The following is a 56739-nucleotide window of genomic DNA, read 5'->3' as shown; positions in this document are numbered from 1 at the left end:
CGACAGGTTTTAAAAACCGGAGGATGATTTCGTCCGCCGGCAATCCGCTCTAAAAAGCGCGTCTGAATTTTGCGATGCACACTGGCCTTTTTAAATCGATTAGATTAAAAGGGGCCTCAACCAAGACCGATTGAGAGATAGCTCATGAGCAGCCAGATCATTCCCGTTGAACCATTTGATTATGTCGTTTTCGGCGGCAGCGGCGACCTTGCCGAACGCAAGCTCCTGCCCGCTCTTTACCATCGTCAGGTCGAAGGCCAGTTTTCCGAGCCGACGCGCATCATCGGCGCTTCGCGCAGCGCGCTTTCCAACGAAGAATACCGCAAATTTGCCGACGCCGCCCTCAAGGAACACCTGAAGAAGGGCGAATATGACGACGCCGAGGTCAAGAAGTTCCTGGCTCGCCTGTTCTACGTGCCCGTCGACGCCCGCAGCGATGCCGGCTGGGATCAGCTCAAGAAGATCCTGGACGAAGGCAAGGAGCGCGTGCGCGCCTTCTATCTCGCTGTCGCTCCGGGCATCTTCGGCGACATCTCGCAGAAGATCCACGATCACAAGCTGATCACCAAGCAGACCCGCATCGTCGTCGAAAAGCCGATCGGCCGCGATCTTGCCTCGGCTCTGCAGCTCAACGACACCATCGGCAAGGTCTTCAAGGAAGAGCAGATCTTCCGTATCGACCATTATCTCGGCAAGGAAACCGTGCAGAACCTGATGGCGCTGCGCTTTGCCAACGCTCTCTACGAGCCGCTGTGGAACGCCAACCACATCGACCACGTGCAGATCACCGTTGCTGAATCGGTCGGCCTCGAAGGCCGCGCCGGCTATTACGACACGGCTGGCGCCCTGCGCGACATGGTACAGAACCACATCCTGCAGCTGCTTTGCCTGACCGCAATGGAAATCCCCTCCTCCATGGATTCGGAAGCCGTTCGTGACGAGAAGCTCAAGGTTCTGCGCGCACTGAAGCCGATCGATGCTTCCAACGTCGAGCAGGCGACGGTTCGCGGCCAGTATCGCGCCGGCGCTTCGGCGGGCGGCCCGGTCAAGGGCTATCTCGACGAGCTGGAAGGCGGCGTTTCCAACACCGAAACCTTCGTCGCCATCAAGGCCGAGATCGGCAACTGGCGCTGGGCAGGCGTTCCCTTCTACATCCGCACCGGCAAGCGCCTGGCCGGCCGCATGTCGGAGATCGTCATCACCTTCAAGCACATTCCGCACACCATCTTCGATCAGGCCGCCGGCCGCATCGTTGCCAACCAACTGATCATCCGCCTGCAGCCGGACGAAGGCGTCAAGCAGTCGCTGATGATCAAGGACCCGGGTCCGGGCGGGATGCGCCTGCGCAACGTCTCTCTCGATATGAGCTTCGCTTCGGCCTTCAACGTCCGCAATCCGGATGCCTACGAGCGCCTGCTGATGGACGTCATCCGCTCCAACCAGACGCTGTTCATGCGCCGCGACGAGGTGGAAGCCGCATGGAAGTGGGTCGATCCGATCCTCAAGGGCTGGGAACACGCCGGCCAGCAGGTGCAGGGCTATACGGCCGGCACCTGGGGTCCGAGCCAGGCCATTGCGCTCATCGAGCGTGACGGCCGCACCTGGCACGACGATATCTAAACCGGGACGACAACGATGACAGCCAACATGCATGCTTTTGCCAATGGTGCCGAACTCGCCGGCAAGCTCGCGGACAAGGTGGCCGAAACGCTTTCGGCTGCGATTACCGTCCGCGGCTCCGCAAGCATCGCGGTCTCCGGCGGTTCGACGCCGAAGGCCTTTTTCCAAGCGCTGTCATCGCACTCGATCGACTGGGGCAAGGTGACGGTCACCCTCGTCGATGAGCGGTTCGTGCCGGCGGACAATCCGCGTTCGAACCACCTGCTCGTCCAGGAAAACCTGCTGAAGGACAAGGCGGCCGCCGCCAAATTCCTTCCGCTCTATCAGGCTGCGGCTTCCGTCGAGGAGGCCGCCGTCATCGCCACCGAAAAGACCAAGGCTATCGGCCATCCCTTCGATGTCGCCATCCTCGGCATGGGCAATGACGGCCACACGGCTTCCTTCTTTCCGGGCGGCAGCAATCTCAAGACCGCACTCGATCCGAACACCCCGCGTGGTATCATCACGATGGAAGCGGAAGGTGCCGGCGAGCCGCGGCTGACGTTCACTTTCTCCAGCCTTCAGGATGCCCGATTGCTGGTGCTCCATATCGAGGGAGAAGGAAAGAAGGATGTTTTGGCCAAGGCCGAAGCGCCGGGCGAAGAAACCGAGATGCCGATCCGCGCCATGCTGCGCCGGGCGGCTTCCCCGGTCGAGATTTATTGGGCTCCGTGACACGGCCGGAAGGCCTAGTCATCGAACCCTGACAGACACAGCAACCTGTGCTGCGCCATGTGCCCCTCGGGCGCAGCGGCAAAGCATTGACTTTTAGACCCCGCGCCGTGCCCTCTGGCAAATAGGTATCAAGGGCACCGCGCAGAACAGACGGAGGCAGATCGACCATGGCCGCTGACGCCCGCATATCAGCGATTACCGCACGTATCGTCGAGCGCTCGAAGCCGACGCGCGAGCGCTATCTGGACCGCCTGCGCAGTGCTGCAACCAAGGGAGCGCAACGCTCCGTGCTAGGCTGTGCCAACCTTGCGCATGGCTTCGCCATCTGTTCCCCCACCGAGAAGGACGCACTGGCGGGAGACCAGGTGCCCAATCTCGGGATCATCACCTCCTATAACGACATGCTCTCGGCGCATCAGCCCTTCGAGACCTATCCTGCGATCATCCGCGAAGCGGCGGCCGAAGCGGGCGGCATTGCCCAGGTTGCCGGCGGCGTGCCGGCCATGTGCGACGGCGTCACGCAGGGACAGCCGGGCATGGAGCTCTCGCTCTTTTCGCGTGACCTGATCGCCATGTCGGCAGCCGTCGGCCTGTCGCACAATATGTTCGATGCGGCCGTCTTCCTCGGCGTCTGCGACAAGATCGTCCCCGGCCTCGTCATTGCCGCTCTCTCCTTCGGCCATCTGCCCGCCGTCTTCATTCCGGCCGGGCCGATGACTTCGGGCCTGCCGAACGACGAGAAATCGCGCGTGCGCCAGCTCTATGCCGAGGGCAAGGTCGGCCGCGCCGAATTGCTGGAAGCGGAATCGAAGTCCTATCACGGTCCCGGCACGTGCACCTTCTACGGTACGGCGAATTCGAACCAGATGCTGATGGAGATCATGGGCTTCCACATGCCGGGCGCCTCCTTCATCAATCCCGGCACGCCGCTGCGCGAAGCCTTGACGCGCGAGGCGACCAAGCGCGCGCTCGCCATCACCGCCATGGGCAATGAGTTCACACCGGCCGGCGAGATGATCGACGAACGCTCGATCGTCAACGGCGTCGTCGGCCTGCACGCCACGGGCGGCTCAACGAACCACACGATGCACATCGTCGCCATGGCGCGCGCGGCCGGCATCGTGCTCACCTGGCAGGATATTTCCGAGCTTTCCGACATCATCCCGCTGCTCGCCCGCGTCTACCCGAACGGGCTTGCCGACGTGAACCATTTCCACGCCGCCGGCGGCATGGGCTTCCTCATCAAGGAGCTCCTGAAGAAGGGGCTACTGCACGACGACGTCCGAACCGTCTACGGCCAGGGCCTCGGCAGCTACTCCATCGACGTCAAGCTCGGCACCGACGGCAATGTCGTGCGCGAACCCGCCCCAGACAAAAGCCACGACCCGAAGGTGCTGGCAAGCATCGACACACCCTTCCAAAGCAATGGCGGCCTGAAGATGCTTCGTGGCAATATCGGCAAGGCGGTCATCAAGATCTCCGCCGTCAAGCCGGAGCGTCACATCATCGAAGCGCCGGCCGTGATCTTCCACGATCAGCTGGAAATGCAGCAGGCCTTCAAGGACGGCAAGCTGAACCGCGATTTCGTGGCCGTCGTCCGCTTCCAGGGACCGAAGGCCAACGGCATGCCCGAGCTGCATAAGCTCACGCCGGCGCTCGGCGTGCTGCAGGACCGTGGTTTCCGCGTGGCGCTCTTGACCGACGGCCGTATGTCGGGCGCATCGGGCAAGGTGCCTGCCGCCATCCATGTGACACCGGAAGCCGTCGAGGGCGGCCCGATCGCCCGCATCAGGGAAGGCGACATCATCCGCATCGATGCGATTGCCGGTACGCTGGAGGTGCTGGTCGATGCCGCCGATATGGCGGAGCGCGAGCCGGTCGTGGCCGATCTCTCGGAGAATGAATTCGGTATGGGCCGGGAGCTCTTCGTTCCGTTCCGCCACGCCGCAGGACCGGCGGATCAGGGTGCAAGCGTCCTGTTCCGCCACTGAGATTGTCCGCCGGATTTCGGCAGGACGGCATCGAAGGCTGATCAAGGAGCTTTGGATGCCGTGGTTCCTGCTTCCGGCGGAGCCCTGTCCGTCCATGCCGGCGGAAGACCAAGGTGTGCTCCCACGAAGCCCGTGACGCCCGGCGACTTCCCGAATACCTTGCAGGCGTCGTATTTCGATGCCCGGCCGACGAGTGACGCCAATTTCGCCCTGGATGGGAAGGAGGGCGCTGCGCCGAACGGCGTCTTGCCCTTGACCAGCATCTTGCTGAAATCGCCACCAAATTTAGCGGCAAGGCTATAGGCGTCGCCCTCCCTTGCGACGGTGCCTGAGTCGAAGAATGCGTTTGCACCACGTCCCCAGATCATGACAGCCTTCTGCACGCCCTGCGGATTGAAAGCCTCCGCCTCGAGCGAGAGACTGCCCATGCCGATCGGAATACGCGGAACGGGCACCGGTACACCCGGCAGCAACACGCTCTTGCCCACGGAGGCAACTTTCGAGACTCCGACGGCGGTTGCATTGGTTGCCTTCACCTGCGTCACGACAGCGCGAACGGTGAGATCCGCCGGCTCAGATAGACCGACGACTGCAAAGCGTTCACTCAATCCGGAACAAAGCGCTCTATCGACGGCATTGGTGACGAGATCGCGCTGTTTGGGTGTGAAAGCAGCGCTTTCGGCGCGCATCGAAAAGGCTGTGGGAATGATCTTCACGGTCTTGGCCGCAAGAACATCATCCTTGCTTACCCTTAGAAGCGAGTGCGCGACCAGCCCGTCCGATCGGGTCAGCCCTTCATAGGACCGCAAAGATCCCGCCCGGTCCAGCGGCGCGGCGGCGCAACCGCCCAGCAGGCTCATCAAGAGGGCCATCGACCACATATCAACCCTCCGATGGCTTTCAGCGGCAGACGGACCATAGGCTCTGCTTACAGCATGATTTGAGATTGTAGCGACTGGCATTGATGTTTGCGCTCCTGCACCGGGTTATGAACATCAGCATCATCATTAAATATCGCACTGAGTGTAATATTAATATCGGCCAATTTGCGGCAATCGGGAAGCGAAGCGGCGAATTTATTTCACCTGAGATTGAGATTGCCGGGAACGGCCCGCGGGGGATGCCAATGATTTGAGCGACGTTGCGACTCATGCCAGAATGGCCCGATGCATAATGCAACCTCAAAGCCGGAAGGGCTGCGCGAACAGAAGCGCCGCCTGACCTTTCAACGCATAGCGGACGTCGGAATGAAATCCTTTCTCGCGAAAGGCTATCAGGAAACGACGATCGACGAGATTGCGGCAGCGGCTGGGATTTCCCGCCGGACTTTCTTTTATTACTTTAAAAGCAAGGACGATATTCTTCTGGCGCATCAGCGCCGATATATGGACGCACTGCGGACTGGCATCATGGAGAATGCCTCAGCCGGGCGACCCCTTGAGGTCGTCCATCAGGCCACCCTGGGACTCGTGGCCCGCATCGAGGCGGAAGCGCCGCGGCTTTTGGAAACTGCCAAGCTTTTACGTCAAAGCGAGACCTTGCGCGCCCGTTCGCGGGGCAACTCTTTGCAGCTTGAGCAAATCGCCTACCAAGCCTTGTGCGAACTGTTCCCGACTAGGGACCGCGACGGTCTGCAGCTGGTTTCGATGATCGGAGTGAGCCCGCTTCGCCTCTCGGTCAACAAATGGCTGCAGGAAAATGGCAGGCTACCGCTGATCAAGTATCTTGAGGATGCGCTTTCAAAATGGCGAACGGAAATCTGATCCGCCAGCCGAACGGATCGCGCTAAGCCGCTTCTTGTCAGTCGTTGATCAGGATCTGATGTCGAGCACGCGGTTCTTATGAGCCGGATGCGTGCTGTAGACGAAGATCTTGTTCATTTCCTTCTCCGTGAGAAGCCGCAGGAAACGAACTTCCACCGTGTTGTTGGAGAAGACCTTCATCAGCACGCAGCCGACCTTGGTAATACGGGCGTCAGGAATATCCAGATAGAACTGCTTCGGCAGATTATACTGGGTGAGGATCGCAAGAACCGCGCTGCTCTGCGAGATACGGATAATATCGCAGCGGCGCGACGCAAGATTCATCACGCCCTTTTCAGTGTATTCGAGGCGGGCGGCATTCATGGTGTCTTCCATGCGAAACCGCACTTCGCGGTCATACATGAAGGATTCTTCCTTGTTAAGGAAATGCTGACCTGAATTAGCTCTGCCGAACGCGGCCATCTTGGTAGACCCCTGAAGTATATTATGAAAAGGAGACTATCAGCCGGTCTTTAACAGAAGGTTTGGGTGCGCCGGCCCAAGATGAATTTTGTTGTTCATTTTTACTTGGGCCGGGGCATCCGGTAAGCGCCTACTTGCGATAGGAGTGGCCGCTGGCGTCGAAAAGATGCAGCTTCTGACGGTCGGCGGCAAAACGCATCTTTTGGCCGCGATGAATATCGGCAATGCCGGGGATCTTGACGATGATCGGCTCGCCATCGACGAGGCCTTCAATATAGAGCTGCGTCACTTCGCCGAGCGCCTCGACGATGGAAACCTCGCCTTCGAAGAGATAGTCATCGCCCGTCGCGAGACGAAGATCTTCCGGACGTACGCCGAAGCTCGCGGTCTTGCCCTTTTCGGAGGCCTCTGTCGGCACGTCCAGCGTTACCGATTTGCCGCCGGTCAGCGTCACCGTCGTCGCAGCGCCTGTTTCGGTTACCGTTGCCGGGATGATGTTCATGGCCGGCGAGCCGATGAATTTTGCAACGAAGAGATTGGCCGGGCGCTCGTAGAGTTCAAGGGGAGCGCCGACCTGCTCGACCCGGCCCGCCGACAGCACGACGATCCGGTCCGCAAGCGTCATGGCTTCCACCTGGTCGTGCGTGACGTAGATCATCGTCGTCTCGGGCATGGAATCGCTGAGTTTGGCGATCTCGATGCGGGTCGCCACACGCAGGGCGGCGTCGAGGTTGGACAGCGGTTCGTCGAAGAGGAAGACCTTGGGGTTGCGGCAGATGGCGCGGCCGATGGCAACGCGCTGCCGCTGACCGCCCGAGAGTGCCTTCGGCAGACGCTCGAGATATTGGGTGAGCTGCAGGCTTGCTGCCGCCGCCCGCACACGACGGTCGATCTCCTGCTTGCTTTCGCCGGCAATGCGCATGCCGAAGGCCATGTTGTCATAGACGGTCATATGCGGATAGAGCGCATAGGATTGGAAGACCATGGCGATGCCGCGCCGTGACGGCGGCACCTCGTTCACCTTCTGCCCGGCAATCATCATATCCCCGGCGGTGATGCTCTCCAGCCCGGCAATCATCCTGAGCAAGGTGGACTTGCCGCAGCCGGAGGGGCCGACGAAGACGATGAACTCGCCTTCGTTGATCTCCAGATCGATGCCGTGCAGCACGTGCACGCTGCCGTAGGATTTCTTGATATCCTTCAGAACAAGTCCAGTCATTATGCTTCCTCCTCCCAAAGGTCAGGCAAGACGCGCGAAATAGGCGCCCCAGGCCGGAATATCGATCTTGTTGCCGTAGTTGTTGCTGGTAAATCCATGTCCCGTCAACGCCTGCCAATTGCCATCGGGTAAGGTTGCCAGCGTTTCGACAGGGCTCATGTTGAAGACGCAGAGAATGGTCTCACCGGCATAAGTGCGGGTGTAGATCAGCACGTCGCCCTGCGGCTCCGAAAAGGCGATTTCGCCCTTGGCGAAGGCCGGATGCTGCTTGCGGAAGGCGAGGAAGCGCCGATACTGCTCCAGCACCGAATTTTCATCGCCCTGCTGGACGCTGACGGCGCGCAGAATGTGCTCGACCGGCACCGGCAGCCACGGCTTGACGGTGGAAAAGCCGCCCTGCGCCACCTGGCTGTCCCAGACCATCGGCGTCCGGCAACCGTCGCGGCCCTTGAACTCGGGCCAGAACTGGATGCCGTAGGGATCCTGCAGATCCTGATAAGCGAGATCGGCTTCCGTCAGCGCCAGTTCCTCGCCCTGATAAATGCATACGGAGCCGCGCAGGGTCAGCAGCAGCGCCGCATAGAGCTTGGCGAAAGCATCGCGGTCGGCCACCAGATTGCCCCAGCGGCTGACATGGCGCACGACGTCGTGGTTGGAGAAGGCCCAGCAGGCCCAGCCTTGCGGAGCTGCCGTGTCGAAGTCGTTCATCACCTCTTCGACGCGATCTGGCGAAAGAGCGTCCGGCGCCAGGAATTCGAAGGCGTAGCACATGTGCATCTTGTCGCCGCCGGAGGTATATTCGCCGACGATCTCGAGGCCGCGCTGGCTATCGCCGACTTCGCCGACGGCGGCAATCGCTGGATATTCGTCGAGCACCGCGCGGAAGCGCTTCAGGAATTCCAGGTTCTCGGGACGGTTCTTGTCGTAGAGGTGCTCCTGAAAATTATAGGGATTGACGGCCGGTGCTGTGGATGCGTTTCGCCGCGAAGGCTCCAGGGCCGGGTTGTCGCGCAATTCCTTGTCGTGGAAATAGAAGTTGATTGTGTCGAGACGGAAGCCGTCGACACCGCGGTCGAGCCAGAAACGGACGACGTCAAGCAAGCGATCCTGCACTTCGGGATTGTGCAGGTTCATATCCGGCTGCGAAGTCAGGAAGTTGTGCATGTAATATTGCATGCGGGTCGGATCCCACGCCCAGGCAGAGCCGCCAAAGATCGACAGCCAGTTGTTGGGCGGTGTGCCGTCCGGCTTGGCATCAGCCCATACATACCAATCGGCCTTAGGGTTATTCTTGCTCGAGCGGCTTTCGACAAACCAGGGATGGCGGTCCGAGCTGTGCGACAGCACGAGATCGATCATCACCTTGATGCCCAGGCGATGAGCTTCCGTCACCATCGCATCGAAATCGGCAAGCGAACCGAAGATCGGATCGACGTCCTCGTAATTGGAGACGTCATAGCCGAAATCGCGCATCGGCGACGTGAAGAACGGCGAAATCCAGATCGCATCGACGCCAAGCGACGCGACATGCGGCAGGCGGACGGCGATGCCCTTGAGATCGCCGATGCCGTCACCGTTGGAGTCCTGATAGGAACGCGGATAGATCTGATAGATCACGGCGCCGCGCCACCAGTCCTTGTCAACTTCTAAAGCCGATTGAAGAGCAATGCTCATGCTGAATGGGTCCTGTAGTAAGTGCGTGTTTTTGACTCAGCCCCCCTTCACCGACCCGGCGAGCAGACCGCGCACGAGATAGCGCTGCAGACCGAAGAAGACGAGGAGTGGGATAAGGATGGTGACGAAGGCCGATGCGGTCAGGATTTCCCAGTTGCCGCCGCGCGAGCCGAGCAGCGCGTTGAGGGCGGCGGTCAGGACAAGATGATCCTTGTCGGTGCCGAGGAACACCATGGCAATCAAGAGGTCGTTCCAGACCCAAAGGAACTGGAAGATCGCGAAGGAGGCCAGCGCCGGAAAAGATAGCGGCAGGATGATCTTGACGAAAATGTCGAAATCGCTGGCGCCGTCGACGCGGGCGGATTCGATAATCTCCTTGGGCAGACCGGCAATGTAATTGCGCAGGAGATAGATGGCGAGCGGCAGGCCGAAGGCTGTGTGCGCCAGCCAGATGCCGGGATAGGTCTTCGACGACACGCCGAACAACTGGCCGATTTCGTTATAGATGCGCAAAAGCGGGATCAGCGACATCTGCAGCGGCACGACGATCAGGCCGACGACGAGCGCAATCAGGATCGCCCTGCCGGGAAATTCCATCCAGGCCAATGCATAGGCCGCAAAAGCGGCGATCAGGATCGGAATGACGGTTGCGGGGATCGTTACCGTCAGCGAATTGATGAAGGACTGGCCGATACCCTCGCCGCCCAGCACGTTGCGATAGTTGTCGAGCGTGAATTGCGGCGGCGTGGCGACGGTCAAATAGACGCGCTTGGCCCGGGCATCCGCTCCAAACGCGCCGTTCTTCTGATAGCGATAGCTGCCATCAGAGTTGATCGTCAGCGTTTCGCCGTTCTCCAACTCGGCTGGCGAGCCTGCCTTGAAGGCTGCCGGCTCCTGCACGCGCAGGCCGAAGGACTGGATCTTGCCGCCCCCTTCCACATTAAGGGTACCTGCAATCACGAAATTTGCGCCGTCCGGCTTGGCCTTGTCCGGACCGTCGAGGCGGGCTGCCGTTGTGCGAGAGGAACCGGCAAAGGCCGTCCACCAGCCAGAAGCTACGATCTGGTCCTTATCGCGCAGCGCAGTGACGAAAATGCCGAGCGTCGGCAATAGCCAGAGAAGGACGATGAGGAGCACCGCGGCATGAACGAAGATGCGAGCGGGGCCGATGCGACCGAGATTTCCAATCATGTCAGCGCCCCTTCGTCTCAGCGTTTGCACGGCGAATGTTCCAGATCATGATCGGCGTGACCGCAACCATGATGACGAGCGCGATAACGGCGCTTCGACCGCTGTCGCCGCCGCCACGGAACATCCAGTTGAACATCAGGTTGGCGAGCACCATCGTGTTCCATTGACCATTGGTCATGGTGAGAACGATGTCGAACACCTTGAGGACGAGGATGGTGATGGTAGTCCAGACCGTGGCAATCGTGCCCCAGACCTGCGGCACCATGATCTTCCAGAAGATCTGCCAGCCATTGGCGCCGTCGATGACGGCCGCTTCGATTGTCTCTTCCGGAATGCCGCGCAGAGCCGCCGAGAGGATGACCATGGCAAAGCCGGTCTGGATCCAGACCAGCATGACCATCAGGAAGAAGTTGTTCCAGAACGGAATGGTAATCCAGACTTCCGGCGTGCCGCCGAACAGCTGGACGATCGCGTTCAGAAGGCCGATCTGCGCGTCGGTGCCGCCGCGATATTCGTAGATGAACTTCCAGATAACGGACGCGCCGACGAAGGAGATCGCCATCGGCATGAAGATGACCGCCTTGGCGATATTACCCCACCAGATGCGGTCGGTCATCACGGCGATAACGAGACCGAAGAAGGTGCAGGCGGCCGGCACGACGGCAAGCCAGAGAATGTTGTTGAAGATCGACTGGCGGAATTCGGTGTCGTTGAGCGCCCAGAGATAATTGGCGCCGCCGACGAACTTGCTGCCATCGGGCCCGTAGAAGGACAGAATGAAGGTCGCGACGACAGGATAGACGAGATAGACAACGAGCAGGAACAGTGCGGGCCCCAGGAACAGCCAGGGGCGAATGAGACCGCGGCGGCGAAGGTTGACGGCCGCCCGATGAACGTCGTCCCCTTCCCTTGCCGGAAAGATCAAGTCCAAGAGCTTGTTGGAAAACCAGAAATAAGCGGCGCAAATGGCAACGCCGAATATCATGGCGCCAATCGCCGATACGATCTGCGAAAACATCCCTTCCCTCCCCGAATTATCTGCTTTTGTCCATCAGTCGGGCATCGGCCGCGCTGAAGGGCGCGTCGTCATATGTAATATGGCGCCGCCGGCAAGTTGCCGGCGGCGATAGGGCTATGATGTCTTACTTGATGGCGTCCCAGGACTTCTGGATACCATCGGCTACATCCTGAGCAGACTTGCCGCCGACGAAATCCACCATGCCGGTCCAGAACGAACCCGCACCAATCTTGCCGGGCATCAGGTCGGAACCGTCGAAGCGGAAAGTGGTGGCCGTAGTCAGGGTCTCGCCTTCCTTGCGCAGTGTGTCGTTGGCATAAGCCGCGGTATTGACGGCCTTGTACGGCGTCAGGAAGCCGGACTGGGCCATCCAGACTTCCTGGGCGATCGGCGTCTGCAGGAACTGGATGAAGGCGCGTGCAGCCTTCGAATCCTTGGTGATGGCAGCGAGCGTGCCGGCGCCGAGAACCGGCTTGCCGAGTTCCGGATGCGCGGCGGAGGGCGGGAAGTAGAAGAAGTCCGCATCCTGGCCAAGCTTGGTGCCTTCCGGGAAGAAGGACGGAATGAAGGATGCCTGCTTGTGCAGGTAGCACTTCGGCGGAACCGTGAAGAGGCCCTTCGGGCTGTCGCGGAAGTCGGTCGAGGCAACGGCCGCAACGCCGCCGGCAACATATTTCGCGTTCTTCGCGAACTTGCCGAACTCCTCGATCGCCGCAACGACCTTCGGATCGTTGAACTTCAGCGAGTTATCGACCCAGTGATCGTAATCCTGCGGCGTATTGAGGCGCAGCATCAGATCTTCGACCCAGTCGGTTGCCGGCCAACCGGTGGCACCGCCCGAACCGAGGCCGATGCACCAGGGGGTGCCGCCATCCTTGACGATCTGATCCGAAAGCTTGATCAGGTCCTCCATGGTCGTCGGGACCTTGTAGCCGGCTTCCTCAAAGTTTTCCGGAACGTACCAGACCAGCGACTTCAGGTCGGCCTTGTAGGGGAAGGCATAGAAGGCATCCTTGCCGTCCTTGCCCTTGTAGGTGCCGTAGCCGACCCAGCTGTCGCCGGCACCGTAATTGGTCTTGACCCAACTTGCGAGATCATCGCCGAGCGGCGTCAGATAGCCCTTGCTGGCAAGGTTCGCGAGAAGGCCCGGCTGCGGCAGGATGGCGACGTTCGGCGGCGACCCGGCCTGCGTGTCGATGACGATCTGCTGCTCGTAGTTTTCCGAGGACGAATATTTGGCGTTCACGCCGGTCGCTTCGGTGAAGTACTTGAGGACGCTGGTAAAGAGGGCTTCATCCTCGCCGCGCCAGGGGCCGAAGATGGTCAGCGTCTCGCCCTTCAGGTCGGCATGTGCCGACTTGAACTCGTCGTAGCTTTTCCAGTTGAACTTGGAGTCCTGGCCGGGCTGGAACTTCAGATCGGCCGCCATCGCCGTACCGGCCACCAAGGCAGCGGCAGCAACGGTCATCAAGAACATCTTTTTCATGCGTTGTCCTCCCAAATAACGAAACCCATGAGCCCAAACACGGTCTTGTGCTACGCGCTCCATTCCTCAAAGCGCTTTGGCTACCTCTCTCATCCATTGAGCGCGGGCTAAAGTCAAGCGATTTTCAGATTTTGGCGGATGTACACAGCAATTCTCGCGCTGCAACATGGAATACAGATCGATTTTTTGCTATTTATCTTGTCTCGCGCACTTCTCCTGTTACATAATTGAAAGCGCTTTGGAAGCCTGGGGCTTTTCAGGAGGTTGTCTCGGCATCTTGGCGGCGTGCAGTGGGAGGAGCTGAAATACCGTGAATCTGAAACAGCTATCGCAGATGCTTGGGCTGTCGCAGACGACAGTCAGCCGGGCCTTGAACGGATATCCGGAGGTCAATCGCGAAACTCGCGAACGCGTTCTCAAAGCGGTTCGCGAAACCGGCTATCGGCCCAATAAGGCAGCCCAAAGACTTGCGACGGGCAAGGCCGGCTCGATCGGACTTGTAATGCCGACTTCGCCCGGCAATTCTTCGGACGTGCATTTCAGCGAGTTCCTGACTGGGCTGGGAGAAGAGGCCTTGCGGCACGATTTCCATTTCGTCCTGACGCCTGCGGATCCGAATGACGAAGTCGGCGCCCTCAGGCGATTGGCGGCCAGCGGCAATGTCGATGCCCTCTTCGTCAATTATATGCGTGGTCACGATCCGCGCCTGGAGATGCTGAAGTCTCTATCCATGCCCTTCCTGGTGCATGGACGCTCTATCGGCTCCGAGCCCGACTATCCCTTCCTCGACATCGACAACGAAGCTGCCTTCTATGACGCCACGAAGCTGCTTCTGCAGCTCGGACACCGGCGCTTCGCCCTCTTGAACGGTCCGATCTATTTCGATTTCGCCATTCGCCGGAAGAACGGCATGGATACAGCCCTTGCCGAGCGTGGCCTGGCGCTCGACGAAACCTGCGTCAGCCATACGCCGATGACGGATGAACAGGGCTTGCTAGCCATGGAGCGCATCCTGCAAATGGAAAAGGACAAGCGGCCGACTGCGGTGCTCTGCTCCAGTACCGTATTGGCGCTCGGCGCCGTTCGCGCCATCAATCAGGCAAAGCTGAAACTGGGCGAAGACATATCGATGATCGCCCACGACGACGTGCTGACCTTGCTCAAGCCAGAGAACTTCACCGTGCCGCTGACAACCACGCGCTCATCACTGCGTGCAGCCGGCGTGCGCATCGCCGAACGGCTGATCGGCGAAATCAAGCATACGGAGACATTTCCGGCGCAGGAATTGTGGAAAGCCGAATTGATCGTGCGCGCCTCGACCGGTGTCGCACCGGCCTAAAACTTCGGCGGCTTTCTGCCGGCTGAGCGATAGGCAGCGATGACGGTATTGGCCATCAGCATCGCGATCGTCATCGGGCCGACACCGCCCGGAACCGGCGTGATGGCGGCAACGACTTCTGAGGCTTCACCATAGGCGACATCGCCCACCAGCCGGCTCTTGCCCTCGCCCCGCTCCGGGGCCGCGATCCGGTTGATGCCGACATCGATCACGGTCGCACCGGGCTTGATCCAATCGGCCTTGACCATCTCCGGACGTCCCACGGCCGCGACCAGAATATCGGCGCCTCTTGCCACGGAAGCCAAATCCTTCGTGCGCGAATGCGCTGTCGTCACCGTCGCATTGGCATTGAGCAACAATTGCGCCATCGGCTTGCCGAACAGGTTGGAGCGGCCGATGACGACGGCATTGAGACCCGACAGGTCCTCGCCGTGGATCGAACGCACCAAAAGCATGGCGCCGGCCGGCGTGCAGGAGATCAGTCCGGTGTCGAGATCGCCGGTTGCCAGCTTGCCGGCATTGACGACATGCAGGCCGTCGACATCCTTCTCCGGCTTGATCGACTGAATGATGTCATCCGAATCAAGATGCTTCGGCAGGGGCAGCTGCACGAGAATGCCGTGGATGGACGGATCGTCGTTCAGCGACTGAACGAGCCTTGCCAGCTCACCTTGCGTCGTTTCCGCCGGCAGCGTGTGCTGGACCGACTTGAAGCCGCATTCCTTGGCCATCTTGCTCTTGGAGTTCACATAGGCGTGGCTGGCCGGATCGTCACCGACGATGACGACCGCAAGCCCGGTCTTCACACCGGCCTCGGTCTCAAGTCCCGCCGCCGCAGCCTTCACGGCTTCGATCACCGAAGCCGCCGCTTGTTTCCCGTCGATCACTGTCGTCACGCTCGTCTCCCGATCATGAATGCGCTGGCAATCTACAAGCCATCCATTCCATGGAATGGCCTGCAAACGCCCTATGGTGTCTGAAAGCGGCAATTGCAAGGGAAAACGATGAGACGATCAGGCGCGGTCCGGATGTCTGCGTACAGCGTAGGTTTCGACCTTGGCACGCAGCGATGCAAGCTCTTGCCGGATAAGGCCCCACTCGTCCGCAACATCGAGCCGATCCACATCATGGACGAGAGCAGCCGACGGTTCAGGTGCGATCGCCGGCAACAACTGAGGCTCCAGATCATCCTCATGGCGAAAAGCGCAGGCTTCCGGCATGGTGCTTTCATCAGCTGCCTGATCTTCTGTCGGCGCGCCACCAGCCAGCCATTTGCGCAGGAATACGGCGCAAAGTGCCAAACCAAAACCTGTAAGGAAACCGACAATTTGGTTGCTTACGAGCCGATTATCCAACGGGGCGGCGGCCGCGACGGCCTGCGACAATACCGTCAGCGGCGGCCTGACTTCGGAAATCGTCATGCCAGCATTCTGCTGATCGGCCTCGTAGCGGCTCTGGGCTGTCGTCACGGCATCCTGTAGCTGCCCGAGGCGAGCGAGGTCCACATCACTCCCCGTCTGACTGAAAGCAGTCATTTGCGCCGAGAGAGCGGTCTGCTTTTCCAGAGCCGCTTTCACGTCCGCCTCGCTGCTGACGGCGAGCCGCTGCAACTGACTGCGCATATTGGCTGCGAGATCATCGACCGTTGCCTGTTGCGCCAGCAGGCGGGGATGGCGCGGGCCGAGCTGCACAGAAAGCTGTGTCAATTGTGACTTTGCGGCGTTGTAGCGGCTGCGCAGGTCATCAAGACCTGGCGACGAAAGATCGCTAGACAATGCGCCACTCAGCACCGATGCCGGCGTCGCCGATTTGACAGCTACGAGACGGGCCTTGGCGGTTCGTACCGCCAGATCGGCTGCCTTTATCTGCACATCCAGCTGCTGACGCTGCCGCCGGAGTGTCTCGGCCGCGGTAATCCTGTCTTCGCCATAGCGCGCCTTGAATTCGGCAAGGGCGGCAGAGGCGCGATCGAGTTCCTTGCGGCTGCGATCAACCGCCGTTTCAACCCCAAGCGACGTGCCGGCCGCCTTCGCAACACCCGGATCATAGAGGGTTGCGATAACCAGCCGGTTGGCAATATCGGCCGATCTGGCGGGATCGCCCGACGTCACGATCAGGCGCAGCAGACCCGTCTGACTGTCGATCTCGACGGCAACGTCCTTGCGCAGCGTGGCCTGCGCGCGCGACGGCGCATCGGATGCGTTGCCGCTGCCGGAAAGCAACTCGACGGCAACGCCGAGGGCACCCGCCCGGCTGCCGGTAAATTCCGGATCGCGATCAAGCTTCATCCTGGCAACGACGTCGGACAATACGGACGGAGCGACGACCCGCTTTGCCGCGACATCCAACAGGACCTGACGCGCGCGGCCATCGCCTTCCGCATGGAGCACTGCCTGCGAGACATAACGCGGCGGCGGCGCAAGCAGGATGGGAACGACCGCCCCCATCAGCGCGGTTGCGGCAACGAAACAGAGCGCACGGAGGCTGGGAGACCAGCGTCCAGTCGGCGATATGTGTTCAACGGCAACAGAAGCGGAGGCGGCTTGTGGCCGGAGTTCCGGCATGCCCTCAAGCAGATCGGGCACGAATTCCAGCAAATCGGGCGCCGGTTCCGATACCCGTTCCGGCAACCGGCGGCGTTCCGCATAGTTGACGTCCGAGATATTTTCGGCCTGTGCGGCTGCTGGCGCGCGCTCCTGCGATCTTCTATGGCCGGACACCGGATAGGGGTCGCCATTCAGACGTCTGCGCAGGATAGCACGCAGTTCCGCATCCCGCGGATCGTCGGTGTTGGCAGCACGCAGACCCGCCGCACTACCCAAATCATCGTCTTCACCATAAGGAGAGGCACGTGTTGCAACGCGCTGCGAAACCTCAGAGGTTTGCGCGTCGTGGGGATAAAATCCGGTCCTGGCTTTGCTTTCAAACATGGCGGGCTATCTCGCGCACATGGTCGGAGACCAATGCAAATGGTTAACCCACTCTAAACTTTCATACCAAAGAAAGAGTTAACGCCAAGCCCGCAAATACCAAAGCATTTCCGCTTTTCTTCGAATTGCGAAAACGCTTTAGGCTCTTGTTTCCTTGCGTATTCCGGACGGAAAACCGCTACGCATTTTTTCTGGAAATGCTCTAACTTGCCAATTTGTCCGGCGGAGCAATGCGCCGCTGCGGCAATGGATGCGGCTCCGCGCGAAGGACGCGTTCCTTGCGGCCAAACTGATGCCTGACAACCTGATAGAAGAACAGCGGTATGCCCAGCATATAGCGCCGCCACAGCCTGCCCGGCTCCAGCACGAGACGGAACAGCCACTCGCTGCGCATAGCGCGCACGAGACGTGGCGCCCGCGGCACAGTCTCGGAAATGAAATCAAACAGGGCGCCCACGGTCAGGACAAGACGGGCGTGCTGCAGGCCGACATGCTCGGCGACCCATTTTTCCTGCAAGGGCGTGCCCATGCCGACGATCAGCACATCGATCTTCTGGCGGCTTATCTCCGCCGTGACTGCGCTGCTCCGGGCCGGATCGAAGAAGCCGTCCGATACGACGACGAACTGGTGCCACGGAGCGTGCCGGCGAAATCTCTCGGCTGCCTTTTCAACAACGGAGCGCTTGCCGCCCAAGAGGCCGATCCGTTTCGGCCGCTCCATGAATGTCAGCAGCGCGGGGACGAAATCGGTACCGTTCAGATTGGCGGGGAAACGTTCGCCATGAGCAACGCGTGAGGCGATGTCGAGGCCGACGCCGTCGGGAAGCACCAGATTGCGCTCGAGAACACTACGGTAAGTTTCATCGCGCAGCATGATAAGCATGTTATGCGCATTGACGAAGGAGATCGACGTCTGTCCGACCGGCAGGGAAGCGAGTTCGTTGACGAAGGTCAGCGCGTCATCCCAGTCGAGATCGCATACCGGCAGATCGAAGATCATGCGGCGTGACGCGGCGACGGCAAAATCGGCTACCTGGTTCAATCCAACACCCTCCTGCCCGGCATCGCTGACGCGCATGATGCCAGTACGCATAAAGCGCATGCCTCCCACCGTTCATCGGTGCGGCGACCGGGAGGCATGGCTCGTAGGAGTTTATAGCAAGACAAATCCAACTTTCCGTTAGGAAGGAAGGTTGGATTTGCTGGAAGCTATCAGGAATTTGTTAGGCATACCGACAGAATGTAAGAAATTACTTACGTTTATCGCTTTGCCGTCCAGGGATCTCACTCAACCGGCACTTTGTCCTTTGCCGCATCCTGCACGATCTTGACGGGCTTGACCGTCCTCTTGGCCACAGTTTCCCCGCCGTGGGTTTCTTCTTTGGAAAGATAGTCGAGCTGCTCGATCAGCACATCGGCGACGTAGTCGCCACCAAGTCGTTCGTTCATCCGTTTTTTGAGATCGGCACGGAAGGCGGCAATATCGAAATTCTGCGCATGAGCGATGTCGATCGTCTTGTTGCCGATCAACAGCGAAAAGAGTTCGTCCGTCGTCAGCTCCGGCAGGGGGATCTGCAGAGCATTCGCCTTGCCTTTCTCCATCATGAAGGAGATGCGCGTCAGGAAATAGCCGGTCACCTGGCCGTTGGCGATAACGGGAACGTTGATCGATTCGCCCTTGACGAGCTCCTGCTGCGCCTTCTTGGCATCGTCAGGGCTGATCGCGGGCGCCGTCGCAACCTGCACCGAAAAATAGACCGAGGCCAATGTTACGGCGCAGACCCACAGGCCGGTGATAACGAGCTTGATCATCCGGCCTCACGGACGCGGAATTGCTCCTGCGAATAGGTGCCGTCCCCATCGGCATTCTGTACGGCATTCTTCAAGATGTCGGCGACTGCACGCACAGCCTCGAGATGCGCCTCGACCCGGCGAGCGTTCAGAACCAGCTTCTTCTTCAGATCATGCAGCTGTTCGATGTGGGCGGCAGCGAGATCGGCCGGATCGGTATCGCGAAAGAGCATCGACAACTCGTAGAGGCAGCGGCTCTTATGTGCGTTCGATACCTTGAGATCGAATTCCGGGTCGGTGCCGATCCGGGTGTTCTCATTGTCAATAATCATCTCCAGGCGGCCAAGGACAGACTTGATCCGATAGTCCTGCGACATCATTTCCATGTTTGTTACCTCGCTCATGCTTTCTGGGACGTCAACGAATTCTGGTTGGTGATGCTGGTATTGCCGTCGTTATCGGCATTGGCAGCGGCCAGCGTCTTGCGCTGAAAATCGGTAATCGCGCTGAGCGCCATTTTCTTGTCGTTCTCGTCGGTCGCTGCATGGATCGCGCCGGTGTTGCGCATCTTGTCGACCTGTTCCTTGTACATTTTTTCGGCGATGCCCACGCCTCCATTCTTGGAGATCGTATCGCCCAGCTGCTCGGCCATCATGCCCTTCCAGATCTCGCCGGCAGAGCCTTTGCCGTAGAGCGTTTCGCTGCTCGGCAACATGTTCTTCACGAAGTTCTGCAGCACCATGGACTCGAACTTGCGATAGGCCTGCGGGACCTTGGTCCCGGCCACATGGGTATTGGCATTGGCAAGGCCAGCCTGAGTGGCGGCGCTGTTCATCGCATCCACCGTCGCACCGAAGCCGTTGCCGTTTTCGGCAAGGCTGGTGGCGGCAAAAGCGGCACGGTTGGCGGCAAGCTTGGCCTGCGCGGCCTCGACATCGGCGGGATTGGCGGCCTTGACGACATCAAGGACCAAATCACTCGGAGGCGAAATAGCCATGTCACGTCTCCTTCTGCTCTCGCATGCCCTGATACGAGCGGCGTGGCGCTCGTATCAGGGCATGTCGAATCAAACTGTCAAAACGGATCGGCAACCCAACGCTGCGAATCCTGTTCCATGATCGCGATGATTATGGTTTTTGAACCTTGCTGGAGGCTGGCGTTGCGCCGGCGAAGCGCTGATCGATGATGTCGTAGACGGCATTGTCGTCCGCCTCCCGCGTTTCCTGCTCGCGGGCATCGTTCATGTGCTCTTCCAGCCTGTCGCCTTTGGTGCGCTCCTGCTGGACCTTCATCTGAATGAGCGTCTGGATGCTTTCCAGCTGCTGATCCCGGATCATCAGGCGGCCATAGCGCTCGGCGTAATGGATCGAGAATGCCATGTGAACCGGATCAACGGAGCCGATGGCGACCATGACCCGTTCCATCGATTCGGTGACTTCCGACCGCTGTCGGGTGGTATCGGCCAGCTCGCTTTCCGCCATCCGTTCCAGATGGCGCTGCACCGCGACGAGGCGCTTCAGTTTTTCGGACCGGTTTTTCTCAGCCATCGCTATCTACCCGGGTCGCCTTGTTCCAGCTGCACTCGAATCGGTGTTCGCCCTTGTGTCATTTACGGCTAGTGCCCGTTGAAGACAGTCAGGAACGCATTGGAAAACTGACTGACCAACGCCGCAATACTGACATAGAGCATGAACAGCCCTCCCATCAGCAGATAGGGCGTGGAAATGAAATAGATCGGGATCTGCGGTGCCAGCTTGTTGATGAAACCGATCGAAATCTGAAACATCAGGCCGTAAAGCAGGAAAGGGCTTGCCAGACGCAGCATGATGAAGAAGGTCGTCGCCAGCGTGTCGGTGATGGAGATCAGTGCCGCGCGCGGCTCGATATGCCCGCCGAAGGGAATGACCGAATAGGAATCGACCAGCGCCTGCAAAACATAATGGTGAAAGTCCAGAATGAAGAGGATCATCAGCCCGCAAAAACTAATGAGGCTGGTGAGCGATGTCTCACTCGATTCCTCGACGAGGTCGGCACCGCCGGGCGCATTGAAGCCGATCAGCATCGATATGACCGTGCCGGTAAACTGCAGGCCTAGCGTGTAGATGCGAGCCATCATCCCATACATCAATCCGATGACGGTTTCGGTGAAGATGAGGGCGATATAGCTCGCATTGCCCTTCGACACCTCAGGATAGATCGTGTTCCAGAGCAATGGCAGGATCGCCATCGTCAGAGCCACGGAAAGCAGCAGCCTGATCTGCGGGGGAACGCGGCCGGAGGAAAATCCCGGGAGGACCATCATGCAGCCGCCGATGCGGCAGAAGGCGACGAACAGCGCCAGAATGGTCCCCTGGGGATCTGATATCATGAAATCGAACCTAGAATCTTGATCTCGATCCCCTTGGCCAATTCCACATGCGACAGGACCGGAAGCGTCGCGAACAGGCGTTCGATGATCATGCGCACATAGGAGCGCGTTTCCGGCGACGTGACAAGAACGAAGGGCATGCCCCGGTCCATGTATTCACGGATAACTTTGCCCGCCTGCTCGCTGAACTCTTCCAGGCTGCGCGGATCGATATCGAATTCGACGACTTCGCCCTTCTGGTCGCGCTTCAGCGCCTGATGGAAGATGAGGTCCCATTTGCTGCCAAGGCGCAGGACGCGCAGCACGCCGTTATCGGCCAGATCGCCGCAGAGCTGCTGTGCCATGCGGACACGCACGTGCTCGACGATCTGCTCGGTCTTGCGCACATGTGGCGCCAGTTCCGCAACGGCTTCCAGGATGAGATGCAGATTGCGGATCGAGACACGCTCGGCAAGCAGCAGCTTCAACACCGCCTGCAGGCCGGAATAGGACATATGCGACGAGCAGATTTCGTCGGCGAGCTTCTTGTATTCCGGATCGAGGCGGTCGATCAGGACCTTCACGTCCTTATAGGACAGCAGCGCCGGCAGGTTGTTGCGGATGACTTCGCTCATATGGGTGAGCACGACGGAGACATTGTCGATCGGCTGGAAGCCTTCGCGCTTCAGATCCTCGGCAAAGGCTTCGAGGACAGAGAAGGCCGGCATGCCGAAAGCGGGTTCGCGGATCTCGTCGCCCGGAACGGTCGGCTTACGGCCGGAGCCGGTGACGACGAGCACTTCGCCGACGCGCAGCATGTTGGAGGCGATCGTCGTGCCATGGATGCGGATCTGATAAGACTTGTCGGCAATCGCCATGTCGTCGATCACCTTGATCTCCGGCACGACGAAGCCATATTGCGTCGCGAACTTCTTGCGCATCTTGCCAACGCGGAAAGCCAATTCCTGATGGGCGCCGAGCAGGCGGGTGGAGACGATCTTGCCGAGCGCCAGTTCGATCTCTGCGGTCTTCAGCACCGATTTGACCGAATCCTTTTCCATTTCCTTCGTCTGCATCACCTTCTGCTCTTCGGCGTCGCGGCGAAGCTTGTTCTCGGCTTCGATCTGACGCGGAATGAACCAGGCACCGGCGGCCATCAGACCGCCGAGGAAAACGAAGGGAAGGAAGGGCATCCCGGGCATAATGGCCAGGATGCCCATGAGGACCGCAGAGACGGCGAGCGCGCGCGGATAGCCGCTCAGCTGATTGACGACGGCCTGGTCGGTCGAGCCAGAGGTGCCGCCGCGCGAAACGAGAAGGCCGGCAGCAAGCGAGACGATGAGGGCCGGCATCTGCGACACCAGACCGTCGCCGACGGAAAGTTTCACGAAAACGTCCGCAGCCTGGCCGATCGGCATGCCATGACGGAAATAGCCGATGATGATGCCGCCGAAGACGTTGATGCAGGTAATCAGAAGACCGGCAACCGCGTCACCACGTACGAACTTGGATGCACCGTCCATCGCACCAAAGAAGGAGCTTTCCTCTTCCAACTCGCGACGGCGGCGCTGCGCTTCTTTCTCATCGATGAGGCCGGCCGAAAGGTCGGCGTCGATCGCCATCTGCTTGCCGGGGATGGCATCCAGGGTAAAGCGGGCGCCGACTTCGGCGATACGCGTCGCACCCTTGGTGATGACGATAAAGTTGATGGTGATGAGGATGAGGAAGACGATCAGGCCGATGACGAAATCGCCCGACATGACAAGGCTGGAAAAACCGGCAATGACGCCGCCGGCCGCATCATGCCCTTCATAACCGTGCGAAAGGATGACGCGGGTCGTGGCGATGTTCAGCGCCAGACGCGTCATCGTGGCGATCAGCAAGATCGTCGGAAAGGACGAGAATTCCAGGGGCTTCTTGATCCAGAGCGCCACCATGAGGATCAGCACGGAAAAGGCGATCGAGAAAGCCAATCCAAGGTCGATCAGAAACGGCGGAATCGGTAGGAACAGCACGCACAGAATGACCATGATACCGAGGGCAAACCCGATATCGCGGACGCTAGGATTGGCTTTGGGGAGTGCTATTGCGGGTGGTTGTGCCATCGACCGGTTCCGTCTCTTCATGAGAGGAGGCAAACGGCTGACCCGTGTGCCCTAGAGCATTTCCGCTTTTCTTCGAATCGCGAAAACGCTCTATCTTCTTGTTCCCTACGCATTCCGGACGGAAAACCGCTACGCACTTTTCCTGGAAATGCTCTAGTGGAACCGACCTCTAAAGGCTGAAGCTTGCGCGAGCATGGCCGATGCCGTCGACAAGCGCGATCCGGGCGTCGGAGGCGTCTTCGGATCTATTTCAGAAACCCGATTGAATGCGGGAGAAGACGAGATTGGTGAAGATTGAAATCTGTGCACCGACGAATGGCGCCGAGATGCCGATCGTGACCATGACGGCGACGATCTTCGGCACGAAGGTCAAGGTCGCCTCCTGCACCTGGGTGAGCGCCTGAATCAGCGCGATGACCAGACCGACGACCATGGCAGCGATGACGGCCGGACCGGAAGCCACAAGCACTGTCCAGATCGCCGCCTGGAAAATATCCAATGCATCGGCTTCATTCATAATCTGTCCACTCCCGGTTCAGCGGCACGTCATGTGCCGCTGGTCTGATCCGTATTCGACGACGAATCACTGGTGCTACTATCGCTCGACGTGGGCGAGGTATCAATGGTCGTGCCCGCCGGAGCGATCGTCACGCCGGCCTGGATCAGAATCTTGTCGCCGGCATTGGTTTCGGCAATGATACCGTCCGTATAGACGCTTACCTGCTTGATCGTGCCGGTGGTCTTGCCGTCGGCGCTCATGATCTGCTTGCCGATGTAATCCGAGGCCTGCGAGATCCACTGGTTCTGCAGCACGGTTTCCAGATGCGAGTTCGTCTGGATCTGCTGCTCCACCTGGGAGAAGCTCGCCAGCTGGGAAATCTGCTGGCTGGCATCCATCGGACTGGTCGGATCCTGGTTCTTCATCTGCGCGATGAGGAGCTGCAGGAAATCGTTGTAGTTCAAAGTAGCCTTTGAGGATGCGGCGGCAGCATTGCTGGCAGTGTTCGAAGAGTTGGTGCTGGTGCTGCTGGCGACGCTGTCTACCGCTGCCATGGAGCAATCTCCCGGCGGATGTGCTCGATCGTTGCCGCCGGCATTTCCTGGCTGTTCAGAATCTGATCCTCTATCGCGTACAGGCTGCGGATCGCCTTCAGCGCGTCAAAGGCGCGGCCGGTGGAGACAAGCCCGTCGATGCGCTTGAGTTCGGCCAGCACTTCCTCATTGTGGAAGCACGACAGAAGCATGACGATCGATTTGCGGAACATCGCCGTCGACTGCTCCTTGCCCTCGGGATTGATAAGGATCATCTGCGCGATGAAATAGAGCTGGCGCAGAGGCGTCGTCGCCTCCTCGGGCTGAAGCACGTGGTTTTCGAGCAGGAATGTCACATCATTCAGGAACTCCAGAGCAACCTTGCGATCGACACGCAGGACAGCCCCGTTGATAAAGATCTTTTCCCCGGCTTTGAGCGATATGCGAAGCGTACTTTTCATTTAAGTCCATCCCTGATGATGGTGGTGACATCTATGATGCCTTGATAATTTTCCGACTGGCGCAGCCGAATTCGGTCGCATTCCTTCAAAATCCAGATGGCGATCGAGATAAGGTTGGCACGCAGTTCGACATTGAGCTGGTTCTCCGGGCTTTTAAGGTCGTCGACGAAGCTCACCCATACGCGACGCGTATAGAAGAGAGCCTCGATCGCTTCACGACCGTATTTTTCCGCATCGCGGGCCGCGGAGAGAAGAGCTATCGACCGGTCCAGAACTTGCCGTTCTCGTTCCTTGGCGTCGGCCACAGCGTCCTGCATGACTTCCGCATATGAGAACTGATACATTCATGCATCCTTCCTGGTCATTACATCCCTTTGATCATCAAAGGTAATTTACAAGACTTAACTGCTGGATCTTGGAAACAATAGTGTAAGCCGTTTGGAGTTGCGTCTGGAGACTGTTGACCTTCGTCGACGCCTCATAGGGGTCGACTCCGGTCAGGTCACCAATGCTGGTGGTGAGAATGGTCTTCTGAGCGTTGAGCGTCGTATTCGCATCCGAAAGGCGCGACTGCGACAGGCCGAGCTGGCTTGCCTGGCTGTTCAGCCCGTCAACCGACTGACGCGTATAGCTGATGGCCTGCTGCGTGACGGCGTTCACGGCGCTCTGATTGAGGCCGGGAGGCGTGCCCATGAGCGCGTTGGTCACGCTGGTCGCCAGCGCCAGATACCGGATGCCGGACGAATTCGCATTCGTCGAGCTTTCTATGACTTCCGAATTGCTGATGCGACTGGTCATATTCTGATCGGACGCACTCGACCAGCTCGACCAGCTGGCGTCGGACGTGAACATCGGCTCGACCTTGGTCTTAATGAAATCGGTTATCTGTGCCGCAGATATGGTCGCTGCGGTTACCGCCGGCGACTGGCCGGACATGTAGGTCGTCAGGTCCGACAGAATCTGCGCGTTCGTTGCAGCGGATTTATCCGTCATCGGCTGGACGTCGGTGTTGGTTCCGGCAAACAGATACTCGCCATTGACCATGGTGTTGGCCGAAGCGATGACGTTCGACAGGGTCGATGACGCCGCCTGCTGCGCCAGGGCGACGCTGCTGCCGTCGGTGTTGCCGCTCAGCGCCACCAGTTGATCCATCAGCTTCTGCGCCTGCGTGCCCATGCCGGTCAGGGCGGTCTGCGAGGTTGTCATCCGCTGGTTGGCAATGGAATTGCTGCTGAGGATCGAGTCGATACGGGACACTTCCCGCGTCAGGTTCACATTGAGCGACGTGCTGCCGCCGAGCGAAACACCGATATCGGCGTAAACGCCAGTGGTCGCCTCCGTAGAGGCGCTCGTCATCTCATTTTGCGCCTGGCGGACGGTCTGCCGCATGGCATTCTGAATGGCTGTGCTCGAAATGAAAGAGAGTTTCATGGCTTAGCTCGCGAGGTCCAGTACAGCTTGAAGCATCTGGTTGACGGTGTTCAGTATCTTTGTTCCAGCCTTGTAGGACTGCTCAATATCCATCATCAGTGTCAGCTCTTCATCGAGACTGACGCCGGTCGCATTCGAATAGGCGCCCGAAGAGCGCGAAAGAGCGGCGGACGTATTTTCCGCCGCGGTCGTCGCCGTACTGCGCTGGCCTTCCAACCAGCCAATGGAGCTGGCTGAATAATCCATCAGGCTGGCATTGGTGCTGGAGCCTGCGGTAGGATCGAACGCCATTTTCGCATTCATTGCCGTAATGAAGGCATCAAGCTGTGTGGAATAGCCGCTGCCGCCGCTGGTATTCTTCGTATAACCGGTCTCAGTCGCGCTATTATTGATACCACCATCTCGCAGCAACGACGGATCGCCACCTTGGGATGTGATTAATTTCGAATTAACGGTGATCGAGCCGGCCAAGCCGGTGACCGCGGTCCCACTGGCAGGAATAGTACCGCCAGTCCAGGTAAAAAGACCCGGCAATGTTGGCTTGGAAGGATTGCTGTTCGTTTCCGCAAAGACCGTAACCAACCCTCTGGCGATCTCATCGAGCTGCTTCTGATAGGTCGGCGCAACGTCGTCGCGGATCTGAAGCGCCGCCTGCAGAGTGCCCTGCGCCGTCGTATTCGCACTCTGGCCCGGGGTCAGAGCAACGCCGTCGATATAGACGCTGTTGCCGGGAACCGGAGTGGCCGCCGTATACGTATCCGTCGACTTGAACGTCACCGTGCGCGGAATGGTCTCGAACAGGGTCGTTCCGCTGCTGGTATAGAGCGCCATGTCGTTGTTGCCGCGCGTCACCGTCGTCACGCCAACGATCTTCGAGATCTGGTTCAGGATCGAATCGCGCTGATCCATGGCGTCGGCAAGCGCGCTCGACGTGGGATTGGCAGCCGCCGTGGCCGATTTTACCGCCTCGTTGGCCGTCTGGAACTGCTTGAGAAGGCTGTTCAGCGTATCGACGTCGGACTTGATTTGCTTGTCGGCGTCGGCGCGAGCGCCCTGTACTGCCGTCGTGGCATTGTTGAGAGACGTGGCCAGGCTCTGGGCTGCATTGATCGCGGATTGGGCGGCCGTAGCATTGGACGGCGATCCGGCGTAATTTTGCATCGCATCCTGAAATGCAGACAGATAGGTCGCCGGCGCAACTTCATTATCGTTGCCGCCAATCGTTGCCGACTGAAGATTGTTGTAGGCGTTCAGGAGCAGTTGCTGCGCCGAATCCGACGACGCCGAGCTGAGATAGGCCTTCTGCAGTGCAGGTTCGCTGCTGCGCGAGATCTGCACCACCTGTGCGCCGGCCATGTCGGTGGTCAACATTGCCTGGCGCCGCGAGTAATTCGTATTGTTGGCGTTGGCGATGTTGTTCGACACCACGCTGCTCTGCGTGCCGGTATTATTGAATATAGCCTGCGCGTTGTTGAGAGCTGTTGTAAGCGACATGACTGACTCGATACCCTATTCGTTTAGCGCGGCAGATCGGCCGAAGACGCTGGAAATGTCGGAATAGCCTGTCGGAGCGAGGCCGGCGAAATAGACCAGATTGTCGTTGGCAACGGACGGACGGCTCGCCCAGAGAATCCGCGCACATTGATACGGCGGTCAGAAGCCGCGCTGAGGCGGACTGCCTCTGCACTCACTTCCGCAAACGCGGTCTCGCTGCTGCCGAAATTCCTCATCTGGAATCCTCGTTATCCTTCATACGACTGAGAGTAGGTGGCGGGCCTTGCGTGAAGCTGTCTGAGAAAACGAAAAAACGATCATCGCGAAAAGCGTCGTCGCAAGTCTCGTGCGAGAGGTATCACCGCTCGCTATTACGCCGTAGATGGTAAGGGAAGGCGCACCTATCTGTGCTGTGATTGTCCCACACGCTGCAAAAGAATAAGCCCGGAAATCAAGGGATTTCCGGGCTTATCAGCAGGCTTTAACATCTGGAATGCACGACTGGCAGTATCAGCTCCAGTCGATGCAGTAACCGAGGAAGCGTTTGGAATCGACCGGATCGAAACCGAGCTTCTTGCGCAGCTTCTTGCGCAGCTTGGAAATATGGCTTTCGACAACGTTCTCTTCGACTTCCTCGTCGAAGATGCCGTAAATGGCGTTGAAGATCTGGGTCTTCGTCACGCGACGGCCGCGATTGGCGATCAGATATTCGAGGATGCGGCGCTCGCGGCGCGGCAGGGCAAATACGGAACCGTTGATTTCCGGATCGCGGCCATCTGCGAAGACGCGGATGGGGCCGATATCGGTATAGTTGTTGATCGCCTTCAACCGCCGGCGGATCGCCGCCGCCCTGGCCAGGATTTCGCGAGGATGGACCGGCTTGCGCACGACATCGTCCACGCCGCAATCAAAGAGTGCAAGCGTGGCTTCCAGCGAGGGCTGGTCGCTGACCGCGATGACGGGTGCCGCCGTCCGGTCGCGAATCGCCCTCGGAAGCTCGAGCACCTGCTGCCCCTGTCCGATCAGGAAGGCTTCGACCGCGGCAATGTCGCCCTCTGCCGCGGTCGAGACCCATTCGCTAAATTCACGCGGATCAAATCCCGTCGAAGGGATGCCCTCGCGCCCAAAGAGTGATGTGTATCCGTCTTTAACGAGCTCTCGCTCATCAACCACTACGATCATTCGTCCGCCTCCGAATCAGTGTGGTGTTTCGATGACCTATGGGTACGAATCGGGCGAATCACGAACAACTGTCGGAAATGAGTGACGGAAATTAATAATTGATTAACCATAAGGGTGCGATTTGCACTAGATGTAGTATGCGCTTGGCGTTTTACACCGATAAAAAACCTGTTAGCAAGCGTATGATTAACACTTCCATTTTAGGCAAAACCACGGCAGTCAACCGCTTCGATTGGGTTAGTGCTGGCTAACCGGATACCCTGCTCAACCTATGGGTGCCTAATCCCGACAAAACGTCGCCGCGTTTGGCGTCCATTTTCCATAACCGGTGGCGACCAGATTGGCGATCACGCGGCAGACATAGACCTTCTGGGCGGGGTCATTGTTCGGGCCAGCATGGTATCTTGCTACCGCCATTGTCCAGGTCTCATGCCTGTCATGCAGATTGCGGAGAAACTTTGCGGCATATTCGACATTGCTGCGCGGATCGAACATGGCATCGACGGAAGCAAAATTTTCGCCGTGGAAATACTGATTGATCTGCATGCAGCCGACATCGATGAGCTTTGCCCCACTCTGCCGTGCCGCGGCAAATACCTGCAGGGCGGCCCCTTCCGACGGCGGGAAGATCGGCCGTCCCTCGACATTGAGCGCATAGGGATAAAGCGACCCCTTGCGACCCGTTTCCGTCAGACCGACGGAATAAAGGATCCCTTCCGGTATTCCGTATTTTGCGGCAGCGGACTGGATTTCGCGTTCGCAAAGACCTGCGGCACCGTTGTCCGGCGGCGTCGGATTGCCTGATGCCTGGACCTCAGAGGTAAACCGCACCAGAGCGAGAACGCTGCAGGCCACCGCCAGCGCCGTCCTCAATGCTGCGCTCACCCGAACTGCGATTGCCATCGTTTCCATTTGCCTGCTGCCCTGAATAATTCTGGCCCCTGGAGCGCGCGTCGCCCCCCTGCCCCTGGTTCAACAGAGACTGCTGCTGCGGCTGGTTCGATCCGGAATTGCGGCCACCGTCCGACTGCTGGTCGGCATTGGACGCCAGGGTGACGGTGATGCTATCGACCTGATAGCCTTGCGCGCGCAGCGCATCGACCATGCGGCTTTGATCGGCATGAAGCTGCCTGTAGGCTTCGCCGGTCTGCACCTTCAGATCGACGCTCAGCTGGTCTCCGGAAAGCCGCATGGTTGCCGTAACGTCGCCGAGATTGTCCGGACGCAGCTGGATCTTCAGCGTGTTGACAACCTTGCCGGTGCTCGTCAGGTTTGCGGCATTGGAAAGCGCCGAGCCCGGCTGCATCGCAGCCGACCATTCGCGGTCGCCCGCGAGGCTCCCAGCGACCAACGCCGAGTTGGTGGCAAGCCCGAGATAACGACGCGAATCCAGCACGGTGACTGCCACCGCATCGCCGCCTGCAGCAGCGCCGACTTTGACATCGGCAACGTCATCGCCGCCTTTGCTGATCGATAGATCGAGCGCGCCGCCGCGGCCATCCGCCCGCGCCAGGCGGAACGTCTGTGCGCCATCCGTTCCCTTGCCGTCATCCGGCAACGTCACGGCCGTGTCCGTGGCATCATTCGCAAATGCTGCCTTGCCTGATGACAAAGCCTGGACCTTGGCATCGTCTGCCGTCTTGCCTGACTGGACCGCGCTACCCTGTGCCGTGCTAACCTGCGTCGCCACGACGGGCTGCGCGTTCAGCAGCGACAGGGCATCGGAAATCGTGTTGGCCGGCAGGCTGCCTTGCGTCGACGCAGACTTACCGTCATCTGCCGCCTGGACATCCTTTTCATCCTTCGCGCCAGACGTCTTGCCGTCGCTCTTGACCGGCGCCGTCTGACCGTCCGTGGTCGCGACATCGGCCAACTGCTGTGCGATCTCGGCAAGCTGGTCGAGTGCGGCAGACTGCACCGGCACTTTGGTCGTGTCGGTCGTGGGCATGGCCGGGTCTATGGCTGCCGTAGGCTGATCGGCTCCGGTGGAGGTTGTGCCAACCTCACCCGCCGCTGCAGCTGCATTCTGCAGCGCGATCAGAGATTTCGAGAGCGAGGCGGCGGCGGCAGGCTGCGAAGCTTTCGCACCCTTGGCCAGGCCGCCGAGATCGGAAAGGCTGGCTCCGGACGTATCGATCACCCCAACTCCGGCCTTGGTGCTGTCGTCGAAGGAGAGAGCTGCCGCAGAGGAAATTCCTGCGACCGTCTTTGCCGCACTTGCATCCTTATCGGCAGTCGTGTCCGCATTGGCTGAGGTATCGGCACCGGCATTGGAGCTTGAAGATTTGCCGCCATTGCCGAGCGAGCTCGTCAGCGCATCAATAAAACCCTTGCCGTCATCCTGCTTCGCCGAGCGGCCGCCTTTGGCAACAGCACGAATATCCGCCCCCGATGGGGCGCCGGACACACCGATGTCGTTCATATCAATGACTTTCCTGCTTCAACAGGCCGTCGATGGCATCCAGCTTCGAGCGGCTCGTCGTGACGAATGCGTTGAACGAAGAGTCGGCCTCCTGCCGCCCTCCCTCCGGGGCGGGAGCCGCGTTTGCCGAGGCTCCCTGCTCAACACCCGCCGTGCCGGGAGATTGGCTTCCCGCTTGATTCGTCACAGCAGCATCGTGTTCAGTCTTCTGTTGGTTGGGCAGGTTAGGAAAACTGCCTTGCCCGAGGCTTGCAGCATCGGGTGTTCGCAATATCTCCGCCGCGACCGCCTTTGCGGCGTCGCGCAATGCGCGGTCGCGCGCATTCAGCTCGCCCGCCGGCATCTGGTTCACATCGTCGATCGCCGCCTTCAGTTCGGGCGTGGATATGCCCGCCACGCCGCCATAGAAGTTCGCCAGCGCACCAAAGGCATCGCCGCCGTCATTGGAGATCGCCTGGGCACGATTGGCCGCCAGCGCGGCAAGATCGGCCTTGCCGGCGATCGCGGCCCGGCGCGCCATGCGCAGATAGATCTCCCGCTGTCTCGGCGGATCCATGAAGGACAGGATGTCGACGATGTCCTGCTGCTTCACGCCGGAATCGTGATCCACCACCAGCTGCACGAAAAGATCGGCAAACTGGCTGGCGTAAGGCGAATGCAGAAAGCGCCGCGTATAACGGCGTGCATAATCCAATCCTTGCGGCACCATGCCTGCGTCGGCGCACAAAGCCAGCGAGCGGCGCAATGCCGACTCCTCGACAATCGTACCGGGCGCGATCAATCGCGCCCAGTCATAGAGCGGCAAGGCTGCCTTGGCGTTCTTGCCCGACATGACATTGCCGGCAACCAGCGAGAGGTATGGGCCGATCGGCTTGCCGCGATACTCCTTGGAGATGTCGACAAGGGTGTTGACGACAAGCAGACCCTTGCCGTTCAGATATTTCCTGAGCACATCCGCAACGCGATTGTCGAAATTGCCGTTGACGTCGCGTGACATCAGATATTCGAGCGTTTCGGGGTTGCCGCCGCTCATGGTGTAGATGAGAGCCGCATCGACGTTGCGACTGTCCTCGAAGACGGATTTGTCGGCGCTCCGCAGGCGCTCATCTATGGTTCCGAGCAGATAGCGCTGCATCTCTGCGGCGGAACTGTCGCCGGCGACAACGGAATCCTGCACGAATTCGAGCGAGCGCAGCATCTTGTAGAGCGGCAGGCCGGCCTGTCCCTCAGCGCTCACAACCCCAGGCATCAGCATGCCGAGAGTGAGCGTGAGCGCAAGGCGATGACGATGCTGTTTGCGCGCCATGAACTATCCCTGCTTGCCTTGACCGGACTTGCCCTTGCCCGAAGCCGGCTTGATGGGAGCTTGCGTTCCCGAGGCTGCGGGGTCCGTCGCCGCCTGGGTAGAAGGACTAGCAATCAGGATCTCGATACGGCGGTTCGCGTCGTTGAATGGATCGTCGGGCAGCTTCAAACGCCGGTCCGCGAAGCCGGACACCTGCACAACCCGCTTCTCATCCAGCCCGCCGCTGGTCAGCATGTAATAGGCGCTCTGGGCGCGATCGAGCGACAGACGCCAATTGTCGTTGCGGCCGCCGACCATATAGGGGCGTCCATCGGTGTGGCCGCGGATCAGGATCGATCCCTTACGCTCCGCGAGAAGCTTGCCGATCTTCTCCATCGCCAGCACCATCTCGCGCCGGGGGACCGCCGAACCGATATTGAACATCGGATCGTTGGTCTGGTCGGAAATCGTGACCAACACTCCGCCTTCAGCCGCAGTCACCTGCAGCCCTTCGGCCAGCTGGCCGGCAACGCCCTTGATCTCAGCTTGAATTGCCTGCTGCAGATCCTTGGCTTCCTGCTGCTGCGCTTTCGTCGGCTGAGCATCCCTGTTTGCAGGCACAGCGGCATTGTCTTCAGCGGCGGATGCGCCGCTTTGCGTGCCGGCCTTGGCAACCTGCTGAGCCTGCGTCTGTTTTTCCTGCGCCTTGCCGGCCGCCTGCTGCTCGCTCACCGTCGGCTGTTGTTCGGGCGTTTGCGGCTGATCGGCTGGCTGGCCGATGTCCGCAGCCGTTGCCTTCGACAAAGCGATGACTTCACCCTTGGGCGATTGATCCGACTTGGCAGACTGTTCCTCGTTCGCCTTCTTCGAGGCGCTGGAAACCTGCACCTGCTTGGTCCAGAAATCCGGATCGAACGGATCGCGATAGGCCTGGCCGCCATCTGCGCCCGTCGCCGGACCCGATTGGGCGGCACCGCCCTCGCCCTTGGCGCTGACATTCGCCTGCTGACCGACTTCCTGTGCGATCTCGGCCAGGACTGAATACGGATTCTCGAAGAAATCCGCCTCGGAATAATTCGTCTGGTCGCCCGATGTCGATGTCAGGTCCTCACCCGTTTTGGCTGATTTGCCGTCATTCGGCTTTTCCTGCGGCTTATCGGACTTCTGCTGGTTCTTTTCGCCCTGGGCCTGATCGACGGGCTTCTTGAGGCCCTTTTCCGTCGGCTTCTCGTCAGCAAGCTTGATGGGATTGAAATAGGAGGCAACCGAGGCCTTCGTCTCCTCGTTGGCGGCGTTCACCAGCCACATGACGAGGAAGAAGGCCATCATCGCGGTCATGAAGTCGGCATAGGCGATCTTCCACGCGCCACCATGGCCACCTTCGTGATCACCGCCGCGGCGCTTGACGATGATAATCTCGTGCTTGCCGTGATTTTGATCGCCGTCGCTCATTTCAGGATCTCTTTCAGACTGGCGGCCCAGGCGGACATACGGGTAACGAGAACGCTCTCGCCGATAGTGACGGTGAGATCGACATCATTGGCCTCGATATGCCGCAGCAGCGCGCCGTCGTCGCCGAGGCGGCTATGGAGAACCTCGAAGAGATGGCGCGGACCAGTGACCGAGATCGGCCCGACGCTGCCGTCGAGGATCGAAGCTTTGACCAGTTCGGCAAGATCGCCGACCGCCCTGGTCGTCAGCGTCTCTGTCATGATCGGCGCAAGGATGGCGGCTGCTTCCGTGCTGATCGCCTGCCCGAGCATTATGGCGACGCGGTTCATATCTGCCGCGATCTTTTCCGCCGCCTGCTCTTCGTAATGTATCCGCAGCGCATCCATTTCCGCGCGGAACGACTGTGCCATGGCATCGAGCTCGGCCTGATGCTTCTGCGTCAGTTCCTGCGTCGCGGCCTCATGCCCCTCTGCATAGGCAGCGCGACGCTCGGCCTCGACGTCAACGGGCGGCTCGCCTGGAATTTCAGCAAACTCGATCGGCTCCGGAAAAGCCATATCCTCGACATGCGACGGAGGAACCTGTTCGGCGCTGAAATCCTTGAGATATCGAGATAGTGCCAAGCTCATGCGCGCATCTCCCTATTCGCGCCCCAGAGGCGCTGCAAGTCGATGCCGGCAGCCGGCCGATCCATTTCCATTCTCAAAACGTCGATCATCACGCTTCCGGTTTCCGTCCTCAGGCGGCAGCGTCCGGGATCAATGTCACCGGCATCTTACGCAACCAAGCCATTGCAAAGGACCGTAGGCAGTCAAACTTGTGCGAGGATGAATGCGATGCGGCATAGCCGATCCGAGTTCCGCCCGACGGTCATTTCGATTGAAGGATGATCAGAATCTTGCTCGCCATGCTGTTGGCGATCGACAATGTCTGAACACCCATCTGCTGCGCTGTCTGCAGGGCACTCTGCCGCACCGAGGCCTCTTCCATGTTGGTGTCGACCAGGTCGCCGACGCTGCTCTTGATGGCGTCGCCGAGCTTGGAAATATAATCCGACTGGTCGGTGATGTTGGACGACATCAGGCCCAAGGTCGAATCGGCAGACGTTGCCGATTTCAGGAGCGAATTGGTGACGTTGATCATGTCGGTCAATTCGTCGTCCGTCGTGCTGCTGGAGATCGCGATCTCCGTTCCACCTGATGGCGTCGAGCCGCCGCTGGCGGCAAGGAGATAGTAGTTACGAGCCGTTCCGCCGCTGGTTCCCGGAGCGCCGAGCGTGCTTGCGTCGACGTTCTTCGTCAGCAAACCCCGCGCCGGTTGGGCGGTATCGATCATCAGGGTTTGGGAGCTGTCATAGTCGATCGTCGTAAAATTGATCTGTCCGCCTGTGCCCCGCGTGAAGTTACTGATGACCGATTGCTGCGTATTGGCTTGCGGCTCTGAGTTGTACAGCCAGTTCTCACCCGAGAAGGATGCCGATTGGGTAACGGATTGCAGCTGGTTCTTGAGCTGCTGAATATCGGCGTTGATCGCATTCTTGTTTGTGCCCGACTCCTTTGCCGAAACCAGTTTGGACTGGATCTGGGTTAGCAGGCTAACGACCGTATCCATGGCGGTGGATGCGGTATCGACCTTCGAGGCGCCGAGACCAAGCGCGTCCGTGATCGTCGAGAGGCTGCTCCGGTCCGAGCGCATGGTGGTCGCCATCGACCAATAGGTGGGATCGTCGCTCGCCGTCTGAATGCGGTAACCGGACGAGACCTGCTGCTGCACGACATCGAGATCTTTGTTGATGCCGCGCAGCACGGTCAGCGCTGCCGACGTGGAAGGATTCGTCGTCACATTGCTCATCTGAAAATCCGTAATTCCATTGGAACTGGCAAGCCGGACCGATCCGGCAGCAACGATTGGCCTCATGCCCACCAGCGGGAAATATCCCAGCACGGCCCGTCGCTAAACTGCAGTCCGGCATCCGCTTGGGAGAAGAACCAAAGCCGGACCTGCGCGTAGACTGCAAATCAATTAGCGACAACGTTAACAAAAGCTTATACGCGGCGACAAGAGGGAAATGTCGCCGCGCAATCTCAACGCAAGCTCCAGTCAAGGCTCACTTGAAGAGAGCGAGAACATTTTGTGCGCTCGAATTGGCAATCTGCAGCGACTGGATGGCCAGTTGCTGCTGGGTCTGCAGCGCGGACAGCCTGCTCGACTCTTCTTCCATATTCGCATCGACAAGCTTGCCGACACCGGAATCAATGGTGTCGTGCAGGGTGGAAACGAAGCTCGTCTGCAGGTCGATGCGCGTTGAAAGCGAACCGAGCTGCGAGGCCGTGCTCGTCATAGCATCGAGAGCGCCCTGAATGAGATTCATGGCCTTGCCGATGTCGCCGCCCGTCATGTTGGTGATATCGAGACTGAAGACCGAATAGGATGTGCCGCTGATGTTCTGCTGAGTGCCCAGAATACCGGAGCTGGTATCGATCGTACCGCCGCTTGCGCCGAACAGCACATTGCCTTGCGAACCGGTGTCGAAGCTGTAGCTGGTGCTGTTGACGGAAACCGTGCCGTTATTGTTGCGCACGAAGGAGGAAACCACGGAGGCAGAAGCGCCATTCGCCGCATACATCCAGTTCTGTCCGGAGAAAGATGCGGACTGTGCAATGCTTTCCAGCTGCTGCTGAAGCTGGGAGACCTCCTCCTGGATATCAGCCTTCGAAACACTGCTTTCGGTTGCGGCGACGAGCTTGTCCTTGATCTGTTGAACGACCGTGATGGCGTTGTCCATTGCGGCATATGCCGTATCGACCTTGGCCGCACCCAGGCCCAATGCATCGGACACGGCGGAAAGCGCACCGTTGTCGGAACGCATGGTTGTCGCGATCGACCAATAAGCGGCATTGTCGGCTGCCTTCGCAACCTTGTAGCCCGAGGAAACGCGGCTCTGCGTATCCTGCAGATTCGTGTTGATACCGCGCAGGGTTTGGAGAGCGGACATTGCCGCGTCGTTGGTAAGGATGCTGGTCATCGAAAAGTGCCCCTTATGGCTGACTTTGGAAGGGACATTCCGGTCTGCGGCCGGGAACGGCAATCAGCCTCATGCTTGTTAACCGGCTCTTAGGAGAGGTTAACCAACCGTTGCGTTAGCCGCAACTGACAGCAATAGAGTTAATAAAAGGTTAATGCCGCCCGCAAAAGTTAACGGAAGCAGCTATTCCGCCGATGACCATCCGGCAGCGCTTGCTTTGCCGTTCCTTGAACAGGAAAGGAGCTGAGCCACACGGCATGCGCCGACATGCTATTTTCCATCCGCGCGGCCGTCTGAAGGAATGCAAGAAGCCACGTCAGCCTCGCGCCATCTTCGGCGTCGTAGATAGGCCCGCCCGGTGCCGGGCAAAGAGGCTGGCATTTTATCGGTAGCGTTCCGGCGACGGTGGCGATACCGGCGGCCACATGCGAGGTTCAGATGTTCAGTTTGCAAGAGGCCGGAGGGGCGGCGGTCGATCGCCACGAGCGAACAAGTCTCGACCCCGACGACTGGCAGGCCCTGCGCAAGCAAGGCCACCGGATGCTCGACGACATGTTCGATCATCTCCAGACACTCGCAACGAAGCCAGTCTGGCAGCACGCTCCCTCTCCCGCTCGCGCCAAATTCGATGTACCACTGCCCATAGAAGGCAGCGATCTGGCTGACGTCCACGCCACTTTTCGGGACTACATCCTCCCCTATGGCAGCGGCAACATTCACCCGGGCTTCATGGGCTGGGTCCAGGGCGGTGGCACCGTTGCCGGCATGCTCGCCGAAATGCTCGCCGGCGGGCTGAATGCCAATCTCGGCGGACGCGACCACATGCCGATCGAGGTCGAGCGGCAGATCATCCGCTGGACGCGCGAGATCTTCTCCTTTCCGGAAACGGCCGGCGGCATATTCCTGACCGGCGCATCGCAGGCCAATTTCGTGGCGGTGCAGATCGCCAGATGCCGCAAGCTCGGCCTCGATGTTCGTGCAACCGGTCTGTCCGACGAATCCCGGCTCGTCGCCTATGCCTCGAGCGAAGTGCATGGCTGCGTTCCGCGGGCCTTCGAAATGTCCGGCATCGGCAGCAATCAGCTCCGGCGCATTGCCGTCAATGAACTCGGCCAGATCGATATCGATTCGCTGGAACAAGCGATCCTTCGCGACAGGCAGGAAGGCTTCACGCCGTTCCTCCTCATCGGCAGCGCTGGAACGGTCAACACCGGCGCGGTCGATGACCTCGTGGCCCTGCGCGGCATCGCCGACGCCCATGATCTTCATTTTCATGTCGATGGCGCACTCGGCGCTCTTGGCGTTCTCAGCGAGGAGCTCGCGCCTTTGTTTGCGGGGATCGAAGCCTGCGATTCGCTCGCTTTCGACTTTCACAAGTGGGGTCAGGTACCCTATGATGCCGGCTTCCTCCTGGTGCGGGACAGCGAGTGGCAACGGCAAGCCTTTGCTTCGGATGCCGCCTATCTGAGCCGCGCAGCGACCGGACTTGCCGGTGGGGACTGGTGGCCCTGCGACTACGGTCCGGATCTTTCCCGTGGCTTCAGGGCGCTGAAGACCTGGTTCACGCTGAAAACCTATGGTGTTAAAGCGTTGGGGGACGCAATGAGCGCCAATTGCAGGCTAGCCCGCCGGCTGGCCGAGCGCATCGAACAGGAACCTGCCCTGAAACTACTCGCGCCCGTCGCCCTCAACATCGTCTGCTTCGCCTATGTTGGTGCCGACGGATCGATGCCGGCATCGGTCAATTCCCACATCGTCGAGCGTCTCCACGCCGAAGGCCGCGTCGCCCCGTCCCTGACCCATCTGAACGGTCAGCCCGCAATTCGCGCGGCGATCGTAAACCACCGTACCCGACAAACGGATATCGATGCGCTCGTTCGGAGCGTTTTGATAATCGGCTCCCAATAGGATCTTCCGCAATGCTGATGACCAAAGCCCCCATCGCCGATCCGGCTCTATTGAACATACCGGCCGGCGCCCGAATTCTCGGCATGCGGAGAATAGTCTCCCTCGTCTATGCCGGTCACGACGTGACCCCGCTCTGGAACGAGCTCATGCAACGCGTAACGGCGGATCCGACCGCCGCGGCTGCATTTCTGGACATGGCCATCATCCTGCAGACGCTCGGCCGCAGTAATGAGGCTCGCCAGATTTTAAAGAATGCCGTGCAGATGCGCCGCGACTATTGCGTCGTCCATGGCAACGGGACTGGTCCGCGGATACTCGCTTTCGTGACCGAAGGCGATTTCATGGCCAATACGCCGATCGATTTTCTGCTGGCCGGCAGCGACTGCGTGCTGTGGCTGCATTACGTTGACCTGCAAACCTTCGCGCTCGTCGATCTGCCGGAGCACGACATCGCTTTCATGGCGATCGGAGAATCGACCGAAAACGCCCCTCTTCTCGCCCATATGCAGACACTGCTTGCCAAATTCGACGGTCCGGTGATGAACCGTAATCCGGGACTGATCGCAAGGCTGACGCGCGACGGCGTCAGCGCCATGCTGGCGAATGAGCCCTCCATTCTTTCGCCCTTTACCTACCGCGTATCGCACGCCGATCTTATGGCCGTCGCCACCGGCGCGAAACGGCTGGACGATTGCGCTCCGGGCCTTGACTACCCTTTGGTCGTGCGCCCGATCAGCACGCATGCCGGCAACGGCATGGAACGCATCACCGACTCCGTCGAGCTTGTCACCTTTCTGAAGGCTCAGCCCGCTCCAGAACTTTACGTCGCGCCCTTCATCGATTTTCGCGGTTCCGACGGCTTCTATAACAAGCAGCGCATCGTGTTCATCAATGGCAAGGCATTCGCGAGCCACATGGCGCTCTCAGACCATTGGATCGTGCATTATCTGAGCGCCGGCATGGAGCAAAGCGCGGCAAAACGCGCCGTCGAACAGGCATGGATGGAAAACTTCGATCAGGATTTCGCCCTGCGCCATAAAGAGAGCTTCGCTGCCCTTTGCCGCCATATCCAGCTCGATTATTTCGGCATCGATTGCGCCGAACTTCCCGACGGACGCCTGCTGGTGTTCGAGCTCGATGTCGCCATGGTGGTCCATGACATGGATGATCCGAGCGTCTATCCCTACAAGCAGGCGGCCATGCACAAACTGTTTGATGGCTTCGTCGATGCCGCTCGGCAAAAGGCTGCCGAGGCCCTCGGAAAGGCGTCCTGAGCCAGTCGGCGCCGATACGCCGAGCCAAAAACGAAAACCGCGCCTTCCGGAGAAGGCGCGGCGAAGGCTTGTCTGCTACCATCGACCAACGCGCTGCGTTGGTTCTTCCTATTAACGGAAGAGCGACAGGATCGACTGGCTCGAGGAGTTGGCGATCGAGAGCGACTGGACGGCCAGCTGCTGCTGCGTCTGCAGAGCGGACAGCTTGCTCGATTCCTGTTCCATGTTGGCGTCAACCAGCTTGCCCACACCCGATTCGATCGAGTCGGAAAGCGAGGAAGCAAAAGTCGTCTGCAGATCGATGCGAGCGGAGATCGAGCCGAGGCGGGAGTTCATGCTGGTCATGGAGTTCAGAGCGGTCTGAACCATGTTCAGGGCGCTGGAGATCTGGCCGCCGGTCATGCTGGAGATGTCGAGGCTGAAGACCGAAGCGCCAACCGAGCCATCCGACGTACCCAGGATGCCCGAAGTCGTGTCGATCGTGCCGCCGCTCGAGCCGAACAGAACGTTGCCGGTCGCGCTGGCGTCGAAGGCGTAGGCGGTCGTGCTGACCGAAACGGTGCCGTTGGTGCCGCGGATGAAGGAGGAAACGACCGAAGCGGAGTCGCCGCTCTGAGCCATGACCCAGTTTTCGCCGTTGAACGAAGCCGACTGGGCGACGCTCTCCAGCTGCTGCTGCAGCTGGCCGATTTCTTCCTGAATGGACTTCTTGTCGACCGAACCTTCCATGGCGGTGACGAGCTTGCTCTTGATCTGGCTTACGATGTCGATGGCGCTGGTGACGGCGGTGGTTGCAGTGTCAACCTTTGCGGCGCCGAGGCCGAGAGCATCGGAAACCGCGCCGATGGCGCTGTTGTCGGACTTCATGCTGGTGGCGATCGACCAGTAAGCGGCGTTGTCGGAAGCCTTCGAGATGCGCAGGCCCGAAGAAACAGCGCCCTGCGTCTGCTGCAGGTTGGAGCCGATGCTGCGCAGCGTCTGGAGAGCAGCCATTGCGGCGTTATTGGTAAGAATGCTCGTCATGATATTTGCCCCTTTGGCAGTGGTTGAATAAGGGACATTCCGGACCTAAAACCGGTAACGGCATTCAGCATCATGCCTGTTAACCAAAATCGTTAAGGTTAACTCGCCGCTTCGATGGTCCTAAGAAACAGCAATATAGTTAAGAAAAGCTGAACTGGCTTGAGGCAAAAAATATAAAAAAAACCGCGCCTTAGACAGGCGCGGTTAACTTGTTGTTTAGGATTTTCGACCAACGCGCTGCGTTGGTTCTTCCTATTAACGGAAGAGCGACAGGATCGACTGGTTCGAGGAGTTGGCGATCGAGAGCGACTGGATGGCCAGCTGCTGCTGCGTTTGCAGAGCGGACAGCTTGCTCGATTCCTGTTCCATGTTGGCGTCAACCAGCTTGCCCACACCCGACTGGATCGAGTCGGAAAGCGAGGAAGCGAAGCTCGTCTGCAGATCGATGCGGCTGGAGACAGAGCCCAGCTTCGAGCCGAGGCTGGTCATGGAGTTGAGAGCGGTCTGAACCATGTTCAGGGCGCTGGAGATCTGGCCGGTCGTCATGCTGGAGATGTCGAGGCTGAAGACCGAAGCGCCAACCGAGCCATCCGACGTACCCAGGATGCCCGAAGTCGTGTCGATCGTGCCGGCGCTCGAGCCGAACAGAACGTTGCCGGTCGCGCCGGTGTCGAAGGCGTAGGAGGTCGTGCTGACGGAAACGGTGCCGTTGGTGCCGCGGATGAAGGAGGAGACGACCGAAGCGGAGTCGCCGTTCTGAGCCATGACCCAGTTTTCGCCGTTGAACGAAGCCGACTGGGCGACGCTCTGCAGCTGCTGCTGCAGCTGGCCGATTTCTTCCTGAACAGCCTTCTTGTCAACCGAGCCTTCCATGGCGGTAGCAAGCTTGCTCTTGATCTGGCCGACGATGTCGATGGCGCTGCTGACGGCCGTCGAAGCGGTGTCGACCTTTGCGGCGCCGAGGCCGAGAGCGTCGGAAACCGCGCCGATGGCGCTGTTGTCGGACTTCATGCTGGTGGCGATCGACCAATAAGCAGCGTTGTCAGAAGCCTTGGAGATGCGCAGGCCCGAAGAAACAGCGGCCTGGGTGTCCTGCAGGTTGCTGCTGATACCGCGCAGCGTCTGGAGAGCGGCCATTGCGGAATTGTTGGTGATAATGCTGGTCATAGGAGTGTCCCCTGGAAACTGGATACAAAAGGAGGACATACCGGACTGAAATACCGGCGATGACGGAGCAGCTTCATGCCCCTCGATCCGTTTTCCTAGAGGACCAAACCCGTCATGTCGCAAGGAAAGTCGCATCCATTGCTTGCCAATTTCTTAAATTCGATCCGCCGGTAAGCGGCTCTCCGGAACGTAGCTAAAAATGCGTAAAGGCATTTTCCGCCGCTGCTTCGGTTTCAGGCAAGCTACGTGCGCGAAGATCGGGCGGAATCCATGATTCCGGCACTCGGCCCTTGGCGAGTGCCAGTTCAACATTCCGCTTGGAGTTCTCGCTCGTGAATACGAAAAATGCCTTTTCGACAGCGTCCGGTTTCTATCAGAAGGGACAGTATACGCGCGCGCTCGAGACCCTGAACGAGCTGCTTAACGTCGACAGGTCGCCAAAGACCTATGCATTGCTGGCGAAAACATTGCTCAAGCTCGGCTTCAGATCGGATGCGGCGAGCGCGTATGAACTGGCCGGGCGGCAAAAGCCGCAGCGCGACGACTATCTTCGCGAGGCGCTGCTGCTTCATAGCGAATGCGGCAATGACGATCAGGCTCTCGCAGTCGGCAACCTGATCCTTCCAATGGCGTTTAAGGATCCGGAGATTGCCTTCATCCTCGCTCGCATTTTCCTCGGCCGACAGCAGAAAGAACTCCTGACCAGCTTCAAGACGATACTGGTCGAGGGACCGGAGCTCAAGCATCGGCTCATGGCAGCGAAACTGCTTACCGACGATCTCTATGACGCAAGCAACCGACACCTCGTTGCGACGCTGTTCAAGAAACACCCCGACAGCATTGTCACGCGCATACTCCATCTGATCTTTGCTCGAGAGATATCCGATCTCGCGGCTGTCGACAGACACATAGCGCCGATCACAGCGGCACTGGCAAAGGGCAATCTCGACTATGTGATCCCGGACAATCCCTTCTTCCACCTGCATTGGTGTGGCGATGAAGCAATCAATAAGCATGCGGTCCACGACACAAAACCCCTGCCCGCCGGCCATGCCGAGGCTCGTCGCAAGTTGCCACACACGTGGAGCAACAAGATCCGCGTCGGTTATCTCTCGTCCGATTTCTGGCCCGGCCACGCGACAATGAAGCTGATGCAGCGGACCCTGGAGTTGCACGACAGGGATCGGTTCGAGATCACCCTCTTCGACCATTCGGATCTCGCTTCCCAGAAGGAGCAGCCGTTCGACCATCAGCAGTGGGGAACAATGGTCGACGTTCGCAGCCTGTCTGATCAGGGCACAGCAGAGGCGATCCGCGCTCGGAATATCGACATTCTTGTCGATCTCAAGGGGCACACCAAAGGAAGCCGCGCGGCTATCCTCAATCATATGGCCGCTCCGATCCAAGTTTCCTGGCTCGGTTTTCCGGGCTCCGTCGTCAATATCGATCTCGACTACATTATCGGTGATCCTTATGTGCTTCCGGATCATTCGAAGGCGCATTTCCACGAGAAATTCTGCCGGCTGCCCGAATGCTACCAGCCGAACGATCCGCTCAACCGCCCCAAGCCGCGGCCGACGACGCGCGCGCAACACGAACTGCCCGAAGACGCCTTCGTCTTCGCCTCCTTCAACGGCAACCGCAAGATCACCTCACAAATGGTCGACGTGTGGTGCAACATTCTGAAGCGCAGCAAGAACAGCGTCCTTTGGCTACTCTGCAACGGTCCCCGCGCAGAGGCCAATCTCTGGGCACGTCTAGAAGCGCGTGGCATCAGCCGCAAGCGAGTCATCTTCACCACCCGCATTCGCTACGAGGATCACATCGACCGCCAGCAGCTGGCCGATCTCGGCCTCGATACCTTCCCCGTCAACGGCCATACGACCACGTCGGAACAGCTGTGGGGCGGTCTGCCGGTCCTCACGGTGAAGGGCACCAACTTCGCCTCACGCGTCAGCGAAAGCCTGCTGAATGCGATCGGCCTGCCCGAGCTGGTGGCCGCAGACATCCAGGCTTATGAGGACATGGCCGTGCAGCTCGCCGAGCAACCGGAGCGTATCGCTGAATTCAAGCAAATTCTGGCTGCCAATCGCTCCATCAAACCGCTCTTCGATGCGGAACGCTTCACGCAGCATCTGGAGACGGCTTTCGAAATGATGGCGGCGCGGGCCAAGCAGGGACTGGCACCCGATCACATCGACGTGCCGGCCGTACCGGAGCGCTCAGAACCGTTCATGGAAGATGACCGGAACTCGGCTGCGATCGCGGCCGAGTAAGCTTCAGCGATCATCGGGGCTGTGCCTCCGATGATCGCCTTACGCTTTCATATCAATGGAAAGAGCGGACCAGGCTGCCGACCAAAAGGTTCCAGCCGTCGATCAGCACGAAGAAGAGAATCTTGAACGGCAGCGAGATCGAGGTCGGCGGCAGCATCATCATGCCCATCGCCATGACGATGGTCGACACGATCAGATCAATGACGAGAAACGGCAGTACCACCAGGAAGCCGATTTCGAAGCCGCGGCGGATCTCCGAGATCATGAAGGCCGGGATCAGAACGCGGTAATCGATCTTGTTGTCGACCACCGTCGACTGGCCGCGTTCCTTCGCCAGATCGACGAAAAGCTTCAGGTCCTTGTCGCGCGTATTGTTCGACATGAAGGTGCGGAAAGGCTCGGCAATGCGCTGCACCGCGTCGGCTTCCGAAACCTGGTTGGCAAGCAGCGGCTGCACGCCATCCTTCCAGGCCTGATCGAAGGTCGGCGACATGACATAAAACGTCATGAACAGCGAAAGACTCAGCAGGATCATGTTCGACGGCGTCGTTGCGAGGCCCATGCCGGTGCGCAGGATCGAAAAGGCGATGATGAAGCGCGGAAAGCTCGTCACCATGATCAGGATACCCGGCGCGATCGACAGGATCGTCAGGAGCCCGAAGGTACGGATGATCCAGGCAGCAACCGAGCCGTTGACCGGCGCGTTCAGAAGATCGGTGGGAAGCTGCTGCGACAATTGCTGCGCCGCCGCCAGTTCAGGCGACAAGGCAGCAATCACGAATATAAATAGAGCAAGTGCTGGCCGACTCATTCGATCACGAAAGTTCTGAACATCACTTTCGATACTCGTCCTTCCGAGCGCAGGTCAACACGCTCCTGGATGTCATCCCGAAGATATTGCAGGCCACGGGCGCCTTCGATCTGCTGCAGGGAGACCGTGCGGATATAGGCGAGGATGTCCTGATGGATCGCCTGGGCAAGCTGAGCGTCGGGCGGCCCTTTGAAAACGAGCGCAAGCTCCAGCCTGATCCAGTTCTGCGAGGGATAAGCGAGGTTGACGGTGATCGGATCCAGCGTGATGGTGCCGGTTGCCTGGGCGGCGGCTGCAGCCTGCTTGCCGTCGCCGCCAGCCTTTGCCGTCGCCTGCACCGCAGCGGTGGCCTGCTTGATCCGCGGCGCCACCATGGTTCCCAGTACCCAGCCTCCGCCGCCGCCGAGTACGGTGAGTACCAGCAGCCCGGCGACCATCATGATCAGCGACGATCCCTTGCCCTTTGCCGATTCGTCTGCGACTGCTGCCATATCCCTATCCGTTCGCTATCAAATCAGAGCGGCGAGAGCAGGTCGACCGCCTGCTGCCCTCTCGGCGGCTGCTGTATTTCTGTCAGGCGGCCGCGGCCGCCATAGGAAATGCGGGCCTCGGCAATCTTGTCGTAGGAAATGGTATTATCGGACGTCACGTCCTGCGGCCGGACGATGCCGGCGACATTGAGAATGCGAATTTCCTGATTCATGCGCACTTCCTGCGAGCCGCTGATCATCAGGTTGCCGTTTTCGAGAATGCCCGTCACGACGGCAGCGACCAGAAGATTGATTTGCTCGGAGCGCTGCATCTTGCCCTTGCTGTCGGTGCTGGTGTCGGAGCCCGAGGTGGCGTCGGCGTTGGTGGCAGGCCTCCAGCCAAAAATCTTGGCCGAAATATCCCAATTCATATCGCTCTTGTTCGTGCGATTGCGATTGGTCTCGTTGTCCCAGTTCGCCTTGTCGTTGATCTGGATCGTGACGGTCAGGATGTCGCCGACATTGAGCGCGCGCGAATCCTTGAACAAAGCGGCCTGCGAATCGTTCCAGAGCGAATAGCCCTGCGCGACCTGATGCGGCCGCTTCGGATATTGCGACATCTGCGGCGTCTGAGCATATTGCAGGCCGCTGCCGATCGGACTCATGGCAGGCGCCCTGCCGATTTCCCTGAGGGCCTGCGACTGGCAACCGGCGAGAAAGACGACGATTGCGCAGGCGGCCGTAAGACGCGTGTTCATGAGGGGTCCTTCGACTTCGATGTATTCGGGTCGGATGCGCTGGCGATGATATTGGTGATGACCGCCGCCTTTTTCGCATCCATCTCTGCAAGAATGAGGCTCGACTGGCGCGCGGAGAGCTTCATGATGATTGCCGCCGCCACGACGGTTCTGACATCATTGAGGCTGGCTGCGGCCGCATCCGGCTTCATGTTCTTGTAGATATCGACCAGGCCTAGATCCGCGGTCTTGAGGAAGTCATCACGCTTTTTCAGCCAGTCTTCGTATTCGGCCTTGCGCTTGTCCATGGTGGCAATGCGCTGATCGACGTCCGCCTGGAGTTTTTCCAGTTCCTGCTTTTGCAGCAGATAGCGTTGGTCCCGTGCTGGATCGGCGATATTGGTGCAGAACTGGCGGATCTCATCCTGGCTGGAAGCCGGATCGGCGGCGACCGGTTTCGGCGCTTCCTGCGCTTGAGCCACACCGAGCGACAGGAGCAGGGCTGCCGTTGCGAGGCTGCAGCCGATCAGCATATTTCTGGCAATGGCGTTCGGGATCATTGCAGCACGAGCTCCGCTTGCAGGGCGCCGGCCGACTTGATGCCTTGCAGGATGGCGATGATGCCGTCCGGCTTGACGCCGATATTGTTGAGGCCTGCGACCAGCGTCTTCAGGTCGGGCCCTTCCAGCACAGCCACACGACCGCCGCTCTTGGTGGCAGTGATATCGGTCTGGTCCTGGATCGCCGTCTGGCCATCGGAGAAGGGTTCTGGCTGGATCACCTGCGGGTTCTCGCTCACCTGCACGGTCAGCGTTCCGTAGCTGACGGCGACCGGCGAGACGCGGACGTCGGCGCCAATGACGATCGTACCCGTGCGCTCGTTGATGACGACCTTGGCTGGCGTGTCGGTCTGAACATTGAGATTTTCGATATCGGCCATCAGCCGCGCCAGGTCGGCCATCTTCGGCTTGGCGATCGTGACTTCCTGCGAATCCTTGGCTTCTGCGATCGGCGCGCCAAACCGCGAAGTCGCCCAGGTATTGACCGTGTCGGAAATGCGGATCGATGTCGAGAAATCCGGATTGCGCAGCTGCAGGACCAGATTGACGGAATCCTTGAAACGCGACGGCAGTTCACGCTCGATGATGGCACCGCCGGGCACGCGGCCAGCCGTGGTAACACCCTCGGTCACCGTGGCGGCAGCACCCTGTGCCTGGAAGCCGGATACGATGACGGAGCCCTGCGCCACGGCATAGATCTGTCCATCAGCGCCGCTCAGCGAAGTCATGATCAGCGTGCCTCCGCGGAGCGACGTCGCATCGCCGAGCGAGCTGACCGTCACGTCGATGCGGCTGCCCGGGCTTGCAAAGGGCGGCAGGTTCGCCGTCACCATGACGGCTGCAGTGTTCTTGGCGGCGGACTGGCCGCCTTGCGTCGAGATGCCGAGGTTCTGCAGCATCGCGCGCATGGACTGCTCGGTGAAAGGCGAGGAACGCAGGCCGTCGCCGGTCCCCTGGAGACCGACGATCAGACCGTAGCCGATCAGCTGGTTGTCGCGGCCGGATTGCAACGATGCGATATCCTTGATGCGCGATTGCATCGCGAGCGCCGGATCGGCGACGATCAGGCTCGGTAATGCGAATAGGACTGCGAGTAATTGACGAAGCCGTTTCATTTCGCGACCACGCGTATCGTGCCGTTTTGGAGGACCGTGCCATTGACGATGATGCCGGAGTCCATGTTGCGGGCGCGGATATTGTCGCCGACGGCGCCGTCATCCAGCGGCGTGCCCGCCGCGGTGATCGTCATGCTGCCCATGCTCATCACCAGACGTACATTGGAGCCGCGCGTTACCGCATATGGCTGGCGCAGCGCGGAAATGGAAATGGTGCGGCCGGGAAGCAGCGTGCGCTTCGAGACCAGGCCGGTCACCTCGCGGAGCCGCTTGGCATAGTCACCGCTCAGATTGGGGTTGGTGACATCAACCTCTTCGAGCTGACCGCTGGTGATGATATCGCCCGGATAGATCGTCTCGGTCGGCACTACGGCAGTTCCGAAACTTCCTCCATCGGTGCTCTGCGCACCGGCGGGTGTAGGCGACGCAAATACGACGGAGAGGCTCGCTGCGGCGAACCATGCCATTGCCAAGCTTTTCATCCGGCGAAACCTCATGTTTGGCCCGTCCCTCTCGTTACTTCAGGTTCTTGCTGACGACCTGCGCCATTTCGTCGGCCGTGGTAATGACCTTCGAATTCATCTCATAGGCGCGCTGCGCGGTGATCAGATCGGTGATTTCCTTGACCGGATCGACGTTCGACGATTCGAGATAGAATTGCTTCATGTAGCCGAAGCCGTTCTGGTTGGGATCTGAGACAACCGGATCGCCGGAGGCCGGCGTCTGCGTGAAGAGGTTGCTGCCCATCGGCTGCAGGCCCGCTTCGTTGACGAAATTGGCGATCTGCAACTGGCCGAGTACCGTCGGCGTCGTCGCCGTGCCGATGATTGCAGAAACCTGGCCGGACTGGCTGACGGTGAGGCTGGTGGCATTGTTCGGAACGGTAATGCCCGGCGCCAACGTGTTGCCATCGGGCGTGACGATCTGGCCGGTATCACTTCTGTTGAAAGAGCCGGCGCGGGTGTAGGCTATCGTGCGGTCGGGCATCTGGATCTGGAACCAGCCGCGACCGACCAGGGCGATATCGAGATCGTTCTGCGTCTGCGAGAGTTGGCCCTGGACCTGGATGTTGCGTACGGCCACGGTCTGCACGCCGAGACCGATATTGGCGCCTTCCGGCACCACCGCCTGGTTCGGCCTGTTGGCAATGCCCTTGGCGCGTTCCGTTTGATAAAGAAGATCGGAAAACTCGGCGCGCGAGCGCTTGTAACCCGTCGTGTTGATGTTCGCGATGTTGTTCGCGATCACTTCGAGATTGGTCTGCTGGGCGTCCATGCCCGTCGCGGCAATTGCGAGCGCTCTCATGCTTTCGTCCTTCGAGCCAGGGCGGAATCTCCGAAGCCGCGAAGCGGCCTGCGAACAACTCACGCCAAATCAAATAATTAGAGCGGAGAACCCCGCACTAGATCTGCATCTTCGTAATATCGAGAAACGCCGAGACCACCTTGTCGCGCAGTGCGATCGCGGTCTGCAGGGTCTGATCGGCCTGCATGACCTTGTCGACCACCTCGCGGGTGCTCATCGTGCCCTTGATACCGGCAAAGGAGGCGTTTTCAGCATCCTTCAGCGAATTGATGGAATCCTTCGCGACATTCGACATGACGGACGCGAAGCTCATTCCGGCATCTACGCCCGCGGCAACGGCCGGCGAGGCGTTCAGCGCGCCGGAAGCGGCGGAGGTCACATCGGTGGCGATGCTGCCAAGGCCGCGGGTCGCCGAGAGGGAGGCTACATTCTTAATCGCGTCGATCATTGGTTCTTCAGCAAATCAATAGTGGAGGAGATGAGATCACGGGCCTGTCTGACCGTCTGCAGGTTGGCCTCGTATGAACGGTTGGCCTCCCGCATGTCGGCCATCTCGACCAGAACGTTGACGTTGGGCATCTTGACGTAGCCCTTCTGGTCGGCGGCAGGATTACTGGGATCGTATTCTTCGACGAACCTGCCCGTGTCCTCGCCGAGCTTCTTGACACCGACCGTGGTCAGGCCATTGGTGCGATCCATCTCGGCACCGAACGTCACGGTCTTGCGCCGATAAGGATCGGCACCCGGCGTGTCGCCCGTCGAGCGGGCATTGGCGATATTTTCGGAGACGATACGCAGGCGAGTCGATTGAGCCTCCAGGCCGGAGCCTGCAATTTTCAATGCGGCTGATAAGGGGTCCATGACATCTTCACTTCATCTATTGTTTTACGGCCATCAACATCATGCGATGAAAGGAGCCGACGAGGGCGGTGTTCAAGCTGTACTGCCGCTTGATGTCACCGGCCTTGGCGAGCTCGTCCTCCAGGCCGACGGTGTTACCCGACTCCTGGACACCAATTTCCTGGTTGAGCGGCGCCTCTTCGACGTTGACGTTGCCGCTCGTGCTGAATTCGTTGCCCGAAAGATGCGCAGGGCTGGTCCGGACCATGTTGACGTTCTGGTTGTCCAGAACCGCCTGGAACGGCGTGACATCCTTGGCGTGAAACTTCGGGGTATTGGCATTGGCGATATTGCCGGCAACAACCTGCTGACGCACCTGGAGCCACTCCGCTTGCCGCGAGGCCAGGTCAAAGAGCTGAATGGGTTGCATGGGCTTCTCTCCGTTCTTACACTGTGAATCTAGCGGGATAATCTTGCGTGGGACTTGCGGGAAATGCGTTCCTGTAAAGTCTTCGAAGTGCCTGAAATCCAGGCGATTCCGTGCTTGCCTCAATTGCTGCCGTAGACATCGCCCGTCGAGGTGACGATGACCCATTTTCCTTCCCGCTGCTCGATCGAAGCCAGCCGGCTGCTGTCGGGTAGAAGCGATCCGACACGGACGACATACATGCCGGTGTCGTCCTCAATCAGAGCGCGGCCGTTGGCGACATGCAGCAGCTGGAAGGCAGACTTGCCGGGGAACGGCTGCTGATCGGCCGGGGGCCCCTTGTCATCCTCGCGGCCGGTATTGCTGACCGTTGCCGTCGTCAGCGGATCGGGGATGAGATCCTTCGGTTGCGAGGGATTCTTGTTGACCATGGCAAGCGGCGACACACTGACAACGGCGCGGCCAGGCCAGTTGGGCAGATCGCGGGTGCGATCGCCTTCGGCCACCTGGATGCCGAACTTCTCCGGGTTCAGAAAGACATACCAGGGAAAGAAGGCCGAGGCACCGGCCAGCGCCAGGCCGGTAAAGGCCAGAGCCCTGTCCGCAACAGTTCGCCTTCTCGCCGATTTCGGCGGGGCGACCGGTTCGTCTGCTTCGGATTCTCTCACTTGCGGCCTCTTTCTCAGCATGACGTTCAGCAATCTTCGACAGGCTTGCGGACAGGAAAAAACGAGATCGTGCGACGGACGGCCATCACTTGGCCCTGGCGGGAACGCCGCCCGAAGCATTCCTGAGGGCCGTCGCAAGATCGGTGAAAGCATCCGCCGACGGCTCTTCGCCGGGCGTCTGCTTCAGTATGTCGTAGATGATCGGCACCTGGCGCACCGCGATATCGAGATCGGCGTCGGCGCCCTGGCGATAGCCGCCGATCAGACGCAGATCGCGCGTTTCCTCGTAGCGATGCACCAATGCCTTCAGGCGCGAAACCAGCTTTTCCTGATCCGAAGTCCAGGCCTTGCGCGCTAAGCGCGACACGGATGCCAGCGGGTCGATCGGCGGATAGCGTCCCTCTTCGGCGAGGCTACGCTGCAGCACGATGTGACCGTCGAGGATGCCACGGGTGGAATCTGCGATCGGGTCGTTATGATTGTCGCCATCGACCAGGATGGAGATGATGGCGGTGATGGTGCCGGTCCCCTCCGGCCCCGGGCCTGCCCGCTCGAGAAGCCGTGGCAGTTCGGTAAAGACGGATGCCGGATATCCGCGCGCGATCGGCGGCTCGCCGGAAGCAGTCGCCACTTCGCGGATGGCATGGGCGAAGCGGGTGACGCTGTCGACGATCAGGAGAACGTTATCGCCCCTGTCGCGGAAATGCTCGGCAATAGTGATGGCCGAAAGCGGCGCCATCTTACGCAGCATCGGACTTTCGTCACTGGTCGCAACGACGGCGACCGACTTCTGCATGTGGGAACCCAGCGTATCCTCGATGAATTCGCGCACTTCGCGGCCGCGTTCGCCGACGAGCGCGATCACCACCTTGTCGAAAGCATCGGCCCTCGCCAGCATCGACAGCAGCGTCGACTTGCCGACGCCGGAGCCGGCGAAGATGCCGAGGCGCTGGCCGAGGCAGAGCGGCGAGAAGATATCGATAGCGCGAACGCCGGTTTTGAAGCCGGTTTCAACACGCTTGCGCATCATCGACGGCGGCGCCGTATTCGCGATCGAGCGCGCTTCCAGACCCGATGTCAGGGGACCAAGGCCATCGATCGGCTCGCCGAGCGAGTTGATCGTGCGGCCGCACCAGCTGTCGTCGGGCGCGATACGGAAAGCACCCTTGCGGATGATGGTGTCCTGGATGCCGATCGGCTCGCCCGGCTCGATCGGACAGACATAGGTGAGTTCCGGTTCGACACGGACGACTTCGCCGAGATGGACGCCGGTCGGCGACCGATGCGCGACGAAATCGCCGAGACGCACCTGCCTGGAAAGACCGGCAACCGTATAGTGTCCAGCGGCGATGGTGCGCACATGACCGCCATGGGCCACGGCATTCTCCGCCAGCGCATATTGGCCCGCCAGGACGGCCATATGCGAAAGCTTCGGCGACAGCGCGCCCTCCGGCAACCGATCCTCGGCCATGACAAGCCCTCTTTACTGGCTGCCGCCAAGGGTTTTGATGGCGTCGGTGAGCGTGCCTTCGCTACTGCTGGTGAGCGTGCTGATATTGTCGAAGGCACGGCTGACCTCGATAAGATTGGTCATTTCCCGCATGCCGTTGACGTTGGAGTTTTCGAGGTAGCCCTGTGCAATCCCGATGCTCGAGCGATCGATCACCGGCTGCGGCGTATCGGTCGGCAGGATGCCGCTGTTTTCGTAGCGCAGGAAACCCTTGCTGACATCGGCGCTATAGAGGCCGATCTGACCCATGCTCCGGCCATTCTGCGTGATCGTGCCGTTCGACGCGACGCTCGGCGGACCGCCGGCGGGGTCGAGCTGGATCGGCGCACCGCCCGGATCGAGGACCGGGAAGCCGCGCGTGGAAACCAGCGCGCCGCTTTCGGTCATGGTGAAGCGGCCGTCGCGCGTCAGCACCAGGCCGGCCGGCGTATTCATGCCGAAATAGGCATCCCCCTTGACGGCAAAATCGAAGAGATTGCCGGTGTTTTGAAGTTCGCCATTGTCGGTAGAGAGATAATCATTGCCCTGAGAGACGAAGGCGACCTTGGCGTTGAGCTTGTTTTCCGTATTGCTGAGGACCTGATCGAACTTGACCTCGGTGCCACGGAAGCCCGTCGTGTTCACGTTCGCCAGATTGTCGGCGATCGTCGTCAGACGCCGCTCGAGCGCCATCTGGGATGACAGCGCGACATAAATACCAGACTGCATTTTCAACGCCCTCCGGACATTGGAGAATAACGGGAAAGGAAACGCCGAAGGCGCTCCTACATTTCGTTAGCGGGGCATGGATGCCCTTACCCGCCATCCTGCAGGGCTTGGCTTGTGCGAAGCTGACAAGGCAAAAAGGATGTTCGGAGACCCATCGAACAGCCTCACGCAAGGCAGGTCCCCTAGTTCATCATATGAAGCAACGTTCAGGTGTGGACCGACGATGAATATTATTATCGGATTTGTAGTGACCTGCGGCTGCATCATAGGCAGCTTCATGGCTATGGGCGGAGATGTAGGCGCGCTGTTCCAGCCTTTCGAATTCGTCATTATCGCAGGCGCCGGTCTCGGCGGCTTCATCATGGCCAATCCGATGAAGGTGGTGAAGGATTCCGGCAAAGCGCTCGGAGAGGCCTTCCGCCACGCGGTTCCCAAGGAGCGCGACTATCTCGATACGCTCGGGGTACTCTATGCCCTGATGCGCGACCTGCGCACCAAGTCGCGCAACGAGATCGAAGCCCATATCGACAATCCCGATGAATCGGCGATCTTCAAGGCTGCTCCGACGGTATTGAAGAACAAGGATCTGACGGCTTTCATCTGCGACTATGTCCGGCTCATCATCATCGGCAATGCCCGCTCGCACGAGATCGAGGCACTGATGGACGAAGAGCTCGAAACGATGCAGCACGACAAGATGAAGCCCTATCATTCGATCACGATCATGGGCGATTCCTTCCCGGCGATCGGTATCGTCGCTGCCGTTCTCGGCGTCATCAAGGCCATGAGCCACATCAACGAATCACCCGAGGTGCTCGGTCATCTCATCGGTTCGGCGCTGGTTGGCACCTTCCTCGGCATTATCCTGTCCTATTCCGTCTGCGCACCGTTGGTTTCCCAGATCAAGGTTGTGCGCAACAAGCAGCATCGCCTCTACGTCATCGTGAAGCAGACGCTGCTGGCCTACATGAACGGATCGGTGCCGCAGGTCGCCCTCGAATACGGCCGCAAGACCATCTCTTCCTACGAACGTCCATCGATCGATGCCGTCGAGCAGGAAATGATGAACCCCGGTGGTGAGAGCAAGGCAGCCTGACGAATATGAGCCAGCAATCATCGCACAGAGCACAGACGATGGACCGCACCCTTTTTGCCAAGCTTACAGGCAATCTCGGCGATCAGGCGACGCTTGCGAAACTCGGCACCGCCTTCGCCCAGGTCTATGCCGAATTCCTGCCCGACATCATCAAGACCGAGACGGGCCTGGTCATCAACATCGCCTATGCCGGCCATCAGTCCGGCTCGATGAACGAGCTGATTGCCGGGCTCGGTGGCCATCATGCGCTGGTCAACGGTTCGTTGCGCAACTGGGCCCCTAACTTCATCCTCGGCTGCGGCGCCGGCTTTATCATGACGCTGATGGAGCATATGCTGGGCGCGCGCGCTGAAGATATGGAAGCGCCGGTCGCGCGGCCACTTTCAGTGATCGAACTCGATCTTTCCGTCATGGTGTTCGAAAAGATCGCCAAAGTGCTTCGCTCGGCGGTGAACGCAGCCGGCGGTTTCGAGCCCTACCTCGATCCGCCCTACAATATCGAGGACCGCCCGGCGGCCATCGGTGACAACGGTAACGAGTTTGCCGCTGCGATCACGATGACGATCTCGCTCGGCAAGTCGATTTCGCAGATCGTTATCATCGCACCGCAACGCGACCTGCTGCGCACCGTCGTCAGCACGCCTCGCGCCAAGAACCCGACGGCCGCTTCCCAGACATGGGCGGAGCAGCTCAGCGAACAGGTTCGCCGCTCGCAGGTAACGCTCGAGGCGCGAGTTCGGCTCGAATCGCTGACGCTCGATACCATTTCCAAGCTCGCGGTCGGCGATGTCATTCCCTTTATGGATCATAGCGGCGACGTCCGGGTCGAGGTCAGCGCCAACAGCAAAGACCTCTACATTTGCGAATTCGGCCGCTCTGGCGAAAATTATACCGTGCGCGTCAAGGACAACGTCAATTCCGATGACGAGCTTCTTCGACACTTGATGAATTGATCTGCTGGCGTGTGAGCCCACTCACGGCAGCTTGAGGCAAGTTTCAACTGGAATAGTGATTTCATGGCTACGAAGACGACACAGCAAAGCAGCGAGGAATCGCTCGACATTTCGAACAGCGATGCCGCCTTGGACGAGGCCATCGATGGTCTGCGGGGCGTCCTGAAGAAAGACAATGACGGCAGCCTGCCCGACTTTGAGACCGACGCATTCGGCGCCGAAACGGGCACGGACCTTTCCACCTTCGGCGATTTCAGCGACGACAATTCCACTCCGGCCTTCGATGACGGCGAGTTCGGCGTCGCTTCCGCGGCGGCCGCACCGGCTGCTCCCGGCAGCGCGCTGACCGCCAATATGGACCTGATCATGGACATCCCGATCGACGTCCAGATCGTGCTCGGCAGCAGCCGCATGCCGGTATCCGGCCTGATGAACCTGACTGAAGGCGCCATCATCG

At 59.6% G+C, this 56739-nt stretch carries 57 protein-coding genes (2 of these 57 running past the window's edge); 12 read left to right on the top strand and 45 right to left on the bottom strand.

Translation table 11 applies throughout. From position 1 onward, the window contains the following. The 4 genes from AC13RE_RS13240 to edd all read left to right on the top strand — a co-directional run. Window positions 1-13, top strand: partial view of an NAD(P)/FAD-dependent oxidoreductase gene (locus AC13RE_RS13240; RefSeq protein WP_488563252.1) — the end only. It extends 1286 nt beyond the left edge of the window; the window shows 13 of its 1299 coding nt (coding positions 1287-1299); its start codon lies beyond the left edge, outside the window; the stop codon is at window positions 11-13. A gap of 131 nt (window positions 14-144) precedes the next feature. After that, window positions 145-1620, top strand: coding sequence for a glucose-6-phosphate dehydrogenase (gene zwf / locus AC13RE_RS13235; protein WP_015338847.1), 1476 nt, complete (start codon window positions 145-147; stop codon window positions 1618-1620). Between the two features lie 15 nt (window positions 1621-1635). Then, complete coding sequence (pgl, locus tag AC13RE_RS13230) at window positions 1636-2334, top strand: 6-phosphogluconolactonase (protein WP_132715850.1); 699 nt, start codon at window positions 1636-1638, stop codon at window positions 2332-2334. A gap of 167 nt (window positions 2335-2501) precedes the next feature. After that, window positions 2502-4325, top strand: a complete 1824-nt coding sequence (edd, locus tag AC13RE_RS13225; protein WP_488563251.1) for a phosphogluconate dehydratase — start codon at window positions 2502-2504, stop codon at window positions 4323-4325. Window positions 4326-4366: 41 nt separating this feature from the next. On the opposite strand, the gene AC13RE_RS13220 is transcribed toward edd, so the two are convergent. Further along, window positions 4367-5206 (bottom strand): DUF3313 domain-containing protein, encoded by an 840-nt coding sequence (locus tag AC13RE_RS13220; RefSeq protein ID WP_488563250.1) that lies wholly within the window; start codon window positions 5204-5206, stop codon window positions 4367-4369. A 285-nt stretch (window positions 5207-5491) separates the two neighbouring features. Here AC13RE_RS13220 and AC13RE_RS13215 point away from each other — a divergent pair, with 285 nt between their 5' ends. After that, entirely contained in the window at window positions 5492-6088 is a 597-nt protein-coding gene (locus tag AC13RE_RS13215) for a TetR/AcrR family transcriptional regulator (RefSeq protein WP_488563249.1), read from the top strand. A gap of 48 nt (window positions 6089-6136) precedes the next feature. Here AC13RE_RS13215 and AC13RE_RS13210 read toward each other — a convergent pair whose 3' ends face one another. The 6 genes from AC13RE_RS13210 to AC13RE_RS13185 all read right to left on the bottom strand — a co-directional run bounded on the left by AC13RE_RS13210 (window position 6137) and on the right by AC13RE_RS13185 (window position 13138). Further along, window positions 6137-6490 carry a hypothetical protein gene (locus AC13RE_RS13210; RefSeq protein WP_112335318.1) on the bottom strand — a complete coding sequence of 118 codons (354 nt, stop codon included), beginning with the start codon at window positions 6488-6490 and terminating at the stop codon, window positions 6137-6139. A gap of 190 nt (window positions 6491-6680) precedes the next feature. Next, window positions 6681-7769 carry an ABC transporter ATP-binding protein gene (locus AC13RE_RS13205; RefSeq protein WP_015338841.1) on the bottom strand — a complete coding sequence of 363 codons (1089 nt, stop codon included), beginning with the start codon at window positions 7767-7769 and terminating at the stop codon, window positions 6681-6683. Between the two features lie 21 nt (window positions 7770-7790). Continuing rightward, complete coding sequence (gene bglA, locus AC13RE_RS13200; RefSeq protein ID WP_488563248.1) at window positions 7791-9443, bottom strand: beta-galactosidase BglA; 1653 nt, start codon at window positions 9441-9443, stop codon at window positions 7791-7793. Window positions 9444-9479: 36 nt separating this feature from the next. Further along, window positions 9480-10634: a carbohydrate ABC transporter permease gene (locus AC13RE_RS13195; RefSeq protein WP_488563247.1), complete on the bottom strand. Its 1155-nt coding sequence runs from the start codon at window positions 10632-10634 to the stop codon at window positions 9480-9482. Window position 10635: 1 nt separating this feature from the next. Then, window positions 10636-11652, bottom strand: a complete 1017-nt coding sequence (locus tag AC13RE_RS13190) for a carbohydrate ABC transporter permease (protein ID WP_488563246.1) — start codon at window positions 11650-11652, stop codon at window positions 10636-10638. Window positions 11653-11776: 124 nt separating this feature from the next. Beyond that, window positions 11777-13138 carry an ABC transporter substrate-binding protein gene (locus AC13RE_RS13185; protein ID WP_132715841.1) on the bottom strand — a complete coding sequence of 454 codons (1362 nt, stop codon included), beginning with the start codon at window positions 13136-13138 and terminating at the stop codon, window positions 11777-11779. 310 nt (window positions 13139-13448) lie between these two features. On the opposite strand from AC13RE_RS13185, the gene AC13RE_RS13180 reads away from it, so the two are divergent. Continuing rightward, window positions 13449-14477, top strand: a complete 1029-nt coding sequence (locus tag AC13RE_RS13180) for a substrate-binding domain-containing protein (protein WP_488563245.1) — start codon at window positions 13449-13451, stop codon at window positions 14475-14477. Here AC13RE_RS13180 and folD read toward each other — a convergent pair. From folD to AC13RE_RS13065, 23 genes are all read right to left on the bottom strand, one after another. Further along, window positions 14474-15373: a bifunctional methylenetetrahydrofolate dehydrogenase/methenyltetrahydrofolate cyclohydrolase FolD gene (gene folD / locus AC13RE_RS13175; RefSeq protein ID WP_488563244.1), complete on the bottom strand. Its 900-nt coding sequence runs from the start codon at window positions 15371-15373 to the stop codon at window positions 14474-14476. The genes AC13RE_RS13180 and folD overlap by 4 nt on opposite strands. Window positions 15374-15490: 117 nt before the next feature. Beyond that, the gene (locus AC13RE_RS13170; protein WP_488563243.1) at window positions 15491-17407 is read right to left on the bottom strand and encodes a GumC family protein; all 1917 of its coding nucleotides are present in this window, start codon (window positions 17405-17407) and stop codon (window positions 15491-15493) included. 202 nt (window positions 17408-17609) lie between these two features. Next, window positions 17610-18449, bottom strand: coding sequence for a WecB/TagA/CpsF family glycosyltransferase (locus AC13RE_RS13165; RefSeq protein WP_488563344.1), 840 nt, complete (start codon window positions 18447-18449; stop codon window positions 17610-17612). 242 nt (window positions 18450-18691) lie between these two features. Next, entirely contained in the window at window positions 18692-19219 is a 528-nt protein-coding gene (locus AC13RE_RS13160) for a hypothetical protein (protein WP_488563242.1), read from the bottom strand. Further along, window positions 19216-19584 (bottom strand): hypothetical protein, encoded by a 369-nt coding sequence (locus AC13RE_RS13155; RefSeq protein ID WP_488484351.1) that lies wholly within the window; start codon window positions 19582-19584, stop codon window positions 19216-19218. Before AC13RE_RS13155 ends, AC13RE_RS13160 begins: the two co-directional genes overlap by 4 nt. A gap of 14 nt (window positions 19585-19598) precedes the next feature. Then, window positions 19599-20195 carry a rod-binding protein gene (locus tag AC13RE_RS13150; protein ID WP_112336510.1) on the bottom strand — a complete coding sequence of 199 codons (597 nt, stop codon included), beginning with the start codon at window positions 20193-20195 and terminating at the stop codon, window positions 19599-19601. A gap of 130 nt (window positions 20196-20325) precedes the next feature. After that, the gene (locus AC13RE_RS13145) at window positions 20326-20745 is read right to left on the bottom strand and encodes a hypothetical protein (protein WP_488563241.1); all 420 of its coding nucleotides are present in this window, start codon (window positions 20743-20745) and stop codon (window positions 20326-20328) included. A gap of 68 nt (window positions 20746-20813) precedes the next feature. Further along, window positions 20814-21566: a flagellar biosynthetic protein FliR gene (fliR, locus tag AC13RE_RS13140; RefSeq protein WP_132715834.1), complete on the bottom strand. Its 753-nt coding sequence runs from the start codon at window positions 21564-21566 to the stop codon at window positions 20814-20816. Further along, window positions 21563-23650, bottom strand: a complete 2088-nt coding sequence (gene flhA, locus AC13RE_RS13135; RefSeq protein WP_132715833.1) for a flagellar biosynthesis protein FlhA — start codon at window positions 23648-23650, stop codon at window positions 21563-21565. The genes fliR and flhA overlap by 4 nt, the downstream gene beginning before the upstream one ends. Before the next feature lie 250 nt (window positions 23651-23900). Next, entirely contained in the window at window positions 23901-24167 is a 267-nt protein-coding gene (fliQ, locus tag AC13RE_RS13130; RefSeq protein WP_015338826.1) for a flagellar biosynthesis protein FliQ, read from the bottom strand. A 29-nt stretch (window positions 24168-24196) separates the two neighbouring features. Then, window positions 24197-24703: a flagellar hook assembly protein FlgD gene (gene flgD, locus AC13RE_RS13125; protein ID WP_488563240.1), complete on the bottom strand. Its 507-nt coding sequence runs from the start codon at window positions 24701-24703 to the stop codon at window positions 24197-24199. Beyond that, window positions 24691-25143 carry a flagellar biosynthesis repressor FlbT gene (gene flbT, locus AC13RE_RS13120; protein ID WP_112336515.1) on the bottom strand — a complete coding sequence of 151 codons (453 nt, stop codon included), beginning with the start codon at window positions 25141-25143 and terminating at the stop codon, window positions 24691-24693. The genes flgD and flbT overlap by 13 nt, the downstream gene beginning before the upstream one ends. Continuing rightward, entirely contained in the window at window positions 25140-25487 is a 348-nt protein-coding gene (gene flaF, locus AC13RE_RS13115; RefSeq protein WP_106996633.1) for a flagellar biosynthesis regulator FlaF, read from the bottom strand. The genes flbT and flaF overlap by 4 nt, the downstream gene beginning before the upstream one ends. A gap of 37 nt (window positions 25488-25524) precedes the next feature. Continuing rightward, the gene (locus tag AC13RE_RS13110) at window positions 25525-26574 is read right to left on the bottom strand and encodes a flagellar hook-associated family protein (protein ID WP_488563239.1); all 1050 of its coding nucleotides are present in this window, start codon (window positions 26572-26574) and stop codon (window positions 25525-25527) included. A gap of 3 nt (window positions 26575-26577) precedes the next feature. Further along, entirely contained in the window at window positions 26578-28068 is a 1491-nt protein-coding gene (gene flgK / locus AC13RE_RS13105) for a flagellar hook-associated protein FlgK (RefSeq protein ID WP_488563238.1), read from the bottom strand. Between the two features lie 510 nt (window positions 28069-28578). Continuing rightward, window positions 28579-29250, bottom strand: a complete 672-nt coding sequence (rem, locus tag AC13RE_RS13100; RefSeq protein WP_015338820.1) for a transcriptional activator Rem — start codon at window positions 29248-29250, stop codon at window positions 28579-28581. Window positions 29251-29529: 279 nt separating this feature from the next. Further along, window positions 29530-30123: a transglycosylase SLT domain-containing protein gene (locus tag AC13RE_RS13095; RefSeq protein ID WP_488563343.1), complete on the bottom strand. Its 594-nt coding sequence runs from the start codon at window positions 30121-30123 to the stop codon at window positions 29530-29532. Next, on the bottom strand, window positions 30065-31672 hold the full coding sequence (gene fliK, locus AC13RE_RS13090) for a flagellar hook-length control protein FliK (protein ID WP_488563237.1): 1608 nt from the start codon (window positions 31670-31672) through the stop codon (window positions 30065-30067). Before fliK ends, AC13RE_RS13095 begins: the two co-directional genes overlap by 59 nt. Before the next feature lies 1 nt (window position 31673). After that, the gene (gene motC / locus AC13RE_RS13085; protein WP_488563236.1) at window positions 31674-32978 is read right to left on the bottom strand and encodes a chemotaxis protein MotC; all 1305 of its coding nucleotides are present in this window, start codon (window positions 32976-32978) and stop codon (window positions 31674-31676) included. Window positions 32979-32981: 3 nt separating this feature from the next. Further along, window positions 32982-34409 (bottom strand): MotB family protein, encoded by a 1428-nt coding sequence (locus tag AC13RE_RS13080; protein WP_488563235.1) that lies wholly within the window; start codon window positions 34407-34409, stop codon window positions 32982-32984. Next, window positions 34406-35038, bottom strand: a complete 633-nt coding sequence (locus AC13RE_RS13075) for a hypothetical protein (protein WP_132715825.1) — start codon at window positions 35036-35038, stop codon at window positions 34406-34408. The genes AC13RE_RS13080 and AC13RE_RS13075 overlap by 4 nt, the downstream gene beginning before the upstream one ends. Before the next feature lie 241 nt (window positions 35039-35279). Continuing rightward, the gene (locus AC13RE_RS13070; protein WP_132715824.1) at window positions 35280-36260 is read right to left on the bottom strand and encodes a flagellin N-terminal helical domain-containing protein; all 981 of its coding nucleotides are present in this window, start codon (window positions 36258-36260) and stop codon (window positions 35280-35282) included. A 256-nt stretch (window positions 36261-36516) separates the two neighbouring features. Continuing rightward, window positions 36517-37434, bottom strand: a complete 918-nt coding sequence (locus AC13RE_RS13065) for a flagellin N-terminal helical domain-containing protein (protein WP_132715823.1) — start codon at window positions 37432-37434, stop codon at window positions 36517-36519. Window positions 37435-37872: 438 nt separating this feature from the next. On the opposite strand from AC13RE_RS13065, the gene AC13RE_RS13060 reads away from it, so the two are divergent. Both AC13RE_RS13060 and AC13RE_RS13055 read left to right on the top strand, forming a co-directional pair. Continuing rightward, entirely contained in the window at window positions 37873-39342 is a 1470-nt protein-coding gene (locus AC13RE_RS13060) for a pyridoxal phosphate-dependent decarboxylase family protein (protein ID WP_488563234.1), read from the top strand. A gap of 11 nt (window positions 39343-39353) precedes the next feature. Beyond that, on the top strand, window positions 39354-40616 hold the full coding sequence (locus AC13RE_RS13055; protein ID WP_488563233.1) for an ATP-grasp domain-containing protein: 1263 nt from the start codon (window positions 39354-39356) through the stop codon (window positions 40614-40616). Window positions 40617-40727: 111 nt separating this feature from the next. Here AC13RE_RS13055 and AC13RE_RS13050 read toward each other — a convergent pair whose 3' ends face one another. Then, entirely contained in the window at window positions 40728-41639 is a 912-nt protein-coding gene (locus AC13RE_RS13050; protein WP_132715820.1) for a flagellin N-terminal helical domain-containing protein, read from the bottom strand. Window positions 41640-41894: 255 nt separating this feature from the next. Further along, window positions 41895-42806 (bottom strand): flagellin N-terminal helical domain-containing protein, encoded by a 912-nt coding sequence (locus AC13RE_RS13045; protein WP_132715819.1) that lies wholly within the window; start codon window positions 42804-42806, stop codon window positions 41895-41897. A gap of 332 nt (window positions 42807-43138) precedes the next feature. Here AC13RE_RS13045 and AC13RE_RS13040 point away from each other — a divergent pair, with 332 nt between their 5' ends. Further along, a complete protein-coding gene (locus AC13RE_RS13040; RefSeq protein WP_488563232.1) occupies window positions 43139-45082 on the top strand; it encodes an O-linked N-acetylglucosamine transferase, SPINDLY family protein in 1944 nt (647 codons plus the stop codon). A 52-nt stretch (window positions 45083-45134) separates the two neighbouring features. Here AC13RE_RS13040 and fliP read toward each other — a convergent pair whose 3' ends face one another. The 13 genes from fliP to flgF all read right to left on the bottom strand — a co-directional run bounded on the left by fliP (window position 45135) and on the right by flgF (window position 54233). Next, window positions 45135-45893 (bottom strand): flagellar type III secretion system pore protein FliP, encoded by a 759-nt coding sequence (gene fliP, locus AC13RE_RS13035; RefSeq protein WP_041677216.1) that lies wholly within the window; start codon window positions 45891-45893, stop codon window positions 45135-45137. Beyond that, a complete protein-coding gene (locus AC13RE_RS13030) occupies window positions 45890-46384 on the bottom strand; it encodes a flagellar basal body-associated FliL family protein (RefSeq protein ID WP_488563231.1) in 495 nt (164 codons plus the stop codon). Before AC13RE_RS13030 ends, fliP begins: the two co-directional genes overlap by 4 nt. Window positions 46385-46407: 23 nt before the next feature. Next, window positions 46408-47121: a flagellar basal body L-ring protein FlgH gene (gene flgH, locus AC13RE_RS13025; protein WP_112336527.1), complete on the bottom strand. Its 714-nt coding sequence runs from the start codon at window positions 47119-47121 to the stop codon at window positions 46408-46410. Next, window positions 47118-47660 (bottom strand): MotE family protein, encoded by a 543-nt coding sequence (locus AC13RE_RS13020; protein ID WP_488563230.1) that lies wholly within the window; start codon window positions 47658-47660, stop codon window positions 47118-47120. Before AC13RE_RS13020 ends, flgH begins: the two co-directional genes overlap by 4 nt. Then, window positions 47657-48775, bottom strand: coding sequence for a flagellar basal body P-ring protein FlgI (locus AC13RE_RS13015; RefSeq protein WP_112397934.1), 1119 nt, complete (start codon window positions 48773-48775; stop codon window positions 47657-47659). Before AC13RE_RS13015 ends, AC13RE_RS13020 begins: the two co-directional genes overlap by 4 nt. After that, window positions 48772-49257, bottom strand: coding sequence for a flagellar basal body P-ring formation chaperone FlgA (gene flgA / locus AC13RE_RS13010; RefSeq protein ID WP_376766850.1), 486 nt, complete (start codon window positions 49255-49257; stop codon window positions 48772-48774). The genes AC13RE_RS13015 and flgA overlap by 4 nt, the downstream gene beginning before the upstream one ends. Window positions 49258-49291: 34 nt before the next feature. Next, window positions 49292-50080 carry a flagellar basal-body rod protein FlgG gene (flgG, locus tag AC13RE_RS13005; protein WP_015338801.1) on the bottom strand — a complete coding sequence of 263 codons (789 nt, stop codon included), beginning with the start codon at window positions 50078-50080 and terminating at the stop codon, window positions 49292-49294. A gap of 97 nt (window positions 50081-50177) precedes the next feature. Then, window positions 50178-50528, bottom strand: a complete 351-nt coding sequence (gene fliE, locus AC13RE_RS13000) for a flagellar hook-basal body complex protein FliE (RefSeq protein ID WP_488563229.1) — start codon at window positions 50526-50528, stop codon at window positions 50178-50180. Beyond that, window positions 50525-50941, bottom strand: coding sequence for a flagellar basal body rod protein FlgC (gene flgC, locus AC13RE_RS12995; RefSeq protein ID WP_015338799.1), 417 nt, complete (start codon window positions 50939-50941; stop codon window positions 50525-50527). Before flgC ends, fliE begins: the two co-directional genes overlap by 4 nt. A 16-nt stretch (window positions 50942-50957) precedes the next feature. After that, the gene (gene flgB / locus AC13RE_RS12990; RefSeq protein ID WP_112336532.1) at window positions 50958-51350 is read right to left on the bottom strand and encodes a flagellar basal body rod protein FlgB; all 393 of its coding nucleotides are present in this window, start codon (window positions 51348-51350) and stop codon (window positions 50958-50960) included. Between the two features lie 119 nt (window positions 51351-51469). Next, complete coding sequence (locus AC13RE_RS12985) at window positions 51470-52036, bottom strand: flagellar protein (protein ID WP_488563228.1); 567 nt, start codon at window positions 52034-52036, stop codon at window positions 51470-51472. Window positions 52037-52100: 64 nt separating this feature from the next. Beyond that, on the bottom strand, window positions 52101-53486 hold the full coding sequence (fliI, locus tag AC13RE_RS12980) for a flagellar protein export ATPase FliI (RefSeq protein WP_488563227.1): 1386 nt from the start codon (window positions 53484-53486) through the stop codon (window positions 52101-52103). A 12-nt stretch (window positions 53487-53498) separates the two neighbouring features. Then, complete coding sequence (gene flgF, locus AC13RE_RS12975; protein WP_015338795.1) at window positions 53499-54233, bottom strand: flagellar basal-body rod protein FlgF; 735 nt, start codon at window positions 54231-54233, stop codon at window positions 53499-53501. A 223-nt stretch (window positions 54234-54456) separates the two neighbouring features. On the opposite strand from flgF, the gene motA reads away from it, so the two are divergent. The 3 genes from motA to fliN form a co-directional block, all read left to right on the top strand. Further along, entirely contained in the window at window positions 54457-55329 is an 873-nt protein-coding gene (gene motA, locus AC13RE_RS12970) for a flagellar motor stator protein MotA (protein WP_015338794.1), read from the top strand. Window positions 55330-55334: 5 nt separating this feature from the next. Beyond that, the gene (locus tag AC13RE_RS12965; RefSeq protein ID WP_488563226.1) at window positions 55335-56282 is read left to right on the top strand and encodes a FliM/FliN family flagellar motor switch protein; all 948 of its coding nucleotides are present in this window, start codon (window positions 55335-55337) and stop codon (window positions 56280-56282) included. A gap of 63 nt (window positions 56283-56345) precedes the next feature. Further along, a protein-coding gene (gene fliN, locus AC13RE_RS12960) for a flagellar motor switch protein FliN (protein ID WP_488563225.1) crosses the window boundary here: on the top strand, window positions 56346-56739 show its 5' portion. The gene runs 143 nt beyond the window's last position; 394 of the gene's 537 nt are visible here — the first part of the coding sequence; the start codon lies at window positions 56346-56348; its stop codon lies off the right edge, out of view.

It is taken from the genome of Martinezella sp. CNPSo 3959, assembly GCF_057784355.1.
The sequence above is the reverse complement of the archived record's forward strand: the minus strand, read 5'-3'. Positions and strand labels throughout refer to the sequence as shown.

What these genes read in the sequence shown, in the direction of transcription:
- flhA (WP_132715833.1), bottom strand. Translation starts at nt 23,650, where the DNA reads ATGGCACAACCACCCGCAATAGCACTCCCCAAAGCCAATCCTAGCGTC.
- flbT (WP_112336515.1), bottom strand. Translation starts at nt 25,143, where the DNA reads ATGAAAAGTACGCTTCGCATATCGCTCAAAGCCGGGGAAAAGATCTTT.
- pgl (WP_132715850.1), top strand. Translation starts at nt 1,636, where the DNA reads ATGACAGCCAACATGCATGCTTTTGCCAATGGTGCCGAACTCGCCGGC.
- flgB (WP_112336532.1), bottom strand. Translation starts at nt 51,350, where the DNA reads ATGCAACCCATTCAGCTCTTTGACCTGGCCTCGCGGCAAGCGGAGTGG.
- AC13RE_RS13190 (WP_488563246.1), bottom strand. Translation starts at nt 11,652, where the DNA reads ATGTTTTCGCAGATCGTATCGGCGATTGGCGCCATGATATTCGGCGTT.
- AC13RE_RS13050 (WP_132715820.1), bottom strand. Translation starts at nt 41,639, where the DNA reads ATGACGAGCATTCTTACCAATAACGCCGCAATGGCTGCTCTCCAGACG.
- flgK (WP_488563238.1), bottom strand. Translation starts at nt 28,068, where the DNA reads ATGTCGCTTACAACAGCTCTCAACAACGCGCAGGCTATATTCAATAAT.
- AC13RE_RS13195 (WP_488563247.1), bottom strand. Translation starts at nt 10,634, where the DNA reads ATGATTGGAAATCTCGGTCGCATCGGCCCCGCTCGCATCTTCGTTCAT.
- AC13RE_RS13110 (WP_488563239.1), bottom strand. Translation starts at nt 26,574, where the DNA reads ATGAAACTCTCTTTCATTTCGAGCACAGCCATTCAGAATGCCATGCGG.
- AC13RE_RS13170 (WP_488563243.1), bottom strand. Translation starts at nt 17,407, where the DNA reads ATGTTTGAAAGCAAAGCCAGGACCGGATTTTATCCCCACGACGCGCAA.
- AC13RE_RS13220 (WP_488563250.1), bottom strand. Translation starts at nt 5,206, where the DNA reads ATGTGGTCGATGGCCCTCTTGATGAGCCTGCTGGGCGGTTGCGCCGCC.
- flgH (WP_112336527.1), bottom strand. Translation starts at nt 47,121, where the DNA reads ATGAACACGCGTCTTACGGCCGCCTGCGCAATCGTCGTCTTTCTCGCC.
- AC13RE_RS13060 (WP_488563234.1), top strand. Translation starts at nt 37,873, where the DNA reads ATGTTCAGTTTGCAAGAGGCCGGAGGGGCGGCGGTCGATCGCCACGAG.
- AC13RE_RS13160 (WP_488563242.1), bottom strand. Translation starts at nt 19,219, where the DNA reads ATGATCAAGCTCGTTATCACCGGCCTGTGGGTCTGCGCCGTAACATTG.
- edd (WP_488563251.1), top strand. Translation starts at nt 2,502, where the DNA reads ATGGCCGCTGACGCCCGCATATCAGCGATTACCGCACGTATCGTCGAG.
- fliI (WP_488563227.1), bottom strand. Translation starts at nt 53,486, where the DNA reads ATGGCCGAGGATCGGTTGCCGGAGGGCGCGCTGTCGCCGAAGCTTTCG.
- AC13RE_RS13070 (WP_132715824.1), bottom strand. Translation starts at nt 36,260, where the DNA reads ATGAGCAATGTGACGACGAATCCTTCCACGTCGGCAGCGCTGACCGTG.
- flgA (WP_376766850.1), bottom strand. Translation starts at nt 49,257, where the DNA reads ATGAAAAGCTTGGCAATGGCATGGTTCGCCGCAGCGAGCCTCTCCGTC.
- AC13RE_RS13155 (WP_488484351.1), bottom strand. Translation starts at nt 19,584, where the DNA reads ATGGAAATGATGTCGCAGGACTATCGGATCAAGTCTGTCCTTGGCCGC.
- AC13RE_RS13065 (WP_132715823.1), bottom strand. Translation starts at nt 37,434, where the DNA reads ATGACCAGCATCCTTACCAACGACGCGGCAATGTCCGCTCTCCAAACC.
- AC13RE_RS13015 (WP_112397934.1), bottom strand. Translation starts at nt 48,775, where the DNA reads ATGAAACGGCTTCGTCAATTACTCGCAGTCCTATTCGCATTACCGAGC.
- AC13RE_RS13055 (WP_488563233.1), top strand. Translation starts at nt 39,354, where the DNA reads ATGCTGATGACCAAAGCCCCCATCGCCGATCCGGCTCTATTGAACATA.
- AC13RE_RS13215 (WP_488563249.1), top strand. Translation starts at nt 5,492, where the DNA reads ATGCATAATGCAACCTCAAAGCCGGAAGGGCTGCGCGAACAGAAGCGC.
- flgG (WP_015338801.1), bottom strand. Translation starts at nt 50,080, where the DNA reads ATGAGAGCGCTCGCAATTGCCGCGACGGGCATGGACGCCCAGCAGACC.
- AC13RE_RS13020 (WP_488563230.1), bottom strand. Translation starts at nt 47,660, where the DNA reads ATGATCCCGAACGCCATTGCCAGAAATATGCTGATCGGCTGCAGCCTC.
- AC13RE_RS13075 (WP_132715825.1), bottom strand. Translation starts at nt 35,038, where the DNA reads ATGAGCTTGGCACTATCTCGATATCTCAAGGATTTCAGCGCCGAACAG.
- AC13RE_RS13210 (WP_112335318.1), bottom strand. Translation starts at nt 6,490, where the DNA reads ATGTATGACCGCGAAGTGCGGTTTCGCATGGAAGACACCATGAATGCC.
- motC (WP_488563236.1), bottom strand. Translation starts at nt 32,978, where the DNA reads ATGGCGCGCAAACAGCATCGTCATCGCCTTGCGCTCACGCTCACTCTC.
- fliR (WP_132715834.1), bottom strand. Translation starts at nt 21,566, where the DNA reads ATGATATCAGATCCCCAGGGGACCATTCTGGCGCTGTTCGTCGCCTTC.
- fliQ (WP_015338826.1), bottom strand. Translation starts at nt 24,167, where the DNA reads ATGAATGAAGCCGATGCATTGGATATTTTCCAGGCGGCGATCTGGACA.
- motA (WP_015338794.1), top strand. Translation starts at nt 54,457, where the DNA reads ATGAATATTATTATCGGATTTGTAGTGACCTGCGGCTGCATCATAGGC.
- AC13RE_RS12985 (WP_488563228.1), bottom strand. Translation starts at nt 52,036, where the DNA reads ATGCTGAGAAAGAGGCCGCAAGTGAGAGAATCCGAAGCAGACGAACCG.
- bglA (WP_488563248.1), bottom strand. Translation starts at nt 9,443, where the DNA reads ATGAGCATTGCTCTTCAATCGGCTTTAGAAGTTGACAAGGACTGGTGG.
- AC13RE_RS13030 (WP_488563231.1), bottom strand. Translation starts at nt 46,384, where the DNA reads ATGGCAGCAGTCGCAGACGAATCGGCAAAGGGCAAGGGATCGTCGCTG.
- rem (WP_015338820.1), bottom strand. Translation starts at nt 29,250, where the DNA reads ATGATCGTAGTGGTTGATGAGCGAGAGCTCGTTAAAGACGGATACACA.
- flgD (WP_488563240.1), bottom strand. Translation starts at nt 24,703, where the DNA reads ATGGCAGCGGTAGACAGCGTCGCCAGCAGCACCAGCACCAACTCTTCG.
- AC13RE_RS13045 (WP_132715819.1), bottom strand. Translation starts at nt 42,806, where the DNA reads ATGACCAGCATTATCACCAACAATTCCGCAATGGCCGCTCTCCAGACG.
- AC13RE_RS13185 (WP_132715841.1), bottom strand. Translation starts at nt 13,138, where the DNA reads ATGAAAAAGATGTTCTTGATGACCGTTGCTGCCGCTGCCTTGGTGGCC.
- fliK (WP_488563237.1), bottom strand. Translation starts at nt 31,672, where the DNA reads ATGAACGACATCGGTGTGTCCGGCGCCCCATCGGGGGCGGATATTCGT.
- flgF (WP_015338795.1), bottom strand. Translation starts at nt 54,233, where the DNA reads ATGCAGTCTGGTATTTATGTCGCGCTGTCATCCCAGATGGCGCTCGAG.
- AC13RE_RS13205 (WP_015338841.1), bottom strand. Translation starts at nt 7,769, where the DNA reads ATGACTGGACTTGTTCTGAAGGATATCAAGAAATCCTACGGCAGCGTG.
- AC13RE_RS13150 (WP_112336510.1), bottom strand. Translation starts at nt 20,195, where the DNA reads ATGGCTATTTCGCCTCCGAGTGATTTGGTCCTTGATGTCGTCAAGGCC.
- flgC (WP_015338799.1), bottom strand. Translation starts at nt 50,941, where the DNA reads ATGGACCCCTTATCAGCCGCATTGAAAATTGCAGGCTCCGGCCTGGAG.
- zwf (WP_015338847.1), top strand. Translation starts at nt 145, where the DNA reads ATGAGCAGCCAGATCATTCCCGTTGAACCATTTGATTATGTCGTTTTC.
- fliP (WP_041677216.1), bottom strand. Translation starts at nt 45,893, where the DNA reads ATGAGTCGGCCAGCACTTGCTCTATTTATATTCGTGATTGCTGCCTTG.
- fliE (WP_488563229.1), bottom strand. Translation starts at nt 50,528, where the DNA reads ATGATCGACGCGATTAAGAATGTAGCCTCCCTCTCGGCGACCCGCGGC.
- AC13RE_RS12965 (WP_488563226.1), top strand. Translation starts at nt 55,335, where the DNA reads ATGAGCCAGCAATCATCGCACAGAGCACAGACGATGGACCGCACCCTT.
- AC13RE_RS13080 (WP_488563235.1), bottom strand. Translation starts at nt 34,409, where the DNA reads ATGAGCGACGGCGATCAAAATCACGGCAAGCACGAGATTATCATCGTC.
- AC13RE_RS13145 (WP_488563241.1), bottom strand. Translation starts at nt 20,745, where the DNA reads ATGGCTGAGAAAAACCGGTCCGAAAAACTGAAGCGCCTCGTCGCGGTG.
- flaF (WP_106996633.1), bottom strand. Translation starts at nt 25,487, where the DNA reads ATGTATCAGTTCTCATATGCGGAAGTCATGCAGGACGCTGTGGCCGAC.